The 57,109-nt window shown below is 46.1% G+C and carries 53 protein-coding genes and 1 tRNA gene (1 of these 54 cut by a window edge); 26 read left to right on the forward strand and 28 right to left on the reverse strand.

Going from position 1 to position 57,109, the window contains the following annotated elements:
- The coding region (locus ACE1CD_RS24095) for a HAMP domain-containing protein (RefSeq protein WP_374798093.1) at nt 1-1,470 on the reverse strand (1,470 nt) is incomplete at its 3' end.
- 25 nt (nt 1,471-1,495) lie between these two features.
- On the opposite strand from ACE1CD_RS24095, the gene ACE1CD_RS24100 reads away from it, so the two are divergent.
- The gene (locus ACE1CD_RS24100) at nt 1,496-1,681 is read left to right on the forward strand and encodes a hypothetical protein (protein ID WP_374826486.1); all 186 of its coding nucleotides are present in this window, start codon (nt 1,496-1,498) and stop codon (nt 1,679-1,681) included.
- 544 nt (nt 1,682-2,225) lie between these two features.
- A complete protein-coding gene (locus ACE1CD_RS24105) occupies nt 2,226-2,837 on the forward strand; it encodes a L,D-transpeptidase (protein ID WP_374826487.1) in 612 nt (203 codons plus the stop codon).
- A gap of 33 nt (nt 2,838-2,870) precedes the next feature.
- Here the strand turns inward: ACE1CD_RS24105 and ACE1CD_RS24110 are convergent, their stop codons facing one another.
- The 4 genes from ACE1CD_RS24110 to ACE1CD_RS24125 form a co-directional block, all read right to left on the reverse strand.
- Nucleotides 2,871-3,410 (reverse strand): late competence development ComFB family protein, encoded by a 540-nt coding sequence (locus ACE1CD_RS24110; RefSeq protein WP_374826488.1) that lies wholly within the window; start codon nt 3,408-3,410, stop codon nt 2,871-2,873.
- Nucleotides 3,407-3,709, reverse strand: coding sequence for a hypothetical protein (locus ACE1CD_RS24115; protein ID WP_374826489.1), 303 nt, complete (start codon nt 3,707-3,709; stop codon nt 3,407-3,409). The genes ACE1CD_RS24110 and ACE1CD_RS24115 overlap by 4 nt, the downstream gene beginning before the upstream one ends.
- Nucleotides 3,710-4,154: 445 nt before the next feature.
- Nucleotides 4,155-5,111 (reverse strand): M23 family metallopeptidase, encoded by a 957-nt coding sequence (locus tag ACE1CD_RS24120; RefSeq protein ID WP_374798083.1) that lies wholly within the window; start codon nt 5,109-5,111, stop codon nt 4,155-4,157.
- Nucleotides 5,112-5,260: 149 nt separating this feature from the next.
- Nucleotides 5,261-5,476 (reverse strand): RNA chaperone Hfq, encoded by a 216-nt coding sequence (locus tag ACE1CD_RS24125; protein WP_374798081.1) that lies wholly within the window; start codon nt 5,474-5,476, stop codon nt 5,261-5,263.
- Nucleotides 5,477-5,614: 138 nt separating this feature from the next.
- On the opposite strand from ACE1CD_RS24125, the gene dapF reads away from it, so the two are divergent.
- A complete protein-coding gene (gene dapF / locus ACE1CD_RS24130) occupies nt 5,615-6,466 on the forward strand; it encodes a diaminopimelate epimerase (protein WP_374798079.1) in 852 nt (283 codons plus the stop codon).
- A 6-nt stretch (nt 6,467-6,472) separates the two neighbouring features.
- On the forward strand, nt 6,473-7,243 hold the full coding sequence (locus ACE1CD_RS24135; RefSeq protein ID WP_374798078.1) for a glutathione S-transferase: 771 nt from the start codon (nt 6,473-6,475) through the stop codon (nt 7,241-7,243).
- Between the two features lie 294 nt (nt 7,244-7,537).
- Here the strand turns inward: ACE1CD_RS24135 and ACE1CD_RS24140 are convergent, their stop codons facing one another.
- From ACE1CD_RS24140 to ACE1CD_RS24150, 3 genes are all read right to left on the reverse strand, one after another.
- Nucleotides 7,538-8,287 (reverse strand): tRNA(His) guanylyltransferase Thg1 family protein, encoded by a 750-nt coding sequence (locus ACE1CD_RS24140; RefSeq protein WP_374798077.1) that lies wholly within the window; start codon nt 8,285-8,287, stop codon nt 7,538-7,540.
- Nucleotides 8,280-8,753, reverse strand: a complete 474-nt coding sequence (locus ACE1CD_RS24145) for an AAA family ATPase (RefSeq protein WP_374798075.1) — start codon at nt 8,751-8,753, stop codon at nt 8,280-8,282. Before ACE1CD_RS24145 ends, ACE1CD_RS24140 begins: the two co-directional genes overlap by 8 nt.
- Nucleotides 8,754-8,860: 107 nt before the next feature.
- Nucleotides 8,861-10,693 (reverse strand): DUF1565 domain-containing protein, encoded by a 1,833-nt coding sequence (locus tag ACE1CD_RS24150; protein ID WP_374798073.1) that lies wholly within the window; start codon nt 10,691-10,693, stop codon nt 8,861-8,863.
- Between the two features lie 388 nt (nt 10,694-11,081).
- On the opposite strand from ACE1CD_RS24150, the gene ACE1CD_RS24155 reads away from it, so the two are divergent.
- Together ACE1CD_RS24155 and thiS are read left to right on the forward strand one after the other, a co-directional pair.
- Nucleotides 11,082-12,191, forward strand: a complete 1,110-nt coding sequence (locus ACE1CD_RS24155; RefSeq protein WP_374826490.1) for a thiamine phosphate synthase — start codon at nt 11,082-11,084, stop codon at nt 12,189-12,191.
- Nucleotides 12,184-12,396, forward strand: coding sequence for a sulfur carrier protein ThiS (thiS, locus tag ACE1CD_RS24160; RefSeq protein WP_374798069.1), 213 nt, complete (start codon nt 12,184-12,186; stop codon nt 12,394-12,396). The genes ACE1CD_RS24155 and thiS overlap by 8 nt, the downstream gene beginning before the upstream one ends.
- 80 nt (nt 12,397-12,476) lie before the next feature.
- Here the strand turns inward: thiS and ACE1CD_RS24165 are convergent, their stop codons facing one another.
- Nucleotides 12,477-12,740: a hypothetical protein gene (locus tag ACE1CD_RS24165; protein WP_374826491.1), complete on the reverse strand. Its 264-nt coding sequence runs from the start codon at nt 12,738-12,740 to the stop codon at nt 12,477-12,479.
- A gap of 24 nt (nt 12,741-12,764) precedes the next feature.
- Between ACE1CD_RS24165 and ACE1CD_RS24170 the strand changes: the two genes are divergently transcribed.
- Nucleotides 12,765-13,742: a DUF1517 domain-containing protein gene (locus ACE1CD_RS24170; protein WP_374826492.1), complete on the forward strand. Its 978-nt coding sequence runs from the start codon at nt 12,765-12,767 to the stop codon at nt 13,740-13,742.
- Between the two features lie 105 nt (nt 13,743-13,847).
- Here the strand turns inward: ACE1CD_RS24170 and ACE1CD_RS24175 are convergent, their stop codons facing one another.
- The 7 genes from ACE1CD_RS24175 to ACE1CD_RS24205 form a co-directional block, all read right to left on the reverse strand.
- Nucleotides 13,848-14,132, reverse strand: a complete 285-nt coding sequence (locus ACE1CD_RS24175; protein ID WP_374826493.1) for a hypothetical protein — start codon at nt 14,130-14,132, stop codon at nt 13,848-13,850.
- A 405-nt stretch (nt 14,133-14,537) separates the two neighbouring features.
- Nucleotides 14,538-15,347, reverse strand: a complete 810-nt coding sequence (locus ACE1CD_RS24180; RefSeq protein ID WP_374826494.1) for an ABC transporter permease — start codon at nt 15,345-15,347, stop codon at nt 14,538-14,540.
- A gap of 124 nt (nt 15,348-15,471) precedes the next feature.
- On the reverse strand, nt 15,472-16,512 hold the full coding sequence (locus ACE1CD_RS24185) for an ABC transporter permease (RefSeq protein ID WP_374798059.1): 1,041 nt from the start codon (nt 16,510-16,512) through the stop codon (nt 15,472-15,474).
- A 47-nt stretch (nt 16,513-16,559) separates the two neighbouring features.
- On the reverse strand, nt 16,560-17,675 hold the full coding sequence (locus ACE1CD_RS24190) for a PotD/PotF family extracellular solute-binding protein (RefSeq protein ID WP_374826495.1): 1,116 nt from the start codon (nt 17,673-17,675) through the stop codon (nt 16,560-16,562).
- Between the two features lie 25 nt (nt 17,676-17,700).
- Nucleotides 17,701-18,816: a PotD/PotF family extracellular solute-binding protein gene (locus ACE1CD_RS24195; RefSeq protein ID WP_374798055.1), complete on the reverse strand. Its 1,116-nt coding sequence runs from the start codon at nt 18,814-18,816 to the stop codon at nt 17,701-17,703.
- Between the two features lie 158 nt (nt 18,817-18,974).
- A complete protein-coding gene (locus ACE1CD_RS24200) occupies nt 18,975-19,373 on the reverse strand; it encodes a hypothetical protein (RefSeq protein WP_374798053.1) in 399 nt (132 codons plus the stop codon).
- A gap of 85 nt (nt 19,374-19,458) precedes the next feature.
- Nucleotides 19,459-20,592, reverse strand: a complete 1,134-nt coding sequence (locus ACE1CD_RS24205) for an ABC transporter ATP-binding protein (RefSeq protein WP_374826514.1) — start codon at nt 20,590-20,592, stop codon at nt 19,459-19,461.
- 284 nt (nt 20,593-20,876) lie between these two features.
- Between ACE1CD_RS24205 and mrdA the strand changes: the two genes are divergently transcribed.
- The 3 genes from mrdA to ACE1CD_RS24220 all read left to right on the forward strand — a co-directional run bounded on the left by mrdA (nt 20,877) and on the right by ACE1CD_RS24220 (nt 24,152).
- On the forward strand, nt 20,877-22,703 hold the full coding sequence (mrdA, locus tag ACE1CD_RS24210) for a penicillin-binding protein 2 (RefSeq protein ID WP_374826496.1): 1,827 nt from the start codon (nt 20,877-20,879) through the stop codon (nt 22,701-22,703).
- Nucleotides 22,704-22,777: 74 nt separating this feature from the next.
- The gene (locus ACE1CD_RS24215; RefSeq protein ID WP_374826515.1) at nt 22,778-23,380 is read left to right on the forward strand and encodes an IS607 family transposase; all 603 of its coding nucleotides are present in this window, start codon (nt 22,778-22,780) and stop codon (nt 23,378-23,380) included.
- A 94-nt stretch (nt 23,381-23,474) separates the two neighbouring features.
- A complete protein-coding gene (locus ACE1CD_RS24220) occupies nt 23,475-24,152 on the forward strand; it encodes a hypothetical protein (protein ID WP_374798049.1) in 678 nt (225 codons plus the stop codon).
- A gap of 39 nt (nt 24,153-24,191) precedes the next feature.
- Here ACE1CD_RS24220 and ACE1CD_RS24225 read toward each other — a convergent pair whose 3' ends face one another.
- A complete protein-coding gene (locus ACE1CD_RS24225) occupies nt 24,192-25,013 on the reverse strand; it encodes a D-alanyl-D-alanine carboxypeptidase family protein (RefSeq protein ID WP_374826497.1) in 822 nt (273 codons plus the stop codon).
- Nucleotides 25,014-25,191: 178 nt separating this feature from the next.
- On the opposite strand from ACE1CD_RS24225, the gene ACE1CD_RS24230 reads away from it, so the two are divergent.
- On the forward strand, nt 25,192-26,154 hold the full coding sequence (locus tag ACE1CD_RS24230; protein WP_374826498.1) for an AEC family transporter: 963 nt from the start codon (nt 25,192-25,194) through the stop codon (nt 26,152-26,154).
- Here ACE1CD_RS24230 and ACE1CD_RS24235 read toward each other — a convergent pair.
- Both ACE1CD_RS24235 and ACE1CD_RS24240 read right to left on the reverse strand, forming a co-directional pair.
- Complete coding sequence (locus tag ACE1CD_RS24235; RefSeq protein ID WP_374826499.1) at nt 26,134-26,667, reverse strand: phosphoribosyltransferase; 534 nt, start codon at nt 26,665-26,667, stop codon at nt 26,134-26,136. The genes ACE1CD_RS24230 and ACE1CD_RS24235 overlap by 21 nt on opposite strands.
- Before the next feature lie 44 nt (nt 26,668-26,711).
- The gene (locus ACE1CD_RS24240) at nt 26,712-26,888 is read right to left on the reverse strand and encodes a hypothetical protein (protein WP_374798041.1); all 177 of its coding nucleotides are present in this window, start codon (nt 26,886-26,888) and stop codon (nt 26,712-26,714) included.
- A 36-nt stretch (nt 26,889-26,924) separates the two neighbouring features.
- Here ACE1CD_RS24240 and ACE1CD_RS24245 point away from each other — a divergent pair, with 36 nt between their 5' ends.
- Complete coding sequence (locus tag ACE1CD_RS24245) at nt 26,925-28,367, forward strand: MFS transporter (RefSeq protein ID WP_374798039.1); 1,443 nt, start codon at nt 26,925-26,927, stop codon at nt 28,365-28,367.
- A gap of 20 nt (nt 28,368-28,387) precedes the next feature.
- On the opposite strand, the gene ACE1CD_RS24250 is transcribed toward ACE1CD_RS24245, so the two are convergent.
- Nucleotides 28,388-31,585, reverse strand: coding sequence for a PAS domain S-box protein (locus tag ACE1CD_RS24250; protein WP_374826500.1), 3,198 nt, complete (start codon nt 31,583-31,585; stop codon nt 28,388-28,390).
- Nucleotides 31,586-31,858: 273 nt separating this feature from the next.
- On the opposite strand from ACE1CD_RS24250, the gene ACE1CD_RS24255 reads away from it, so the two are divergent.
- Both ACE1CD_RS24255 and ACE1CD_RS24260 read left to right on the forward strand, forming a co-directional pair.
- Complete coding sequence (locus tag ACE1CD_RS24255; RefSeq protein WP_374826502.1) at nt 31,859-32,536, forward strand: HEAT repeat domain-containing protein; 678 nt, start codon at nt 31,859-31,861, stop codon at nt 32,534-32,536.
- A 216-nt stretch (nt 32,537-32,752) separates the two neighbouring features.
- The gene (locus tag ACE1CD_RS24260) at nt 32,753-33,280 is read left to right on the forward strand and encodes a phycobiliprotein lyase (protein WP_190464608.1); all 528 of its coding nucleotides are present in this window, start codon (nt 32,753-32,755) and stop codon (nt 33,278-33,280) included.
- Between the two features lie 3 nt (nt 33,281-33,283).
- Here the strand turns inward: ACE1CD_RS24260 and ACE1CD_RS24265 are convergent, their stop codons facing one another.
- A complete protein-coding gene (locus ACE1CD_RS24265; protein WP_374798033.1) occupies nt 33,284-34,093 on the reverse strand; it encodes a hypothetical protein in 810 nt (269 codons plus the stop codon).
- 246 nt (nt 34,094-34,339) lie between these two features.
- Here ACE1CD_RS24265 and ACE1CD_RS24270 point away from each other — a divergent pair, with 246 nt between their 5' ends.
- The 4 genes from ACE1CD_RS24270 to ACE1CD_RS24285 all read left to right on the forward strand — a co-directional run bounded on the left by ACE1CD_RS24270 (nt 34,340) and on the right by ACE1CD_RS24285 (nt 38,689).
- Nucleotides 34,340-35,377 carry an ABC transporter ATP-binding protein gene (locus ACE1CD_RS24270; RefSeq protein ID WP_374826503.1) on the forward strand — a complete coding sequence of 346 codons (1,038 nt, stop codon included), beginning with the start codon at nt 34,340-34,342 and terminating at the stop codon, nt 35,375-35,377.
- A 3-nt stretch (nt 35,378-35,380) separates the two neighbouring features.
- The gene (locus ACE1CD_RS24275; RefSeq protein ID WP_374826504.1) at nt 35,381-36,178 is read left to right on the forward strand and encodes an ABC transporter permease; all 798 of its coding nucleotides are present in this window, start codon (nt 35,381-35,383) and stop codon (nt 36,176-36,178) included.
- 83 nt (nt 36,179-36,261) lie between these two features.
- A complete protein-coding gene (locus tag ACE1CD_RS24280; RefSeq protein WP_374798027.1) occupies nt 36,262-37,923 on the forward strand; it encodes a GldG family protein in 1,662 nt (553 codons plus the stop codon).
- A complete protein-coding gene (locus tag ACE1CD_RS24285; RefSeq protein WP_374798025.1) occupies nt 37,886-38,689 on the forward strand; it encodes a hypothetical protein in 804 nt (267 codons plus the stop codon). Before ACE1CD_RS24280 ends, ACE1CD_RS24285 begins: the two co-directional genes overlap by 38 nt.
- A gap of 59 nt (nt 38,690-38,748) precedes the next feature.
- Here ACE1CD_RS24285 and ACE1CD_RS24290 read toward each other — a convergent pair whose 3' ends face one another.
- The gene (locus ACE1CD_RS24290; RefSeq protein ID WP_374826505.1) at nt 38,749-42,744 is read right to left on the reverse strand and encodes an ATP-binding protein; all 3,996 of its coding nucleotides are present in this window, start codon (nt 42,742-42,744) and stop codon (nt 38,749-38,751) included.
- Nucleotides 42,745-43,039: 295 nt separating this feature from the next.
- Here ACE1CD_RS24290 and ACE1CD_RS24295 point away from each other — a divergent pair, with 295 nt between their 5' ends.
- The 3 genes from ACE1CD_RS24295 (at nt 43,040) to kaiC (ending at nt 46,030) form a co-directional block, all read left to right on the forward strand.
- Nucleotides 43,040-43,972 (forward strand): circadian clock protein KaiA, encoded by a 933-nt coding sequence (locus ACE1CD_RS24295; protein ID WP_374798021.1) that lies wholly within the window; start codon nt 43,040-43,042, stop codon nt 43,970-43,972.
- Nucleotides 43,973-44,056: 84 nt separating this feature from the next.
- Nucleotides 44,057-44,374, forward strand: a complete 318-nt coding sequence (kaiB, locus tag ACE1CD_RS24300) for a circadian clock protein KaiB (protein WP_190464615.1) — start codon at nt 44,057-44,059, stop codon at nt 44,372-44,374.
- 93 nt (nt 44,375-44,467) lie between these two features.
- On the forward strand, nt 44,468-46,030 hold the full coding sequence (gene kaiC / locus ACE1CD_RS24305; protein ID WP_374798019.1) for a circadian clock protein KaiC: 1,563 nt from the start codon (nt 44,468-44,470) through the stop codon (nt 46,028-46,030).
- Nucleotides 46,031-46,433: 403 nt separating this feature from the next.
- On the opposite strand, the gene ACE1CD_RS24310 is transcribed toward kaiC, so the two are convergent.
- Both ACE1CD_RS24310 and ACE1CD_RS24315 read right to left on the reverse strand, forming a co-directional pair.
- Nucleotides 46,434-46,506 (reverse strand) — tRNA-Arg (locus ACE1CD_RS24310).
- A 62-nt stretch (nt 46,507-46,568) separates the two neighbouring features.
- Nucleotides 46,569-48,074, reverse strand: a complete 1,506-nt coding sequence (locus ACE1CD_RS24315; protein ID WP_374826506.1) for a site-2 protease family protein — start codon at nt 48,072-48,074, stop codon at nt 46,569-46,571.
- A 3-nt stretch (nt 48,075-48,077) separates the two neighbouring features.
- On the opposite strand from ACE1CD_RS24315, the gene ACE1CD_RS24320 reads away from it, so the two are divergent.
- The gene (locus ACE1CD_RS24320) at nt 48,078-48,734 is read left to right on the forward strand and encodes an MBL fold metallo-hydrolase (RefSeq protein ID WP_374826507.1); all 657 of its coding nucleotides are present in this window, start codon (nt 48,078-48,080) and stop codon (nt 48,732-48,734) included.
- 236 nt (nt 48,735-48,970) lie between these two features.
- On the opposite strand, the gene ACE1CD_RS24325 is transcribed toward ACE1CD_RS24320, so the two are convergent.
- Nucleotides 48,971-50,167 carry an NAD(P)/FAD-dependent oxidoreductase gene (locus tag ACE1CD_RS24325; protein WP_374826508.1) on the reverse strand — a complete coding sequence of 399 codons (1,197 nt, stop codon included), beginning with the start codon at nt 50,165-50,167 and terminating at the stop codon, nt 48,971-48,973.
- Nucleotides 50,168-50,255: 88 nt separating this feature from the next.
- Here ACE1CD_RS24325 and ACE1CD_RS24330 point away from each other — a divergent pair, with 88 nt between their 5' ends.
- The gene (locus tag ACE1CD_RS24330; protein WP_374798009.1) at nt 50,256-51,242 is read left to right on the forward strand and encodes a hypothetical protein; all 987 of its coding nucleotides are present in this window, start codon (nt 50,256-50,258) and stop codon (nt 51,240-51,242) included.
- Between the two features lie 186 nt (nt 51,243-51,428).
- On the opposite strand, the gene ACE1CD_RS24335 is transcribed toward ACE1CD_RS24330, so the two are convergent.
- Together ACE1CD_RS24335 and ACE1CD_RS24340 are read right to left on the reverse strand one after the other, a co-directional pair.
- The gene (locus ACE1CD_RS24335; protein WP_374798007.1) at nt 51,429-51,761 is read right to left on the reverse strand and encodes a hypothetical protein; all 333 of its coding nucleotides are present in this window, start codon (nt 51,759-51,761) and stop codon (nt 51,429-51,431) included.
- Nucleotides 51,762-51,953: 192 nt separating this feature from the next.
- Entirely contained in the window at nt 51,954-53,627 is a 1,674-nt protein-coding gene (locus ACE1CD_RS24340; protein ID WP_374826509.1) for a DUF655 domain-containing protein, read from the reverse strand.
- A gap of 350 nt (nt 53,628-53,977) precedes the next feature.
- On the opposite strand from ACE1CD_RS24340, the gene ACE1CD_RS24345 reads away from it, so the two are divergent.
- Both ACE1CD_RS24345 and ACE1CD_RS24350 read left to right on the forward strand, forming a co-directional pair.
- Complete coding sequence (locus ACE1CD_RS24345; RefSeq protein ID WP_190464622.1) at nt 53,978-54,358, forward strand: hypothetical protein; 381 nt, start codon at nt 53,978-53,980, stop codon at nt 54,356-54,358.
- A gap of 109 nt (nt 54,359-54,467) precedes the next feature.
- Complete coding sequence (locus ACE1CD_RS24350) at nt 54,468-55,634, forward strand: cysteine desulfurase family protein (RefSeq protein WP_374798003.1); 1,167 nt, start codon at nt 54,468-54,470, stop codon at nt 55,632-55,634.
- A gap of 136 nt (nt 55,635-55,770) precedes the next feature.
- On the opposite strand, the gene ACE1CD_RS24355 is transcribed toward ACE1CD_RS24350, so the two are convergent.
- The gene (locus tag ACE1CD_RS24355) at nt 55,771-56,583 is read right to left on the reverse strand and encodes an endonuclease domain-containing protein (protein ID WP_374826510.1); all 813 of its coding nucleotides are present in this window, start codon (nt 56,581-56,583) and stop codon (nt 55,771-55,773) included.
- A gap of 90 nt (nt 56,584-56,673) precedes the next feature.
- On the opposite strand from ACE1CD_RS24355, the gene ACE1CD_RS24360 reads away from it, so the two are divergent.
- Nucleotides 56,674-57,109, forward strand: the 5' portion of a protein-coding gene (locus tag ACE1CD_RS24360; RefSeq protein WP_374797997.1) for a DUF1995 family protein. It continues 308 nt past the right edge of the window; the window shows 436 of its 744 coding nt (coding positions 1-436); the start codon lies at nt 56,674-56,676; its stop codon lies off the right edge, out of view.

A 57,109-nucleotide genomic window follows, 5' to 3' on the forward strand; every position in this document is an offset into this window, starting at 1 on the left:
CGCAGTTGCAACTTCGGCGATGTTTCTGACTTGTCCGGTCAGATTGCCTGCCATCAAGTTTACCGAATCTGTCAAATCTTTCCACGTTCCAGCCACTCCTCTCACTTCTGCTTGGACGCCGAGTTTTCCTTCCGTTCCTACTTCGCGTGCAACTCTTGTTACTTCACTAGCAAATGAGTTGAGTTGATCCACCATCGTGTTGACGGTGTTTTTCAACTCTAAAATTTCCCCTTTTACATCAACTGTAATTTTTTTAGATAAGTCGCCGTTTGCTACTGCGGTCGTGACTTCGGCAATGTTTCTGACTTGCGCTGTCAAGTTACCTGCCATGAAGTTAACTGAATCGGTCAAATCTTTCCACGTTCCCGCAACTCCCGGAACTTGTGCTTGTCCGCCTAATTTTCCTTCTGCACCTACTTCTCTTGCAACTCTGGTTACTTCACTAGCGAATGACGATAGCTGATCCACCATGATGTTGACGGTGTTTTTCAGCTCTAAAATTTCCCCTTTGACATCAACTGTAATCTTTTTAGATAGGTCGCCGTTTGCTACTGCGGTCGTGACTTCGGCAATATTTCTTACCTGTGCTGTCAGGTTGCTTGCCATTGAGTTTACCGAATCTGTCAAATCTTTCCAGGTGCCGGCAACTCCTCTAACTTCTGCTTGTACGCCTAATTTTCCTTCCGTTCCTACTTCGCGTGCAACCCTGGTTACTTCACTCGCGAAGGAGTTGAGTTGGTCAACCATTGTGTTGACCGTATTTTTTAGTTCTAAAATTTCGCCTTTAACATCTACTGTAATTTTTTTAGATAAGTCGCCGTTTGCTACTGCGGTGGTTACTTCGGCAATATTTCTGACTTGGGCTGTCAAATTGCCTGCCATCATATTGACGGAATCGGTGAGGTCTTTCCAAGTGCCGGCTACTCCGGGAACTTCTGCCTGGACGCCCAATTTTCCTTCGGTTCCTACTTCGCGGGCGACGCGGGTTACTTCTGAGGCGAAAGAAGATAATTGCGTCACCATTGTGTTAACTATTTGGGCAGTTTGGAGGAATTCTCCTTTGAGGGGTCTGCCTTCTATTTCTAAGGCGATCGTCTGCGATAAGTCTCCATTTGCAACAGCACGGATGACGCGGGCTGTTTCCGATGTTGGTTGCACTAAATCTGTGATTAGAGTGTTGACAGAATTTACGCTTTCTGCCCACCCACCACCAGCCGAACCTAATGACGCTCTCTGAGTAATTTTACCTTCTTTACCGACAACTGTGCTGATGCGCTCCAGTTCTTTGGTCATTCTTTCATTCAGTTCGATAATATCGTTGAGGGCATCGGCGATTTTTCCGGCTATGCCTGTTTTCTCGATCGGCATCCGAACAGCAAAGTTACCTTTTTTTACGGCTACCAGCGTTCTCAGCAGCTCTTTAGTATCTAAACTATCTGAGTCATCCTTAGTTAACTGTTCGGTTGCCATAGCTTTATCCTTTAGGTACTCATTATTGTTGTATCCAGTCCGGCATGAGAGTGTCTGCCGGATCGCCAGTCCTCTTCCACAATTGTGGCGCATGAGATGGCAATATTTTCAACTGCCTTATCAGCCTCCAAATATAAATTCGGAGAAAATTTACCCAGATCGCGTGTTGGCTGATGAATTATATCGTTTCCGGTGGATTGCGGCTCAGTAGGCTTAAGTCGGAGAGACAGATGTGAGACAAATATTAACAAATTCGATACAGATCGACAGCGTGTAGTTTGCTGGTGAGGCTGCTTAAAAATAAAATATTTCTGCTCCACCAGCCGGAATAAGACCATCTAATTCTAATAGCACCCTATTATCTGAGCAGAAAACGGTAAAGCTTTCTTTTCCTTTTTGCTGACTTCGGCAGCAATATTTAACGCTGCCCCGAAATCACTTTTGAGGAAGGGCTGCTAATACTGCACTTTGTACTGCTGAACGCACTGCTTATAAACTGGGTATATACATAGGTAGGTTTAGAGTCTAAAAAGGGAGATGATAAAATCTTTGTTCTATAAAGGGACAGTTTTAAATCTTTCTTTAGATAGAAGTTATGTAAAAAAGTCAAAATTTCCCGGTTCTGAGGTCTGGAGGAGTCTGAGTTCATATCTTCCTGGGGTTAGTTGTGCCTAAAAGCACAACATAAGCAAACATACCTTAGCAATCGGTCAATCGGTAGATAGTGCTTAACAACGATCGATAGCCTTTTTGCAATGACCGTCATGTTAAAAAGTGAGTTGCTCTGTCGTAGCTTAATGCTGCTTTGCTTTGGTACTGCTTTTTTATTACTGCTCGTGCAATGGCAAATTGCGGAATCGACGCCAGACAGAGGACAGACAGAGAAGGGGGAAGCTTCTGACCAGATAAGTATTTATGATGACAGCCCAAAATTTGTTTCGCTACCTCAGTATGGCCCTGACAATATAGCATTGGCAAAGAGCGTGCGTTTGGTTGTGGATTTGAGCGATCGCCGCGTCTATCTCTACGAAAATGATAAGTTGCAAGTTAGCTATCCGGTTGCTGTCGGTCAGGAAGGCTGGCAAACGCCTCTAGGCTCTTTCCGAGTGCTGAGAATGCAAAAATACCCGGTATGGCGACATCCCATCACCGGGGCTGTTTTAGGGCCTGGGCCCGATAATCCTTTAGGAGCTAGATGGATTGGTTTTTGGTCGGACGGACGCCTGGGGATCGGCTTTCACGGCACAAATCAAGCCGAACTCGTGGGGCAGCCTGTATCCCACGGTTGCTTGCGAATGCGCGATCGCGATATCCAGGCTCTCTACGATCGGCTGAGTTTGGGTACGCCGATAACGGTTAAAAACTAACGGCCATCACCCCAGGATAACGGGACTGCTGTTCTAGAATTCTGGTTTTTGCTCAAATGAGGGAGCATATGCCTCTAGTAAGGAGCTTACCTGCTTGAGTACATCTTTGCTTTTGCCGATCGCTTGCCGGGAAGGATCTAATTGGGGTTGGGCCAAGTTGCGGACGATCGCCTCGCGGACTTGCTGAGTAATCAAATCCTGAAGTTCTTCCCTAGCACGCTGACGTTGATAGTTGGCACCTTCTTCTGTAGTAGCGTACAGAGGAGGCAGTCGGTTGAGCGCGTAAGCGGCTATATCGCCCACATCTAAGGCACGATTGCTAGTAGCTTCTATTTCCGCCACTCTTGAGATTGCTTCTGTCAGCACCAACTCTTCCATCACGTTAATGAACTGCTTGCGCGGTACCGCTACTACTTCACCGGTCAACAGCGACCCCATCAACCGATCCAGGGCCATATACTCTTCTATGGAAAGCTCGGAGGCAGTGTCGCAGATGCGTGCCACTTCCGCTTCCATCGCAGGTGTCAAATAACCATCTTGTAGCGCCTGCTCGACGATTTTTTCGATAGTCATAACGATGCCTCCGAAGCGGGAAACACAGCCATTTCAGTGCTGAAAGGAAAGCGAGATAGCGGTTTTAACCGCTGACAAACTGGTATAATTACTGTTAGCAAAGAACCAATCGCTGCGCCGTTAGCCAGTCGGTAGGCACTTTGGCGTGAGATACTTCGCCGTAAGGTTTGCAGTAACGTCAGGGGTCTGAAATAAACGCAAATTGGGGAGCGACAAACAGAACCCGGACAGCGACATAGGACTAAGGGGTTCCAGCCTTGAATCCTAGACTGGGTAAAACTTCTGGGCTGCGTGTACATATAGGTAAGCTCAATGAGGAAACTCGGAGAGTCTAGAGGCAATTGACACCGCCTTGATGCAGAAAGCTCTCGCCTAACTGTTAGATTCGTGACACTGTATTGCATAAATACTTGACGGTTGAAATGGTCAAAGCTATGGGAGGGAGTATGGTTAAAAATCAAACTACGGAGTCTGATTTTCTTGTCAAGAATCTCCGTCGCTTTTAGCGCGGAGAGTGTCAAAACGCCTCTATCGTTCTTAGACACCCCTTCGACTATCCCACCTCGCCCCGATGCCGCTTAGCTCCAGAAGTTTCGATCCTGGCAATCGATCGAAAACTCTTACAGGAGTCTAGCAATAAATCTCGCTCCTTATCGCTTTTTCCTGTTTGGCTCGCTGTGGTTTGGTGCAATTTAGTAAGATCTTGAAGGTAGTGCATTTTATATATCTCATCAAACAACTAGCTTATTCAATTCCTTGATATCGCCAAGGTGTTGGATCGACGCAATCTCCGTTTACGTATAATCCCCAGTGTAAGTGAGGACCTGTTGAAGCACCGGTAGAACCGATCGCACCAATGACTTGACCTGCCTGTACTAAATCTCCTTCCTGGACGTTGATGCGACTCAGGTGCAGAAATATACTGGTGACGCCTTGACCGTGATCGATGCCGATCGTGTTGCCGTGCAGTCGGAACCCTTCAGAAACTCTTCCTACCAAAGCTACTCGACCGCCTGCTGGAGCAACTACTGGCGAACCATATCCACCAGCATAGTCTACTCCGCGATGGTAGTAGTCGTTCGCAAAGACGCCGTTGTAGTAGCGGCGCACTCCGTAAACGGTGCTGATTCTACCGCGATTTGGGGCTACAAATGGCCCATTCCAGTATTTTTCTGGAGTTACGAGCTTTTTAAACGCGCTGACGCGGTTTAGTTCGTGCTGTGTCGGTTCTGTTCCTCCTCCAGATAAGCGGATGCGTTGGGTGGGGAAAGAACGGGAGGCTACCTGTACCGTAAGATTCTGCACCTCCGGACCGGCAGTAACGCGAATAAGCCGAGATCCAGGTTTTTCTAAAGGTGTTGTTGGCACTAAAGCGCGAAAACGGGACCCTACCAAAAACGTTTGGTAAGTTTTGTCTCCCACTGTTACAGTCGGAGTGCTGTTAATTTCTGGATTTTGCTGTATAAATACGACCAAGGTATCGCCTAGTTTGGGATTGGCTGGTGCCACCTCGACTTGGAGGGCTCGTGCTGGCGTTCCCAGCATAGCAATAGTAAGGGCAAAAGCTAAACCTATCTGTAGAGCGAAAGGTCTGGTGAGGCGACGCAGCACTTTTAACAGAGCAAAATTAATTGCGACCCCTCTGAACCGCAAATCTGCTATTTTTTTCCAAAAATGTCTCGACAGTCTAATGGTACTCATAATGCTCACTATTGGTTTTCCATCGGCTCTCTAGACTAGCGTCTTAGCCATACCAGTTCCAACTGCCGAATTATAGCCTCACCATCTGTAGCTCTAGGAAAACTTTTCCAAGAGTACAATCAGGGGTTCTCTCTCTCGTTTCCTAAATTTTAGGTGATGGGCTTGACATAAGCGATCGCGTGTCGCCACACAATTGACGATCGATCGCTTTCATCGATCAGACCGATGCAAAATTGATCTTGCCAGCGCAACTGACCGCTTAACATTTCACCCCCGATCAGTTTTACTTCTACCTGTTTTTGTTCTTTAATCATATTTTGAATTTGACGAGAGCTCGGCAATCCACTATCGAATCCGCTAGGCATAAGTTTGCTACTCTAAACGTGTGTAACCGTGCATTTTACAATGATTACTTAAGTTATTTATGCGATCGACTGCTATCTTTAGAATGCTTTCACAAAACTTGAGAGCTTATCTACCCCATTAAGAGCGAGGATAATTTAATGGCCATCGAGTTCGCTAAGTATCACGGTTTGGGAAATGACTTCATTTTGATTGATAATCGCACTTCGTCCGATCCAGTTTTAACACCCGCACAGGCGGTAACGTTATGCGATCGCCACTTTGGTATCGGTGCTGATGGTGTAATTTTTGCTCTGCCAGGGCTTGACGGTACTGATTACACGATGCGAATTTTTAACTCGGATGGCTCCGAACCGGAAATGTGCGGCAACGGCATTCGTTGCTTAGCTCAGTTTATCGCTGAATTGGAGGGAGTCTCAAATCAGGAGCGCTTGTATCGCATTCACACTCTTGCCGGTCCGATCGCGCCTTCGGTGCGATCGAACGGTCAAATTACTGTTGATATGGGGCTACCGCGACTTTTAGCTGCCGAAATTCCCACTACGCTTTGTTCTGGCGACGAAAAAGTCATTAACCAACCTTTGGAAGTGGAAGGAAAATCTTGGGATGTCACCTGCGTCAGTATGGGCAATCCCCACTGTATAACGTTTGTCGAAGATGTCACAGCGATCGCCCTGGAAACTGTTGGGCCTAAATTTGAGCATCACTCGGTTTTCCCGCAACGCACAAATACGGAATTTATTCAAGTGGTAGAGCGAGATTATTTGAAAATGCGAGTGTGGGAACGCGGTGCTGGGGCAACGATGGCTTGCGGAACAGGTGCTTGCGCTTCTTTGGTGGCGGGGGTACTGACGGGAAATTGCGATCGCAAAGCTACTGTTGAGCTACCCGGTGGCCCTCTGGAAATTGAATGGTCGGAAGTTGACGGGCGAGTTTACATGACTGGGCCAGCGGAGAAAGTTTTTGTAGGCAAAATTCACCCCCAGGTTTGATAAACTATGCAGGATCGATCGCCGGAACAACTTCCCCGTCTCATCACTACTTCAATCAGCCATTACTGCGAAAAAGTTCGATGGGCGCTAGAACGGCTCAATATTCGCTATATCGAAGAGCGCCACGCGCCGCTTTTTCACCGACTGGCTACAGCTCGCAATGGGGGACGATCGGTTCCTATGCTTGTCACTGAGGCGGGTACTTTCAGCGATTCCAGTGACATTTTGCAATACATTGATGGGATGTCACCCGTGAGCGCAAAGCTGTACCCTGCCGATCCCAAATTGCGCCAAGAGGTGGAAAAGCTCGAAGATTGGTTCGATCGCCAACTTGGGCCCAGCACCGGGGTGTGGTTCTACTTTTATTTACTCGATCGGGACAAGCTGATATTGCGATTGTTCTGTGAAGGTGTAGAGGCGATTGAGGCGGAGTTGTTTCCTGTTGTCTTTCCCTGCATCCGGGAAGCGATGGAACAAGCGATGGAAATTACGCCAGACTCCGCCGCCGAATCGCTCGATCGAATTAACAGCATTTTCGAGACTGTCAACGAGCTGCTTGCGGATGGGCGTAAATACTTGGTTGGAGATAGCTTTTCAGCTTGTGACCTCACATGGGCTTGTCTGACTGGGCTTGTCCTCATGCCTGCCGAATATGGCACAAAATTACCTCAATTAAGCGAGATTCCGGGGGAAATGGTGCAGGCGATCGAGCATTTCCGCGCAACTCCAGCCGGAGTTTACGCACTGCGCCTATTCCGCGAGGAACGCCATAAATAATTGGTTGTTTAGTTTTTAGTATGTCGATTTTGGGAGTGGGGGAGTGGGGGAGTGGGGGAGTGGGGGTGCAGGGGAGAGCATTAAAACTACTTCTTTTGTTTCCCAATAATCAAATTTAAATGCCCAATAGCTTATTATATCCTGTCCGGTTGCATCGGTAGTGTAAGATTTATGCTCAAGATTATCTGTGGGATATCGGGGTTAAAATTTAACCACAGATGAAAACAGATAAATACAGATGAACACAGATGTGATGGCAAATTTTTGACGCTACTGATGTAATCTGTCATTATATCAATCATCGAGAAAAAGATTGATAAATTCTCCATAAGCTTCTTTCATAGGTAATTCATCATCAACTTTGATGCGGCGTCTTTCAGTCATAACAGTTTTATTTTCAATTGGGTTGAAACCTTCTTTTTCGTAGGTTTCCCAGTACAAACCAACGCCTCGACGCTGCCAAGTTGGTAAATCGTTAAAATTTATCCCATTTTGAAATAACAATTCGTTTTTGAAGGCTACTGATTGATTTTCAAGAGTAGTTGTTGCTTCGGTAACGCTTTTACCGGATTTACGCAATGTCCAATAACTCCAACCATTTAAAGCGCAACGAGTCGCATCGGCTTGACGCCATCGAAAATAATCAATTACTTGCGATTTGTTTGCACCCAGCCAAACGCGACTGTCGAAATTTACTATAGTTTGGGCGGCGTGAGTGAATGCGGTGCTGGCAATACTGGCAGAAATAGAAACAATTTTTTCTAAACTGCGATCGAACAAATCCCATTCTGGATGAAACAGCACAGAAATTTCATCGCTTTCTGTATAGGCGTAAACACCTTGGAGTTCTTCCAATAACGCCTTGGCAGTTTGTACCATCAGTTCGTGAAACTTGCGGTCAAACGGTTTCTCGAAGCGCGACTCAGTGAACCTGGAAAAACTGCGTCCATCTACACGAATTACAATCCACGCGCCTGGTATCAGACGCAGGGAGTGGAAGTATTCGAGCGATCGCATTTTTTTCTCAAAGTTATCGCTATCCATCCTTCACCTCATTTTCTTGCCACTCGCGCACATCAAAATTAAAGTTTTCAGCTATCCGCACGTAGAAAAGCCGATCGAACCCTTCCCTGTAAGAAGGACGTGCTAACTTTTTAAGTGTCGCGTAAATTGCCACATCTGACACTTTCGCCTTACCCGTGCGTTGCTGGTTGCGATCGTAACAATGTTTCGCGACTGACTGAAAATAGTAACCGATAATTTGGGCATCGTACATTTTGCCTAGCTGAATTATAGATGCGCGACCTTCAACACTGGCATTGGTGTTATCTAAAACTACCGATTTTCCCTCTTTTAGAGACGCTTCAATCAGTTGTGCTTGCCTTCTGGCTTTGTTTCTGTTATTACGCATCAAATCCTTGCTGACAAGATCGTGAGTTTTGGCAAAATGAGTGCGGAAAAATGTACTTTTTCCAGAAGCTTGCAAACCAATAAAAATAATCAGTTCCATATTTGATGGGAAAAGGAGCTAGGGAAAAGAGAAAAGGCAAAAGGAGAACTTTTGACTTTTGACTTTTGACTTTTGACTTTTGACTTTTGACTTCCCCAGCCCCTAGCTTAAAGCTGTAACTCTTCGATCGAAGCATTTAAACCGTTGCTGTTAAGCTTTTGTAGCATTTCCTCAGCTTCAGTTCGATCGCTATAAGCACCCACCTGTATGACCGCTCGTCCATTGGAAAGAGTCCGAAAAGCTCCCGGTACGAGCGATCGTACCAGTCTCTGCTGACGCGCACTTCCGACATCGACAATCACGCGGTAACGCAAACCAAGTGCTACCGCACGGCTGGTAGAACTGGGACGGGGGGAGTATCTGCTTTCTTGCGGAAGCGGATTATCCTGAGATATCGCTACTGAAGGTAGGTTATTGGTATTGGCAACCGGAATTTCCGACCCGGGAACGGGTAGCAACCCTGCTTCTACGCCTTGATCTGGAAGCGTACCTCTACTTTGTCTGACAGGCTGTGTAGAAAAGTTTGCACCTCTATTATCTTCTCTTGTGGAGGAGAAAGAGGGGAGTGAAGGGGATACATCGCTGGATCTGGGTGGCGGTGCTGTAATCTCCACCGGCTCTGTTTGGTTGGCTGGTGGCGGTACGATCGCAGTAGGACTATTGGGAAGCCGCGAGTTTGGAATAGTTTGCCTTACTTGCACCGGTTCGCCCGAAGATAAAGGTGGAGGAACGGGAATTTGTACAGCACCACCCGATCCGGAGGGAAAATTATTTGTTGACCTTGTTTGTGTAGGGTTAGGGATAATAGTGGAGATCGCGGTCGGTGGCGGTTCGACATTTTCCGGTGCAGCGGCGACGATCGTTCCTGATAGATCCAAGCGTCCGCTTATACGACCTCCTGCAAGTTGATTGCCAAAGGCGGGAATAGTTTGAGTGGAAGTTTTACCGTTGATGTCAAGGCGACGGTTGTTGCGAAAAACGTTGCCGCCCGGTTGCTGCGCGATGCCCAAATCGGGACGGGCTTCACCGATCGCTACTACACCATCTCGGCTATTTTCTTCAATGGTATTGTTCCGCAATACAGGTTGAGCTTTGTTCTGCACCACCACACCGTCTATATTTTGGGCGATGCGATTGCCAACCAGCATCGGTGTGGCGGTATGACCGATATTAATCCCAAATCCAGTCCTTTCAAACACATTTTCCCGCAGTTCCGGTTTAGAGGTGTTGTAGATGGTAATGCCGTTAGCACCGTTATCGGCAAAGTAATTGTTGCGAATCACAGGCGCACTGCTGCCGGTGACAGAGATCCCGTCATGGGAGTTACCGATAAAAGTATTGTCACTGACCAGAGGACTGCTGAATTCTATCCACAAACCATAACCTCGTCGGTTGGAGTTGGTGACTGTGACTCCCACAATTGCCGATTTATCTGCTGCTAAAATGGCGATGTTTTGGCGAGCAAACGTGCGACTGATGAATTGCCCACCTCCTTTAACGATCGCATTACGGCCTTTATTGGCGGGGTCGCCTTGGATGCTGACCCCAGGCTTGAGGATAATTGGAAAAGTTTCGCCGCTTTCAGAGCTATAGGTTCCCGGTGCGAGGACAATCGTGGTGTTGGGTTGGGCTACCCGCAGTGCTTGGGTGATGGTTTTGAAAGGAGAACCGTTACTGCCGTTGCCAGCTGTATCGTTACCGCTGGCGGGATTGACAAACAACTGGGTTGTTTGGGAGGTACTCTGGGCTAATTCTACAGATGTTCTCTGTATTGGGAGTTGCGCGATCGCAGCGGTGTTGACCCAAGGACACAGGGCGATCGCTATTCCCACTGTTGCCAGCGTTCCTAATTGGCTGTATTTGTTTTTATCTGAGATGCTGGTAGGGATTGGTTTTAATGAATAATTTTTTCGCTTCGGGTATAAGTGTTTTAAATTCATATGTCGCTATCCTCCTGGCAGTTAGTGAAGGTAAAAGCCAAAACTTGGCTTGTGGCGAACCCCTGATATAAACGTAGGGGCGGGTTTAGTCAGATCGCTCCCATCACAAGTCTATGGTTGCAGTACAAAACCCACCCGCACTCAATTGTCAATAGTCAACAGTCATTTGTCAGTTGTCATTTGTTTGACTGATATTATGATACGGATATGTATGGTGTACGGATAAAAAAAATCACAGATGACACTTGACCGACGATCGAACAGAATAATGTGGAAATTTTCCAGTACAATCATTGCACCAGCAACAGCGATTTGAAAAATTTGCTGAATGTTGACATAATTACAATCTCTATTACCCACTGCCGCAAATAAGAGTGGAGTTGTTCCGATGGGCGATCGATACGAGCTGAAGAAGCCATTCCCAAACTTGCCCGCACAAGCACAGCCTGCTGTTTGCCGAATCCTAGATGCCAACTTAGACCGAGCTCGCGAAGGTTTGCGAATCGTGGAAGAATGGTGTCGCTTTGGTTTGGACAGCAGCGAGTTGGCTGGTGAATGCAAGCAACTGCGGCAGGAAATAGCGAAATGGCATACTCAAGATCTGCGGGCTTTTCGAGATACTCTGGGCGATGTGGGCACAGATTTATCTCATCCGCAGGAAGAAGAACGCGCTGGCATTCAGCAACTTTTGCAGGCTAACCTTTGCCGCATAGAAGAAGCGCTGCGGGTGTTGGAAGAGTACGGTAAGCTTTACCACCCGGAGATGGGGGCAGCGTTTAAGCAGATGCGCTATCGAATCTATTTGCTGGAAAGCAATTTGCTGGGTTATCAGCGTCAGCAGAAGTTGCTCCGCAGTCATTTGTATTTGGTAACCTCTGAGTCGGAAAATTTGTTTGCTGTTGTGGAAGCTGCTCTGCAAGGCGGATTGACATTGGTGCAATATCGGGATAAAGACGCAGATGATGATGTGCGGGTGGAGGCAGCACAGAAACTGCGCCAGTTGTGCCGACGGTACGAGGCGTTGTTTATTGTGAACGATCGCGTCGATCTGGCTTTGGCGGTGGATGCCGATGGCGTACACTTGGGACAGCAGGATCTGCCGATCGCTATGGCGCGACAGTTACTCGGCCCTCATCGCATCATCGGTCGTTCTACCACAAATCCCGATGAAATGCGACGAGCGATCGCAGAAGGTGCCGACTACATCGGCGTGGGGCCAGTCTACGAAACCCCCACTAAAGTTGGAAAAGCAGCCGCAGGTCTGGAATACGTGCGCTATGCGGCTCAGAATGCCTCTGTCCCCTGGTTTGCGATTGGGGGTATCGATCCGACAAATCTTAACGATGTACTATCGGCTGGAGCAGAGCGGATCGCTGCGGTCAGAGCCATTATGGAGGCAGAGCAGCCAACTTTAGTTACACAGTATTTCCTCTCTCAGCTATCTCGCCTGCAAACGCTGCGAGCTTTGAAAGCACAGTTGCCTCAGTCTCATGTCTAGTCCAATAACCTTACGAGTTAACGGGGAATCCCGTACTTGCCTTGCTCAAACTAAGTTACCGGATTTGTTAGCACAGCTCGGTTTCCATCCCCGTTTGATAGCTGTGGAGTACAACGGCGAAATCCTGCACCGTCAGTTTTGGCCGGAAACTCAGGTGCAGGACGGCGACAATATTGAAGTTGTTACCATCGTCGGTGGCGGCTAAGTCAAAAGTCAAAAAAGGGACTGGGGGTTAGGGGTTAGGGGTTAGGGAAGAGGGAGAGGGGAAAGTCACTCAGTCAAAAGTCAAAAGTCAAATATTAATTCTTTCGCTCCCCCGCGACCCCACTCTCCCGCGACCCCGCGACCCCGCGACCCCACTCCCCCACTCCCCCACTCCCCCACTTGCCTGTTATTTTTGACTTTTAACTTTCTTGAGGTACGGATATCTACCCAGCATCCGTCCTGCGATCGCTGCCCTGTGGCGATCGAAAGCGTTAAATTAGAAATGTGTAAAGATGCGTTAACAAAAATTTGCACCAGCCAGAAACACTGGAGTGTTACTTTCAAATGAGCTGAAATAGGCTTGGTTTTATGTACAAAAAACTGCTTTCCACTATCAAACCGCTTCTGAAACCTGTGTTAATTGCTGGCCTTGTGCTAACCTTAGCGCTGGGTCAAGCTGATGGAGCTTTGGCCGCTCGTACTGGTGGTCGAATTGGCGGCGGTTCTTTTAGAGTACCCAGCCCCACGTACACATCTCCGCGTACCTACGCGCCACCATCGGGAGGGTATTATTATCCTGGCGGTGGATGGGGAGGTGGATGGGGATTTCCCTTCCTGATACCATTTTTTGGCATTGGAGGCGGGTTTGGCGGTTTATTCACTATTCTGATATTTATTGCGATCGCCAACTTCTTGGTGCAAAGTTTCCGTCGCATCGGTTCTGGTGAAAGTACCGAAATGACCTACAGCAGCAATCCTGCCGTTTCGGTAGCGCGTTTGCAAGTCGGTTTGTTGGCGAACGCACGCGGTCTGCAAAAGGAACTCGATCGCATTGCGGAAACTGCCGATACCAATTCCGGCGCAGGTCGCGCTGAAGTGTTGCAGGAAACTACTTTAGCTTTGCTGCGCCACCCCGAATACTGCGTCTATGCCGGTGCTGAAAGCCAGCAAACTCGTTTAGAAGCCGCAGAAGCTCAGTTTAACCGCCTTTCTCTGGCAGAACGCAGCAAATTTACGGCAGAAACTCTCTCCAACGTTAACAATCAACTGCGGCAAGCTAATTCCCAAACAGCTTTACCAGGAGAGGAAACGTCTGGCGAACTGGCTAACCTGAGCGAAGGGCCAAGTCAATACATTGTCGTTACTTTGATCGCCGCTACACTGAGTAAGCTGCAATTGCCAACAATCAATAATTCTGAGGATTTGCGTCAAGCCTTGCGCCAGTTCGGTGCTATTCCCGCCGACCAATTGCTGGCAATGGAAGTTCTCTGGGCACCCCAAGCAGAAGGCGATACTCTCACTTCTGAAGACATGATTGTCGAGTATCCAAACTTGAAACTGATTTAGCGACAATCGAATTTTAAATAAAAAACAGGGGTTGGACTTAAGCCCCTGTTTTTTTGCTTAGCTTTTACAGTGATAATTCCCAAGGACTTTACCTCACTGCTCTCTTCATTTCGCCAAAGTTGTAGATGTTAATTCATGCTTACAATTTGCATATTCTGGCTCCTTATGTGTAAATATTTTATGTTCTGGTTTGCCATCTTCTGCATAAGTCTCGCCGACTATCCATAAAGGCCACAATAAACCAATCCAAAGGCTGGATAACTTACTATAATTGGGGTTTAATTCGGAACTTTCAGCATTTGGCTTTAAATTGTTCAAGCAAGCTAAATAACAAACAGACCCGGAGAAAAAGTAAGTTGTTGCAGAGAAGGCTAAAAGTATTGCACTCATCTTCAGTACCTTGAAAAATCTTCCTACTTGTGTACCAATATTGACCATCCAGCCCAAAAAAACCTAGTTTTTATAGAGTTGCTGAAATTAGTTGGGATATAATTCCTAAAATCTGCTTCTGAACAAGATTCCGTGACTGGAAATTAACTGTCGGACTTGAGTATTAAGTGTAATTGCTGAGCTTTTGATTTTTTTTCAACTATCGTAAATATACGGTGAATTTTCCAGAAATTGTTCGTGCAAATAAAGTTTTTACAAAATCTTTGCTCAATCTTCATCTAAACTTCATAAAATAAATTATATGAAGGTATGAAATTACTTCCCTCAATGGATGAGATATGGAAGCGTCATTCGATTCGGGCACGGGGCTAACTGCCTCTGCGTCCGTGCCCCTTCTCAGTTAAATTACTTATAGCTTTTTTGTGTGCTTTGGTAGCGGAGATATTCAGCCAGAAAAGCGACTACCCCGGACACCACCATAAGTACAACGCTGAGTGCGTTGATGTCGGGTCTTACCCCCGTGCGGATGCGGCTGAAAATTTCCATTGGTAGGGTATTGGCACCGCTACCGGCTGTGAAACTGGCAATCAGAAAGTCATCTAAGCTGAGAACAAAAGCGAGGAGACAGCCAGAGATAATACCGGGCATTAGTTGGGGTAGCAACACTTTGATGAAAGCTTGGGCTGGCGTAGCGCCCAAATCAAGGGCGGCTTCTTCTAGGTGGGGGTCTAAGTCTGCCAGTCGGGTAGAAACGACTACACCTACGTAGGCGAGGCAGAAAACGACGTGAGCTGCAACGATCGTCCACAAGCTGAGACGAACTTGTATGACTGCCAAAAATACCAGGGTGGCGACGGCGATCGCAATATCTGGAATAATTAGGGGCAGGTACGATATCCCCATATATAAAGTTCTGCCAGGAAATCGGTAACGCGCCAAACCAACAGCCATCAACGTACCGATGACAGCTGAAATACCGACAGCACAAAAAGCTACGATCAAACTATTTTGCAAAGCTGCGATAATCCGGTCATCGTTGAACAGCTTTTGATACCAATCGAGGGTGAATCCCTCCCAATTAGCGCTGTAACGGGATTTATTAAAACTGTAAAACGCCAGTACCAGAATGGGAAGGTACATGAAAAAGTACATTAGCAGGGAGAAAAGCGCCTGCCAAGAAACGGGAGATTTAGCGATAGACGGAGATTTGTTCATTGCTTGGGGGAGAGGGCGTCGGGACTAGGGGCCAGGGGCTAGGGGCCAGGGGCTAGGGGCCAGGGGTTAGAGACAAAGAGTAAATTTCTAGTTTTGACTTTTGACTGAGTGACTTTTGACTTTTCTAACGTGTGGCGTTTCGATCGCCGAATTTGAGCAAAAGTGCGATCGCAATACTCACAGCTAAAATTAGCACCATACTGAGAGCCGACCCAAAACCCCAGTTCTGAGTTGCACCTAAAAATTGGTTGTAAATCAAACGCGATATGGTCATACTGGAAGCGCCTCCCAACAATTCCGGGTCGATGAAATCGCCCACACCGATAATTAAAACTAGCAATGAACCGGCCACAATTCCCGGCATTGTTTGTGGGACTGTCACCTTCCAGAAAGTTTGCGCTGGATTTGCTCCTAAATCAGCTGATGCCTCTAGCAAACGCCGATCCAATTTTTCCAGAGAAGAGTAGAGAATTAATACCATATAAGGTAAATAGCTGTAACTCATCCCAATTAAAACCGCTGGCCAGTCGTTAAGCAAATTCCAGGGTAAAAGTGGCAAGTGGGGTAGTAAAAATGGTATGTGGAAATTAATCAGGAACGAGTTGCAACTGTCAATTAACCAGTTGAGAATGCTGAGTAATGGATTGAGTACGGGTTGTAAAAATGAGTTAATAACTCCGCTCGGACGCAGAATCGTGATCCAAGCATACGATCGCAACAGCGATGAAGTCCATAAGGGTAAAACAAAACCCAACAGCAGCAAATTTCGCCATTGTTTGGATGACATGACTGCAATCCAGTATGCAACTGGGAATCCCAGCACCAAACAAGCTATTGTGGAACCACCTGCAAAAAATAAGGTTCGTCCCATCACTTGCAGGAAAGTCGGATCGAACTTAGCTGGCAAGCATTTTTCAAATCCAAACGCCCTGCAAAAGTTATCCAATCCGGAAGGATTGACCACTTGTCCGGGTCGAATATCTGGCACCAAACTTAGCTCAAAAATGATCAAAGTTGGCAACACTAGCAACAGCAGCAACCAAATGCCTGCCGGCCCTAGAAATATGAGGGGTTCCGCTAAGCGATCGAATATAGAGGCTAGCTTCGATTTAGCAGGTGGTGCAGGTGTATTAGAACGAGAGGAAATTTGGGTAGACACAGGCATTTATAAAGTAAAAAGTCTAAAATCAAAAGTAAAGTAATGGGCTTTTTTTAGCTGCTAGTTAACTGAGTCCAATAGCGATCGAAAACTTCGCTAAATTTCCCCAGCGGTTCGATTATTTCACAATTTTGCAGCAGTTCGGGTGGCGGATACAAGGTAGGATTATCGCGAGTTTTAGGAGACATTAACTTGAGCGCTTCTTGATTTGCTGTAGGAAAGTTAAGTCGATCGCAAACAAAGGCAGCCACTTCCGGTTTTAGCATAAAATTTATCCAAGCATAGGCAGCATCGGGATTGGGAGCAGTTTTGGGAATCGCCATCGTATCCGTCCACACAGAAGTACCGCTTTTAGGAATAAGATATTGCAAGTCGGGGTTTTTTTGTGCCACATTTACAGCATCTGCGGAATAACCCATTGCTACCAGCAAATCTCCAGCCAACAATTGCTCTCGCCAAGCGTCTGTTGTAAAAGATGCGATCGCACTTTTGAGAGCCTTTAATTTTTGGTAAGCTTGTTGTAGTGCTTCGGGATTTGTCGAATTGTAAGAATAACCCAGCATTCGCAAAGTCGCACCCATTACTTCTCGCACATCATTAACTAACGTTATCCGTCGATAAAGTAGCTGCTGATTTTCCCATAGATAATCCCAATCTTCGGGAGGTTCTTTGAGTTTTTTGCTATTGTAAATTAAGCCAGTAGTTCCCCAGGCGATCGGTACGCTGTGACTGTTATTCGGGTCGTAACTTGGATTATGGAACTGCGGCAAAAGGTTTTGCCAACCTTCAATGCGGTGGCGATTCAATTTTGTCAACATCCCCATTTCCAACATCTGGCAAACCATGTAGTCAGTGGGATAGAGTACACTGTAAGTTCCACCGCCTCCTGCCAACATTTTAGCTAGCATTGTCTCGTTGGAATCATAGACATCTGCCACTACTTTTATACCAGTTTCAGCGGTAAATCTGCGTAACAGCTTGCGATCGAGATATGTAGAAAAACTGTAAATATATAAAATATCAGAATTTATTGATGGGGTGGGTGTCGGTCTCACCTCAGCTAGAGTCCATCCACAACCAGAAAGTAGCAATCCTGAAAATGACGCTGCTGTTTTTAAGAAGCGACGTCTGTTTGGATATAGCTTAAATTTTCTAACCTCCTCGCTCATTTACTAAAATCCTTTTTAACGTTTTTTAGCTGCTAGTTAACTGAGTCCAATAGCGATCGTAAACATCATTAAATTTTCCTAACGGTTCAACTCTTTCACACTTTTCTAACACTTTTGCCGATGGATATAAGTTAGGATTGTCGCGAGCTTTGGGCGATAATTGCTTAATAGCCGATTGATTGGGAGTCGCAAAATTCAGCCGTTCGCAAACAGACGCAGCTACAGCAGGTTGTAACATAAAATCTATCCAAGCATAAGCAGCATCTGGATTGGGAGCAGTTTTAGGAATCACCATTGTATCTGTCCACAGAGAAGTACCGCTTTTAGGTATTGCGTACTGTAAGCTAGAACTTTCTTCAGCAACTTCCGCCGCATCAGCTGAATAACCCATAGCAACAAACAAGTCTCCCGCGACAATTTGTTCTTTCCAAGCGTCTGTTGTAAAGGATGCGATCGCAGGTTTGAGCGCCTTTAACTTTTCGTAAGCTTGTTGGATTTGCTGCTGGTTTGTCGAATTATAAGAATAACCCAGCATCCGCAAAGTTGCGCCCATAACTTCTCGAACATCGTTCATCAAAGTCATTCGTTTGGAGAGTAGTTGCTGGTTTGACCAAATATAGTCCCAATCTTCTGGAGGAGTTTTTAACTTTTTGGTATTGTAAATCAAACCTGTTGTTCCCCAGCTCATCGGTACGCTATGACGATTGCCTGGGTCATAACCGGGATTTTGAAATTGTGGCAAAAGATTTTGGAGATTATTGAGACGATCGTGTTCTAATTCCGTCAGCATTTTTAGTTCTAACATTTGGCGAACCATGTAGTCAGAAGGGTAAATTACGCTGTAAGCTGCACCTCCTCCCGCTTGCATTTTAGCCAACATTGTCTCGTTGGAATCGTAAACATCTGCCTCTACCTTTATACCAGTATTAGTGGCAAAGGTTTTGAACAACTCTTCATCCGTATAGCCAGAAAAAGTATAAATGCGTAGAGTGCCAGAAGAGTTTTGTTCGGCAGTAGTCGGTCGCACTTGTGCCAGCGTCCAACCACAACTGGAAAGTGCCAATCCAGACGTTGCTGCTGCTGCCGTTTTTAAGAATCGACGTCTGGTTTGATATAAATTATGTAGCTGCAAATTAGTCATTTTTCACTAGCCAATATTCATGTTTGCGCTGCAATTGACATTGGTGATTTCAAATTTTAACTTTCAAATTGCCAATTATAAAACCAACTTGGAAATTTTAAATCTGAAATTTGAAATCCCGAATTACCCATTTCCCATTTCCCATCACCAATAACCAATTAACAGTATCTTACAGATTGTTCTAAAGCTAACGGTTCACCGGTTTTAGCGTCCGTGTTTTGGCACGCAAACATCAATTCAGGAGAAATTTTTTCAAATTGCAGTTTATTCCCCTCACGTCTGAGCAGGTAGCCGCGCAGTTCTTTGTAAGGTAACTGAGTGAACTCATCAATTTCTGAAGTAAAAGATCGCAGTATCAGAGACCCGGAAGGATTGCAACCTTCCATCACTTTCTCGATAAATATTTTTTTGACACTGCTGTGGTAGCCGTAGTTTACTTTATCGGCTTCTCGCTGTAAGTCAACGACAAATGGTTCTCCATCGCTACCTAAAAAGGTGGCGATCGCCGTTGACTGGCAGTGGTACTCTAACTCTTGTAAAAACCGCTCTAGTGTCATTTGTCAATAGCCATTTTTCATTTGTCAGCGGTCAGAGATCGAATTACTGAGAGCTAACTACTGGGAATCGCCTTTTAGCAGATAACTAGGAATCAGCCAAAACCAGAGAATCTTTTGAACCCCAGTAGGCGTATACAGGGGTGTGGGGGTCGGGTAAGCTGGCGAAAGTGTTAGGTTGCCTTACGGTAATACGATCGCCTGACTTTAATTCCACCACACAATGAACGTGGGTACCCAAATACATAACGTGCTGCAAACGTCCTTCAAAACAGTTTCCCTGTAAGCAAGAAGGTTCCAGATTCAGTTGAATATTTTCTGGGCGCACGCTAATCGCCACAGAAGCTTGAGGATGCCAAGCAGTTGAGGAGTCCAGCCTTTGCGCCACCACCTTCATTTTAGATTCTGTCAGCACCTCGATTTCCGAGCCGTTCAAAGATAAAATTCGGCCTTTTAACAAATTGGTATCCCCAATAAAATCAGCAACAAAAGCTGTTTGTGGACGCTCGTAAATTTCGCTGGGCGTACCTATTTGTTCGATTTTGCCGTCGTGCATAACCGAAATGCGATCGCTTAAACTCAGCGCCTCCTCTTGGTCGTGAGTAACCATGATAAAAGTGAGGCCCAAATCTCGGTGTAAATTGGTCAGCTCCACCTGCATTTCCTTACGCAGCTTCAAATCCAACGCTCCCAGAGGTTCATCCAGCAAAAGCACAGCCGGTCGATTTACCAACGCTCGCGCCAACGCTACCCGTTGCTGCTGACCCCCAGACAGTTGAGCCGGAAAACGGTTAGCCAAAGCTTCCATTTTAACGAGCTTGAGAGCTTCTTTAACCCGTTCTGCGATCGCCGCCCTTGGCAAGCCTTTAATCCGCAATCCAAAAGCGATATTTTCCCAAACGCTCAGGTGGTTAAACAAAGCATAGCTCTGAAACACCGTATTTACCGGTCGGCGGTAAGGCGGTACTTTAGTCATTGGCTTGCCTTGAATTAGCACCTCACCGGCGGTCGGCATCTCAAACCCCGCAATTAAGCGCAGCGTCGTCGTTTTACCGCAGCCGGATGGCCCAAGAATACTAAAAAATTCACCCTGGCGAATGTCAAGGTCAACCCCCCGTACAGCAGTATCGACTTTGAACACCTTGAAAACCTTTCGGAGTTCAACATCCAGTACTGTGTAAGCGTCCCTGGCGTCTGGATTCTGAACAGCAGTCTGAGACATAATGGCGAAAATCCTTGTAGCGATGCCCCGGTTGCCAGCTGAATCAGCATTATAGTTGATGCAGTGGCAAATTTGACCTTGGCTTATTTTGACATTCTGCCACTGACTGAAGCCAGCTGCCCAGTCAGTCAAATTGCCAAGAGTTGGTGTAGAGGGAGGCGGAAAGCTCCCAGAGCAGAGGTGGGGGTATACTTGAACTCAAAACTCTCCGACGCCGGACGCACTGGCCCCCTTCATACTCAAATTTCAAAACTTTGGAACTCAAGACTTAGGAGTACTGCCGTATGACCTTGCTTTGGTCTTCCTCGCTAGACAGTAAATCAAAGACCCGCACGGTCGGACGAAATTACCAGTCCCTGTTTGTGATGCTAGTCATTACATTGGTGATGGTAGGAGGGATTGGCAGTCGTCTTGCCTACCTGCAACTGATCCAGGGAGAACGCAATCGGGAACTAGCTGAGAACAACCGGATTCGGATCATTCCCAAACAACCCGAACGGGGTAATATTTTCGATCGCAAAGGCAGAATCCTTGCCAGCAGTCGTCTTTCCCGCTCAGTTTATTTATGGCCGTTGATACGCAAGCAAAAATCCTGGCCTAGCACACGCAAGCGTCTTTCCGAGATCCTGGAAATTCCCGAAGCAGATATTGAAAAGCGTATAGCACAAGTAGGGGAGAACAATCCCACCCTAGTACGAGTCGAGCGCGACATCACTCCGGAAAAAATAGTAGCGCTGGAAGAATCCCAACAGCAACTCGAAGGAGTAGAAGTAGACATAGAACCGGCGCGGGTATATCCCAATAAACAAGTGGCAGCCCACGTACTCGGTTACACCGGTGAAATGAACGATCTTCAGTTAGCTAAGGCGAGGCAAAAAGGCGATGACTATCGACTCGGAGATGTCGTCGGTAAAATGGGCGTCGAAGCAGCTTTTGAGAAAAAATTGCGGGGAACGTGGGGCGGTCAGCAGGTGGAGGTGGACGGCAAGAACCAGATTTTGCGTATTTTGGGGGATAAACCGTCAGAACCCGGTGAAGACGTGCATTTAACCATCGATCTCGATTTGCAGAAAGCGGCAGAAGCTGCTCTTGGCAATCACAGAGGTGCGGTTGTAGCAATGAATCCAAATAACGGAGCGATTTTAGCGATGGTTAGCCGTCCCGCTTTCGATCCTAATTTGTTCACACCTCGGATCAGCCAGAAAGCATGGCAGGAACTGCAAAAGGCAAACCACCCATTTGTCAACCGCGCCTTACAAGCTTTTCCACCAGCCAGTACCTTTAAAATTGTTACTACCACTGCTGGCATCGAATCGGGCAAAGTTCCTTCTACCATAGTTTTGGGAACTTATCCAGCTCTTAGGGTGGGTGGAATTTCCTTTGGAGAATGGAACCACGCAGGATTTGGTGCTTTGGGATTTGTGGGCGGTTTGAAGTGGAGTAGCGATACATTCTTTTATCAAATCGGGATGAGAACCGGTGGGCCTGCCCTGATCGACTGGACTCGACGGTATGGCTTTGGCGAAAAAACCGGCATCGAATTGGAGAGTGAAGAAGTAGCCGGTTTGGTAGCCGATAATGCTTGGAAGCTGAAGCGGATGAAATATGAGTGGACTGTAGGCGATACAGTGAATATGTCCATCGGTCAGGGCTTTCTCCAAACCACACCCATACAAGTGGCTGTGATGTTTGCTGTTCCCGCGAACGGTGGCTACCGAGTTAAGCCCCACCTGCTCAAAGATGATGAGGATTCAAAAAACTGGCGGGTAGATTTGAACCTGAAACCGGAAACGGTGCGAGTCCTGCGCCAGGGTCTGAGGGCAGTAGTAAGTGGCGGTACCGGCGCAGCCCTGAATTCACCAACTATTCCTCCTGCTGCGGGGAAGAGCGGCACATCTGAAGTAGCCCACGGTAAACTAACCCACACTTGGTTTGGTGGCTATGCGCCCATAGACAATCCGGAGATTGTTGTGGTGGTTTTTGGGGAACATTCCGGCGGTGGTGGTGGCAAGTTCGGAGCTCCAAAGGTGCTGAAAGTTATGGAGGCTTACTTTCGTCTGAAGGGAGGCGGTAAGGTTGCTCCCACTAAGCCAGTCAAAAGAAGGAGATGAATCTTAATACTAAAAACACGGTACAAAGTGACTAATCGCGGTATACTACCAGGATGAGTTAGAGGATAGTATATATCGTTAAGTATGTCACGCCGAAAGAAGCCGCCAAGCAACTCGGAGTCCACTTCCGTACCCTCTCCCGATGGGAAAAAGAAGGGAAGATCCAAGCGATTAAAACCCCTTCCGGTCAGCGAAGATACGACGTTCAAAGCTACACAGCTAAGTCTGGATCTGTTCGGTCTACAGTCATCTACGCAAGGGTTTCCAGTCGCGCCCAACAAGCAGACCTCAATCGACAAATTGCCGCTATCTCCCATCTCTACCCAGACGCAGAGATTGTTAGCGAAGTCGGGGGTGGACTCAACTTCAAAAGGAAGCGGCTTCTTGCCTTATTGGAACGAGTCATGCAGGGAACTGTCGGGCGCATTGTGGTCGCTCACAAGGACAGGCTGGCCAGATTCGGGTTTGATTTCTACGAGTGGTTCTGTTCTCAATATGGGTGCTCCATCCTGGTTCTCAACGAAACAAACTTATCTCCAGAAACAGAAATGGTTGAGGATATCCTCGCCATCCTCCACTGTTTCAGTAGCCGACTCTCCGGACTCAGAAAATATAAAACTCAGCTCAAAGAAGATCCAAGTCTACCCCGATTTAAATCTGAAAAAGGAATGGAATAGATGGTTAGCCGCTTGTCGATATTGTTTTAATCAGGCGATTGCATATCAGAAAAAGAACGGTCGAACGACAAAGCTCAAACTTCGCAACATCGTGATGAACTCCGATTTGCCAGAATGGGTCCTAGATGCACCGTGTCATATCAGGCAGAATGCTATTTTTGATGCTCATCAAGCGTATCTAGCATCTCCATATTGTAAGTTCAGGAGTTGTCAAGCACCGAGACAGACAATCAAGTTCAATAACTCTAATTACAAGTCGGGTAAGTGGTATCCTAACTTGACTAAAAAAATGGGTTGTATTTCCAGTGAACCACTACCAAGTACTACTAAGTTCGCTACTCAGTTAATTAAAACTAAGGTGGGGTGGTTTGCAGTGTTCTTAGAAGAAAGGGAGTCGAAACCAACTTCGGGAAAAGAGCGAATTATCGCTTTAGACCCAGGAGTTCGTACTTTCCTCACTGGCTTTGACGGCAATAGGTTTATGGAAATCGGTCAAGGCGATATGAGTAGAATCGCTAGGCTATGTCAGCATCTCGATAGCTTAATGAGCCGAATTGCACGCAGTTCTTCGAGTCGTCAACGACAAAGAATGAGAAAGGCGGCGGCACGGATGAGGGACAAGATTAGGAACTTGGTTGATGAGATGACTTCGATCGGCTTTTTATCGCGTATGAAAGAGGGGAGAGTGGGGGAGCGGGGAAGTGGGGGAGTGGGGGAGTGGGGGAGCGGAAGAATTAATATTTTCCCTCTTCCCTCTTCCCTCTTCCCCTAACCCCTAACCCCTAGCCCCTAACCCCTAACCCCTAACCCCTTAATTTTTTTGTAATTTTCTGGCTTTATAAAAAGTTTCTAAACTGTCGCGATCGCCCACAAAGCGCCAATGCCAAGGCTCATAACTGACGCCTTGAGAATTGTTTTTGGGAAATGACATCTCAAAGCTATAGCGAGCTGCATTAGCTTGCAGCCATTTGAAAGCAGCAGTATTTTCAAAATTAGGATTCAGGTTGGTTGCAGGTACTCTACCATCCCCAATATCGATCGCATAGCCGGTATGATGTTCGCTGTAACCAGGCGGCGCACTCACACTCGCTCGTTCTGCTGCCACCTGCCCCCGTTGCGCTTTAACGTCAAAAAACAGGTGTTGCTGTTCGTTTACCGAACGAAATCCCGAAATAGGGACTAATATTGCTCCCTGCGCCCTAGCTGCTGCCACCATAGCGTTAAATTGCTGAGCAGCACTTTTGCGTAGCTTAATGCGATTATCCACCGATACAGATTGAAGGTCTTGCGGGAGCGCTTCTTTGTAGGCAAAGTGTCCCGCCTGTCCCAAGATGATATCCGGCTGGCTTGCAGAAGTATTGACAGCTTCTGTGGGCGTTTGACTGGGTTTGGCGATCGGTTCTGTTTCATTCTTTTGAGCCATCGTCCCAGAAGAGGATTGAGACAAACTGGCAAACCACAAACCGATAAAAAGGGCAAACGCTCCCCATCCCACCAATAATGCCACCAGCCAGACTCGCTGCCACCGACGCTCTTGTGATGGAAACTGGGTTTCCCGCAAAGCTTCAGGAATATCTTCTGTCGAGGGAGCTGCTACTTTCGACGGCTTTCCAGACAAGCTGGCGTTATCCACACCATTCACTCCTGCACTTAAGATTAAAACCGAACATCATAAAAATTGTAACGGTCTTAGATTCGCGATCGGTCTCGGTCATCGGTCAGAAAAGTTGTGAAACTGTAAAACTTTAGAATTTTGAGATCTTGAGGCATTTAAACATTGACCCCTACTTTTGCTTTTAACCTCAAATACCATGCCCAGTCCGGAAATTAAACTTCTAGAACTATATACGCCCCTTGGTGGAGGAGTGTTCCTGGGATGGTTGCTAGGCCGTATCCTCCCCAAAAACTTCCCCACTTATTTAGGTCACTTTCTGTTTTGGATCGGAGCTCCGATTGCTATTGTGGCCTTTCTGCGCGGAACCAACCTATCCGGGCCAATTTGGATCGCACCTCTGGCAGCTTGGGCTGCAATTCTGCTAGGAGCGGCACTTGCTTGGGCTGCCATTAGATTAGATGACAAAAAAGATCGTGCTTCTGTTTCTGCTTCTGCTACTGCCAGTTCTGGGAGTCAGCCGAATCAAGGCAGTTTCCTATTAGCATCGATGGTGGGCAATACAGGTTATCTGGGCTATCCAGTAACGCTTGCTTTAGTTGGACAGGAATACTTCGGTTGGGCGCTGTTCTACGATTTGCTGGGAAGTATGTTGGGAACCTATGGGTTGGGGGTTGCTCTTGCCGCTCGTTTTGGTATGGGGGCAAGCACTAACAAACAATTACTTGGGGCAATCCTCAAAACTCCCGGTCTGTGGGCTTTGGGATTGGGACTGGTTTTAAGACCCATTTCTCTACCGAATTGGCTCGATTTTGGCTTACAGAAGTTTGCCTGGACGATAATATCTCTGTCTTTAGTGCTAATTGGGATGCGGCTGAGTCAGCTATCGTCTTGGCGCGGTTTGCCACAAGCATCAATTTGCTTGGCGATTAAAATGTTGCTGGTTCCCTTAGTTTTGGGTTGGGGTCTGCGTGGCTTGGGCTTGACAGGCCCACCTCATTTGCTGATCGTATTGCAAATGGCGATGCCTCCAGCTTTTGCCACGCTGATTATTGCGGAAGCTTACAATCTCGATCGCGATTTAGCTGTAACTGCGATCGCACTCGGTACAGGCGGACTTTTCCTCACTTTACCGCTTTGGCTATGGCTGTTTGGAGTTTAAAGGCGCGGTGTAAGATGCTGCTAGTTGAGCGATACTCATTTGTTCGTAGGGTTCAAACGGTTGATGAATCCAGGGATTATCGGGTAAATAGTCTACGTAGTAATCTGGAACGATGACGGAACAAGCTTTGTACCAGAGTACGGCGGTGCGAATTTCCTCGATGCGATCGGCATAATGGTGTTTGAGCCAAACAACGCTCTGCTCCAGAGTACTCCCAGAATCTACTAAGTCATCGACTAAGAGAATACGGCTGCCCAGCTCGTCTGTTGTCATCGTTATGTGAGAGGAAAAAGTCAGATCGCCGCGCACTCGGTTCTCGAAACCACCATAGGATGAGGCGGCCAGAATAGCTAGGGGATATCGGTAAATCCGAGACAAAATATCGCCAATTCGCAATCCACCCCTGGCAAGGCAGACTATCTGGTTAAAGTTCCAGTTGGACTGATAGATTTTGACGGCCAACAGTTCAATCTTGGTGTGGTAGTCTGGCCAAGAAACGTAAAGGTCGGGCATAAATATAAACGCTATTTCCGATATAAATGACGATAAAGCATCTTTTAACTAAAGTTTGCCAAGTTAACCACTACTTTTGCTTTTGAGATTCCCGATCGAAGTCTGCCAATCTGGGAATCATCAGAAGCAAGGGTCGCTTTACTGCCTGCTTTGCCTTTACCTGCACTGTCAAGGCCAAACAAAACTAAGGCGTTTGACAGCAATAGAACATAAAATTGCACAAGTGGCACTTATCAATGAAAGCGTTTATTAAATTTATGAATAATTCTCCCCCTTCTGATGGCTTGTCGGAGACGCCTGGGAACGAAAAGCTCAGCTTCAGCACTAAACTGGCTTACGGTGCCGGTGATATGGGTGCGGCCATTACGGCTAATATTGGAGTATTTTATACTGCCTATTTCTTCACCGATGTTGCCGGTTTGGATGCTGGTTTAGCGGCATGGGCTTTGCTGATCGGGAAAGTTTGGGATGCGGTTAACGATCCGATCGTGGGAATATTGAGCGATCGCACCCAAAACCGTCGCTGGGGGCGTCGGCTACCTTGGATGCTGTACGGCGCGATTCCTTTCGGGATCGCTTTCTTTTTGCAATGGATTGTACCTCGCTTTAGCGCTAATGATGCTACCAATGATTGGGCATTGTTCTGGTACTATGTGGCGATCGCGATTTTGTTCAACTCGTTCTACACGGCTATTAATTTACCCTACACCGCTCTGACGCCGGAACTGACTCAAGACTATGACGAACGTACTAACCTCAACAGCTTCCGGTTTGCCTTTTCGATCGGCGGCAGTATTTTGTCTATCATTTTTGTCCGTATCATTGCCGGTTTAATTCCGGAAGACCGTATCCAGCAATATTTGTTAATTGGCGCAGTGTGTGCGGTGATATCGGTATTGCCTCTGTATTGGTGTATTTTTGGCATCCGCGCCCGCGTTATGGCTGTGGCGGCGCGAAACCCCAACTTAGAGGAACCTGTGTCTGTGCCTATTTTTGAGCAGTTACGGATTGTTTTGAGCAATCGACCGTTTTTGTTTGTCATCGGCATTTATCTTTGTTCTTGGCTGGCAGTTCAGCTAACCGCTGCCATTATTCCTTATTTTGTGACGAGTTGGATGCGCTTGCCAGATGCGGTAACTGCCCAAGTAATTTTTGCGGTGCAGGGAACTGCTTTTGTGACGTTGTTTATATGGAGTGCTGTCAGTCAGCGGGTAGGCAAAAAGGTCGTTTATTTTATGGGTATGAGCCTGTGGATTTTGGCGCAGGCGGGATTGTTTTTCTTGCAGCCGAGTCAAATATCCTTGATGTACGTTTTGGCAGTGATGGCAGGTTTTGGTGTCTCTACAGCTTATCTTATCCCCTGGTCTATGCTGCCAGATGTCATCGAACTGGATGAATTGAGAACGGGACAGCGCCGGGAAGGGATATTTTATAGTTTTTTTGTGCTGCTGCAAAAGATATGTTTGGCGATCGCAGTTGCTTTGGTGCTGCAAAGCTTGAATTGGGCTGGTTACCTTGTACCTACAGCAGAAAATGTCAGACCGATTCAACCTGCTTCTGCGCTTTTGGCTATTCGCTTTGCTATTGGCCCGCTGCCAACTCTTGCTTTAATTTGCGGTTTGGTGCTGGCATATTTTTATCCGATTACTCGCGAGGTTCATGCAGAAATTTTACACAAGCTCAGAGAGCGCGATCGCTAAGTCATTCAAATTTTAAAATTTTATTCTAAATCGTCAATTGGAAATTGACGATTTGGTAATTCAATGCTAAAGGTCGTCCAGCCATCATCGCTTTTGACGTTAATATTTCCTCCCATTTGTTTCACGAGTTTCTGGACTAAAGCAAGTCCCAATCCGGTACCGCCTTGTTTCCAAAGATCTGCTTGTAAAACTCGATAAAATTTCTTAAATACATGGGATAATTCGGCAGGGGGAATTTCTACTTCGTTGCTGACGGCAAATACAATCTTCGACACACAAGCGCAGGGCCCAGACTGTGCGGATGAAATATATTCTCCGGCTAAGTCATGGCAGACGCGCAAAATTATCCCGCCACCAGGCGGAGTATACTTGCAGGCATTGTTGAGCAATTCTGCCAAAATTCTTGCCAGTCCAGCGCGATCGGTAACTAGGGGCGGAAGTTCGCCAGACATTTCGACTTGGAGATTTTGTCCGCGTTCGTGAGTGCGGCTGTAAAATGGTTCGACAATGTTGGGTAGCCATTCTTCCAGCTTGACTGATTCTGCCAGGGAGAGGGGATAAGATGATGCTTCTAGGCGCTGTAAATCGAGGAGGTCGTTGATGAGTTCTGTTTCGCGATCGCACTCGGTTTTCAATATCTCCAAATAGCGCTGATGTCGTTCGCCGCTGGGCACTATTTTCAGCATTTGGATCGCCATTTTCATGTTAGCCATAGGCGTCCGCAATTCGTGGGAAACCGTACTCAAAAAGTCATCTTTAAGCAAGTTTAGTTTTTCCAGTTCTGCCACTTGCTCTTGTTTGATCTGATTGAGTTTTTCCAGTTCTACTACTTGCTCTTGCTTGAGTTGGTTGAGTTTTTCCAGTTCTGCTACTTGTGCTTGTGCTGCTTGATAAAGCCGTGCTTGACGAATGGCGATCGCGCACTGATTTGCTACCTGCTGTACCAAGCGTATTTCTAACTCGCTATAGCTGTGTTCTTTGTGATTAATTAACCACAAATCTCCCAAAAGTCCTTCGTTATCGAAAATCGGGCAAGCCAGCATTGCCACCCGTCCGCGCACGGGATTTGGAAATATAGAACAAAACTGGAAATATTGTTTTTCTAATAGCTGAGTGTATATTTCCGGATAGTTTGCCATATGGGCCACACGCCCCTGTTGCGCCGGAATTGAGACTGCGTATTCGTGGCAAACTGTGGTAATTCCCTTTTCTAAATCGTATATAGCTGCATTGCAAGAACCTATATTTAGCCCTACCGCTACTTCCCGCACAGCCGTTTCTAAAATTTGGTTTTCGTCTAGGCTATCTCTAACTTTGTCTGTGATACGTTTGAGCATGGCTTCAAAGTCGAGCGCCTTTTTCAACTCAGCGGTGCGCTCTTGCACTTGCTGTTCTAGTTCGGCGTTAAGCTTTTGTATTTGTTTGAAAAGTGAGGATTGCTGGATAGCAAGCGCCACAGTTGTTGCTAACTGTTGCAGTAAATCTATTTCAAAAGGTTGCCAGTGTCGCGCTTCGGAACACTGATGAGCGCATAGGAGTCCCCACAGTTTTTTGTTGAAGACGATCGGCACTAGGAGATTAGCTCTAATTTGTATTTGAGCTAATAGTTCTACGTAGCAAGATGGTAGATTTGCTCGCTCGATATCATCAATAGCAGAAACGTGTCCCTGTTGGTACTTTTGGATATATTTTTCGTTAAAACAAGGATCTTCGCAGGATACTCCTAATATTGACGAACAATTTTCAGCTATTGATTCCACCACAAACTTACCAAAGTTATGCTCATCTATTTGATAAATTGCTACTCGTTCTACTTGCAAAAAACTGCGTACTTCTGCTACTGCTTGGTTAAGAATTTCATCTAGGTCTAAAAACTGGCGGATGCGCTCTTGCATCATTCCTAGCAGTCGTTCCCGCTCTGTTTGCTGACGCAATGCTTCTTCTGCTTGTTTGCGATCGGTAATGTCTTGCACTCCGCCGTAGATGAGCAGGAAGCGATTTCTGTCATTGCAATATACTGGCTGACTGTAATCTCTCAGCCAGCGAAGTTCTCCATTTTTGGTGAATAGCCGATATTCGCTTACATCTGATTGCCAACACAGAATCCTTTGCAGGCGTTCTACAAAGATAGGCATATCTTCCGGATGAATGAGGTTTTGCCAGCCCCCGCGTGCTGCGATTTCTTCCCAACTGAAACCGGACATAAAACTAAAAGCATTTGTAATCCAATCCGTGACAAATAAACCGTTGGAATCTATCTTTGCAGCATAGGCAAAGTCCGATGTCAGTTCGGAAACGATCCGATAGCGCTCTTCACTTTTTGCTAAATCTCTTTCTGCTTGTTTGCGCTCTGTTATCTCGCGCACAAATATCGCCACTTCATCACTGCTGGTAGGAACGATTCGAGCTTCAAAATCTCGTAATTTTCCTTCAGTTTGCAACTGATACTCAAAAATTTCTGTTTGTTTGTTTGCTAAAGCTTTTCTGATTTGCCTTTTGGTCTTATCGGCTATATTTTTTGGTAATATTTCACCTATTTTTTTACCCAATAATTGACTGACAGGGAATTCTAAGGTAAAGCCTTTTGGAGGTTTACACTCCAAAAAAGTAGTATCTTTATAGACGCGAAATATAGCATCCGGTATTGCATCCGACAAAATTTGAACAGGCGATTCGCTTTGTGGCGATCGCTCTTGAAAAAGCGTGCTATTATTGCTAGCTACCGAAACTTGTAAAAAACCCCTTAGATTGCCATTACTCTCTTTAAGTGCAGAGTATTTGACATCAGCCCAAAACTGTGTGCCGTCTTTGCGATGTACGGAAAATTTCCCTGTCCATTCATTCTGCTGGGCTACCGTATTGCTAATTGCTGCGATTTGCTGCGAGCTGATTTGAGCGGCGGTTAATTCATAAAAATCTTTACCGATAACTTCTGCTGCTTGCCATTGATAGAGGTTTTCGGCGTAGCGGTTCCAATACGTAATCTTTCCTTCTGTATCTGTTGTGATGATGGCGTGGGGAGTACTATCTAAAATCAATGCCTGAAAATTCATTTGCTCCTCTGCTTGCGGCTGTATTTCTGCCGCTAGTAGAATTTGCGATCGCGGTTTTGAGGTGGCATCATCCAGGCGATATTGACGGAGATTATTAAGCCCTTCTATTTCCATACACAAATTATTTTTTCCCTGGCTTATACTATCCGCTACGACACTCGTCATAGAATCAGGCTAGACTAGCTGATATTAGCAATCTATACGCTTTCCGGGCTTGAGTCCATAGATACATATTTTTTTCTTATCCCGAACAGTTATACCAAAATACTGGGAGAGTTTTCCCCCATCTCTGAGACTATCCTAGCTCCTTGACATCCCTAAGTTCCCCAAGCAGTCACACTCTGGGTCAGACTCTTCTAGCATTTAGGCTGCTTTGTCGTCAAGCTGCTGTCCAGAATATGTTAAGATTTGTAAAAAAAATGAGTGTAAGGTCAGCGAATGAATCCTTCCCAGTTACAAGAAATATCAACTCGCCTAGAAAGCAAGTCTTCGCGGGATCGGATGATAGCCCTCGCCTCGTTGCGGGATATCCCGGCAGTGGAAGCGGTACCTTTGATTAAAAAAGTTTTAGATGATGAAAACTTACAAATTCGGTCTATGGCAGTCTTTGCCTTGGGCATCAAGCAGACACCTGAATGCTATCCAATTTTAGTGAAGTTGCTGGAGACCGATCCGGATTACGGAATTCGCGCTGACGCTGCTGGTGCTTTGGGCTATCTGGAAGACAATCGTGCTTTTGAGCCGCTAGTACGGGCTTTCTACGAAGATACAGACTGGCTGGTGCGCTTCAGTGCGGCAGTGGCGCTGGGCAATCTCAAAGATGGGCGTGCTTATGAGGTATTGGTTCGGGCGTTAGATACTAAAGAAGTGGTACTGCAACAAGCAGCGATCGCAGCTCTAGGTGAAATCAAAGCGGTAGAAGCAGTCGATACTATTCTCCGCTTTGCCCAATCTGAAGATTGGTTAGTACGGCAACGCTTAGCAGAAGCTTTAGGTTATCTTCCCAGCCCCAAGAGCATTCCGGCGCTGAAATATCTGGAAAAAGATGCTCACCCGCAAGTTTCGGAAGCAGCCAAAATTTCTCTCCAACGTCTGGAGGAGACACCCATTGAGTAGCTTATTGGCGAGAGTGGGGGAGTCAAAAGTCAAAAGTCAAAAGTCAAAAGTCAAAATTCCTCCCTCTTCCCTCTTCCTTCTCCCTTTTCGCGCTTCCCCAGTCCCGATGCCCTTTTTTGACTTTTGACTTTTGACTTTTGACTTTCATTAACCCCTAGCCCCTTGTAAGATTGGGATTGGGATTGAAAAAACTTTTGGCGCGAGACAGTTTGCTTCATGGATGTTAAAGAATTTTTCCAGCTAAGCGCTGGCAAATGGTTTTCACAACGCACCAGTCACCATCTAGCCTTCAAGCAATCAGAAAGCGGCAAATCAGATATCAAAATTGAAATGCTCGCCGGAGACGACCCGGTAGTGATCGATTTGTGCCAGCAGTACGACATCGACCCGAAGTTAGCTTGGGGTGGGGCTCGCGTCACTTGGGACGGGACAATGGAATGGGATAGCGAAAAACACGAAGGTTCCTCAGTGCTGGTACCGATACCCGATTTGGATACACCCCAAAGCGGCAAGTTGCTGAGGGATGTCGGTTATGCTGAGAAGGCAGGGGTCGCTGGTCGCTACATTATCGGTAGTGATGATGCGATGACACTGATTACCGAGTACGAAACGATGTATTCAGAAGAGCGCATCTGGTTTGCCAGTCCTAACTTGCGACTGCGAGCAAGCATACTCAAGCGTTTCGGTGGTTTCAGTATGGCATCTTTTTGCTCGGAGATTCGTATGGGAGTAACTAAAACCTAGACATCAAAAATTCACTCTTCCATTTTTTCCTTCTTTGTGTGCCTGTCCTGGGTGGGCCAGCGCCTTCAGCTTGATATAGAAGTCAGAGGATAAGGCTTCAGGGATGAATTGCTCAATCGGTCGATGACTGAAGCCCCACTCAGGATATACAGTGAATTCCAGATTTTCTCTTTGTTGGCTGGACTGATAGTCTGAATTGCCATTGGTCAGATGAGTTTTCTCCTCATCTGACTTTGGCAGTAGCGATGGGAGTTCTACAGAATTTTCGCTGTGGTTGGGGTGACTTTCCTTTACTTGTGCTAAGGCGATATTCGATTTGGAGGTATGTTCCTCTGAAACAGGCTGTACCAAAGCTTCAAACGGGTTTGAAGTAGGGGCTGCTTCCATGTTGGGGATTAAATCGTCGCAAGGTATAGAAATTGCCGGTGCTTGTATCGCAAGGGGTTTTAACTCTTGCTGAGATGCCTCCTCTGCATCTGAGGCGCTGCTAAAGAAAACTTCTCGAAGTTCTTTGGGTAGTTTGTTACAAACGAGGCGTTCAAATTCGTACTTGAAATGGTAAATGGGTTGCTTGCGCCGCAGCCAGATAACTAAAATCTGCTCGACCGAAATGGATTTATACCGACCTTGATACAGTGCCTCAATTACGGCGAGCCGCACCCAGTCGGCTGGGTAATTTTTACTCCAACGCTCAACCAATTCAGTAGCTGGGTAGCCGCCCAAGTCGAAACTGTAATTAGCCAACAGCAACGTAGCGGCGGCGGCAGCTGCTTTGTTTTCTTGTGCTGGAGAGCCTTTTTCTAGTTCGCTCATTAAATGTTAATAGGGCTTGGTTTAAGATTTGGGAGTATGCGATCGACCTGCGAATTAAAAGCTAGCTTCATAAACGATAAACGGAGTTTTAGTTTTATTTTTGTCACAGCAGGCGTTCATTAGCGATAGTGGTTAGGTTAGGCAATTTTATCTTTCCCTTTTTGTGCCACGACGCTTCACCTGCTACCTGTATGGCAACCGATCGATAGTGTAAACGGGATTGACAACCTCCTGGAGTAAAGTCAGATGATTGAAGTTGAGCATTTATGCAAAATCTACGGCTCGACCCCAGCCATCCAAGATGTTACCTTTACTGTGGAGCCGGGGGAAATCGTCGGTTTTTTAGGGCCAAATGGAGCCGGTAAAACGACGACGATGCGAATTTTGGCCGGGTACTTACCGGCTACCAGCGGTACGGCTCGCATTGCTGGGTACGATGTCCATTCCGATTCAATGGCGGTGCGGCAGCGAATAGGCTATTTGCCAGAAGTGCCGCCGCTGTATCCGGAAATGACGGTAGAAGGCTTTTTATACTTTGTCACCCGAATTAAGGGGGTAGCGGCGGGCGATCGCATTGCGTCGGTTAACTCGGCCATCAAACGCTGCAATCTGGAGGAAAAGCGCAAAGTCGCGATCCGCAAGCTTTCCAAAGGGTTCAGACAGCGAGTGGGAATTGCTCAGGCGATCGTCCACGACCCACCGGTGATTATTTTGGATGAACCGACAGTTGGTCTTGACCCCCGTCAAATCATTGAGATCCGAAAATTGATCGAGAGTCTTGCCGGTAGCCACACGATTATTCTCTCAACTCATATCTTGCCGGAAGTCCGCATGACTTGTAGCCGCGTGACAATTATCAATCGCGGCAAAATTGTGGCAACTAATACCCCGGAAAATCTGGAGGCTAGTTTGGCTGAAGGTTCGGGGTATGAAGTCGAAGTAGAGGGAGATGCTGCCACCGCTTTGGCAAGATTGAGAGCAGTGCCGGGGGTACGTTTGGTAGAATCTATGCCGATGGAGCATCTACCCTCAAGTCGCGCTCTCTACCGGATAACATCGGAAACGGGAGCAGAACCCGGTCGCGAGATAGCGGCTGCTTTAGTATCGGCTGGATTGGGATTATGCGAAATGCGACGCACACGCGCCACTTTAGAGGATGTATTCCTAGAACTGACAACATCGGAAAAGATGACAACTAGCGAGGAGCAAACTCACCCCCAACCCCGACCCGTACAACAGGAAAGCGAGATTGGTAGGGAAGCTCTTGAGCAAGGAGATAAGTAAACTATGCAGATAATCCTCGCCAATATTATGGCTATCTATCGCAGGGAGTTGCAGAGCTATTTTGCTTCGCCCTTGGCGTATGCGATCGCGGGTGTATTCTGGTTTGTGGCTGGCTGCATTTTTATGACTATTCTGCTGGGGACAGTTAATCAAGCCGCAGAATACGATCGAATGTACGGCGCAACCGTACCGCCGATCGATGTTGCCAACTTGGTTTTGCAAAGTTTCTTAAACGTGATGGGCTCGTTTTCGTTGTTTGTGCTGCCGATGCTCTCGATGGGTCTTTATGCAGATGAGCGCAAACGCGGTACTTTGGAATTGTTGGCAACGTCGCCCATCACCAACTGGGCGGTGTCGGTGGGCAAATTGTTGGGAGTCTTAACATTTTTTACGGCGATTGTCATGCCGATGTTGGCGTATGAGGCGATCGCTTTGAGTGCGGCTGACCCCCCCGTACCGCCAGCTGTACCTTTATTGGGGCATTTGGGATTAATTTTGCTCGCCGCTAGCGTACTATCTTTAGGGATGTTCATCTCTTCCCTTACAGATAGTAACGTTCTGGCGGCAATCTTCACGTTTGTGGCTGTCTTGCTGCTGTGGATGATCGATTTATTCGCCGGTATGTGGGGCGGCTGGGTTGGCGCAGTATTTAGCTATTTATCATTGCTGAAGCACTACAACAACCTGGTACAAGGGATTTTGGATAGCAGCAGTTTGATATTTTTTGCTAGTTTTATTGTTTTGGGGGTGTTTCTCACCGCTCAGTCGATCGATGCCTTGCGCTTTCAGCGATCGTCATAGGGAATTTCAAATTTTAGATTTCAGATGGCAAATTTAATAAATCTGAAATCTGAAATCTTAAATCAGCAATTAGTAATTAGCCAATGAAAACATTCAAATTCAGCGATAAATATGGCAAATATCTGCTCTGGATAGGGCTATTTCTACTTGCTGCCGGTTTTACCGCTTGGGTAGTATCGGACAAGTGGTTGCCCGTACCGCTTTTGTTGGTAATTTGTGGAAGTGTGGCTCTAGTATTGTGGTTGGCAAGTCAAGGTAATGGGGATTTAACTTCGCCGACACAAAGTTTTTGGGGACAGCGTTCCACACAAGCAGGAACTAATGCCTTTGTAGCTACGGCAGCAGTTGTGGCGATTTTGGTGGTAATTAACTTTTTGGGCGTCCGCTATTCGGGGCGGATGGACTTGTCAGAAAATCAACAGTTTACTTTGTCGCCTCAGTCGCAGCAGGTGGTGCGGGATTTAACGCAACCGGTAAAAGTGTGGATATTCGATCGCAATCCCGATCCCAAAGACAAGCAATTACTGGAGAACTACCAACGTCAGGGGTCAAAGTTCAGCTTTGAGTATATCGACCCGAATGTCAATCCAGGATTGGCGAGAAAATTTAATCTCAAAGAAAGCGGCGAAGCTTATTTGGAATATGGCGAACAGCGAAAGTTTATCCAAAACGTCAATCAGAATGAGCCGCTTTCGGAAGAAAAACTGACTAATGCTATAGAACAAATTAAAAGCGATCGCACTCTGGCAGTATATTTTCTGCAAGGTCATGGCGAACGACCGATGGAGTCAGTCAGAGATGGACTGTCTCAAGCAATGAAGTACCTGGAGCAGAAAAATTATCAAAGCATTGCGCTCAACTTGGCAGAACGTTCATCAGTTCCCGATGATGCCGTTGCCGTCGTGGTAGCGGGGCCAAAACGAGCTTTGTTTGAGCAAGAAGTCAAGGTGTTGCGCGAATATCTCGATCGAGGTGGCAGCTTGCTACTAGCATTAGACCCCAATACCGATCCGGGACTCAATACTTTATTGGATGAGTGGGGTGTGAAATTGGAAAATCGTCTTGCCGTTGATGCCTCCGATGATGGGCGTTTGATTGGATTGGGACCGGCTACTCCCATCGTGACTAACTACGGAAATCATCCCATTACTAAAAATTTTGGCAATGGCATTTCTTTCTATCAAATGGCAAGACCTCTAGATATTCAACCTATCAAAGGTGTGGAGGCGACGCCACTGTTGTTGACTTCTCAAGATAGCTGGGCGGAAAGCGATTTAGAAAATCGGGAATTAACTTTCGATCCCAAGCAGGATCGCCAAGGGCCGTTGATTTTAGGGGTAGCTTTGAGTCGTAAAGCGGAATTTATATCCAATTCCCAGCCAGCACAAGCATCACCCTCTCCTGCGGCATCTCCAGATAAGTCAGAAAGCCAAACATCAAAACAAAATTTGGATAAAAAGCCAAAAAAACGCTCAGATGAAGCTCGTTTAGTTGTGTTTGGAAATTCTAATTTTATCAGCGATGGGGTATTCGATCGACAGTTAAATGGCGATGTGTTCCTCAATTCAGTCAGTTGGTTGAATAGGCAAGAAAATCGCACTCTTTCCATTCGTCCCAAGCAGCCAAACCAGCGTCGTCTGAAGATGAGACTTTCCCAAGCTGGCTTGTTAACTTGGATAAGTATAGTCATTTTACCTTTAATCGGATTTGGAACTGCTGGCTGGCTTTGGTGGCGGCGGCGATAAGGAAGATATCTGGAGGTTGCTGTCTCATATGAAGTTACCGAAGTCTACTCTAATTCTGTTAATATCGGCGACGTTATTAGGCGGTATCGTTTATCTGTTTGAAACCGAGGGCAGACCGCAGCTAGAAGCTGCAAAAAATAAGGAAAATCTGGTTTTTGATTTCCAAGAAAAAGATGTGCAAACTGTGGTTTTAAAAACCCAAAATAAAACTATACAGTTTGAGCGAAATCAGCCGCAGCAGAATAATGTTTCCGCCACTAAATGGCAAATGAAAATCTTGGAAATTGCCAAGGAAACTGAGACAAAACAAGAAGCTGAACCGAAAGAAAAAACTGAATCTGGCGATAACAAAACAACTGCATTGCCTGAAAATAGTACGGGAAATAGTTCTGGCGATAAGAAAGCAACACCATCTCCTGAAGCAAAAGCCACAGAACGACCAGAAGAAAAGATTGGCACCCAAATGCCAGCCAATGACGCCTATGTCGCTTATTTGCTGGATAAGTTAGTTAAGGCAAAGGCCGATCGTATCCCCAGCGATCCGCGTATAGATTATGGTTTGAATGAACCTCTAGCCACTGTGGATATAAAGTTAAATAATCAGGTAAATCATCAACTGATTTTAGGTAAGCCTAATTTTAACGATACCTCCTTGTATGCGATCGCCGATCCTCCCAAACAAGTGAAGGAACCGATACAAGTGCTGTTGGTAACTAAGGATTTCGAGTATGCGGTAAATCGACCTTTATCTGAATGGAAACAATAAGAGAAGGGCGTCGGGAAGAGGTCGTGGGGGAGTGGGAAAATCAGTTAACAAAATCTTAACTAGCTAATTTCCTCTCCCATCTCCCCGACGCCCGACGCCCGACGCCCGACGCCCTGAGTTAGGGTCTGACGAATCTGCTCTAAAAGTTCCTCCATCGACAAAGAAGCAGGCAAAATTCGCGTGGCGATTTCCCGCAAAGCCAAATCTAGAGACTCTTCCAGACCTGACGACGATTCATCTGTATTTAACTGTTTAGCTAGCACAAGCGTAGGAGGTCTTTGTCCAAACCGTTTGAGAGCAGAGAGCTCATTTATTAATTGGTTTGAGGTTGTTAATTCTCCCAGATCTATTAACAGCAAATCTATACTACGGTGCTGAACTTGCCGCAAAACTTCTTCCCAAGAATGACCTATCACACCTTTAAACCCAGCCGTTTGGAAATACTGGATTAATACTTGCAGCTTCTCCGTTCGCTTTTTAGTAGCAGCCGCCATATCCAGATTTGTCAGTTGTCGATCGTGTCTGGCTTCTGGGGAAGTGGAACTAGCAGATTCCATACCAGAAGTCACCGTTGGTTGTATAGGGTCAAAAGAAGGAATTAAATCCGGCAAAGTTAAGATATCCACAACTAAAATACTGGGTTTGCAGCTCATACCGGCAGCTACTTGAATCGCCTGTAATAAAGTATTGGGTTCTAATGAAGATCCAGGGGCTGTCAAACAGGGAAATACTTGTAAAGGCAACTTTCCATGTTTACCGCTTATTTGAAGAGCAGCTTTAGCAGTCGCTTCATCCAAAACCACCAAGGGCAAACTTGCCAAGGCTGGGTGTTGGCTCAGCTGTTCTAGGTAAGGCACAGGCTCGGCAATTTGGCTTTCGAGTAAGACTACCTGGGGCTGCCAAACCCGCGCTAGAAGTTCGGCTTGGTCGAGATCGTCAACTTCTAAAATCCGGTAATTGTATTGATGCAAAAGTTTACTCAAATTGGGGTGAGGGAACGAGGAAGCCTGGTGTGAATTTGCGACTTTCTCGCCCTCCAAACCGCCTGCTGGGGAATTCTTAAATATTGCCGTGCTAGAAGCCGGCTGGTGAGCCGGCTCGACAGATAAATTAGTTGTAGAGATCGCACTGTTGCGATCGTCTGCCAAATCTCCTGGCGCACGAGTACTGAGCCGCAGAACGATCAAACCGGTACCGGAAGCTTGTCCCTGTTCGGATGCTTGGGGGTGAGTTGCCAAGCTTTCCAAAGTTTGGCGCAAATCATCAACTTGCACCGGCAAAGTCAAAAAGCTATTCGCTCGCTTACTGTAGGCGTAATTCTTTTCTGCTCTGGTGGCGGTGACGATCACTGGGATGTGTTGAGTTTGGGGAGATGATTTGAGCAAAGTGAGTACATCCCAACCTGAGAGGAGAGGTAGGAGAGGATTGAGGAAAATCGCACAAGGTTGCAACCGTCGCGCTTTTTCTAAAGCTTCCGTACCGGAGCGAGCAATGACGACTCGATAGCCCAACCCCAAAAGCTGGTTTGTGAGTTCTTCGATCGATCGGGGTGTGGTTTCTACGATTAAAACTAAGCGAGATGAAGCTTCTGACTTCTGGTATGAACCATAAGAGTTTTGCTGAACAAAATAAGGATTTTGATTTATAGAATTTTCTTCCCATTCCGAACTCATTGTCGGGAATTCATAAGTATTTCCAGGTGGGCTGGGAGGTAGGAGAAGCGTAAACTCGCTACCTGTACCTGGCTTGGAAATAAAAGTAACATCCCCGCCGTGAAGGCGAGCGAGACGCTGGGTTAAAACCAGTCCGAGTCCGGTACCGTCAAACTGACGGGTGAGGGGATTTTCTAGCTGTTGAAATTTTTGAAAGATGAGGTGTTGCTTTTCTTCGGGTATGCCTATCCCTGTATCCCAGACTGTAAAAGCAATCCAGCCTTCCCAGCGGCTGACTTTTAAGCCAAAGTGACCGTTAGGCTCTGTAAATTTAAGCGCGTTGGAGAGCAGGTTGACAAGCATTTGGCGCAGGCGCAGTTCGTCTGCGATCAAGCTTTCTAAACTGGTTTCGATCGACAGAGTGAAGTTAGGCTCTGGGGTGAGGGCAATGCGTTCTTCTTCTTCTTCTTTGTTTTTTCCCCATACGAGGTGTCGAGCTTGCTCATAAGCTCGATCGCAGACATTTTGGATATCCACGGGAGCGAGGGTCAGATCCAGCTGCCCGGTTTCCATACGGGTAAGATCCAAGATGTCGTTGACGACAGTCATGAGATGGCGAGCGCTCTGGTGGATCAGTCGCGCATAGCGGATTTGGCGATCGTTGAGCTCGCCCAGCAAACGATCTTTGAGCAAGCTGGACAAGCCTAGAACAGCTGTGAGAGGGGTTTTTAGTTCGTGACTGATGCAGGCTAAAAATTCATCTTTAAGGCGATTGAGTTGAATGAGATCGGCATTTTTAGCTGCCAGTTCTTTGGCGACTTGTTGCTCGTCCGTAACATCCTGTGCCAGCACGAGCCACAAGTCACCACCGATCGCTTCTGGAGAGCTATTAAATATTTCCGCCCCTTTCTCCGGCTGAGAAGTCGGCTTACTGTCGATGTTTTGTCCCGATTGCTTGGCTCTGACGGCTTCGTACTGGATGCCAAATGCTTCGTGTGTAAGCCGCAGAGTTTCTTGTTCCAGTACGGGAATCGGAGGCGCTACCAGAGAGCTATCCTTGTTTGCGCCTAAAGTTGCTAAGCAAAAGTTTTCATAACACTTAGTCACTTGAAGCAGCTCTTCTGGTGTACTTTGGGGGGTGCTTTGGCTATCTTGGCTGGATAAAACGTTGCCCAGAGGGATTTTGATAAATTGCCACGCTCGCTCGGAACCATTTTGCATGGGACAGATACAAATGCAAGTGTTTGGATTTGTACCCAAATGACAAAGTTTAGGGGCCAAAGTGCGATCGTGAGGAGTCGTCGGCTCGTCTGAGTTTTTGGCTGGGGTGGCGATCGGCAAAACGGAAAAATCAAATAAATTTGAGGCTTCGCCAAACAAATGGTTCCATTCCTCCACTTTGGCATCTTGCCCCGGAGGTGGTGCTTTTGCCAATAGTTCAGCGGCTTCGCGTCTGATCGATTCGGGGTCTTGCAGGGCTCCAAAGTGTTTGCGCCACGCTAAATTTTGGTTTACGGATTCACCGTTGCCTGTTTGCAACATGATGGGCAAGGGCAGCCGTTCCAGCAGTACAATCAGGGGATGAAGGGTTTCCTCTAGGGTAGTGGTGGCGGGGCTTTTTGAGGGGATGCGATCGACAGGCAATCTTGGCGCTGCTGGTTTTTGTGGAGGTTCGGATTCTGCTAATATTTCTGGGGATAAGCGATTGGACAGGTATTGCAGAAGACGCTGAGTATCCAGCAAGCCCACAAACTTGCCAGTGGGATCGACTAGAGCCCAGTCAGGGCTGGGAGCAGTTTTATACCTCCGATCTTGTAAGTATGGCCAAAATTGTTTGAGGGTAAAATCGGCAGGTAGGGTCGCGAGCGGCTCAATGATGGATAAACCGAGATCTAAAATAGGTTGCTGTAAATTAAATTCTGGCGCAATTTGGGGTCGGCGCGATGTAACATATGCTTTATTTACCGGAGGGCGATCGAACGCATCTTGTCGCTCTACTTCGCCAAGGCTCCTTCCATAAGCTGCACCCGGAAAGGTAGGAGGCAAAGACGGCTCGAAGTCTGCTGTCATAAAAGTCGCTTCTGGGGCACTTTTAAATATTGCCCCCCCAGAAGCCGATTTGGATAAGTTCAAGTAGGGCAGTAGACTGCTCAGGTGCAGTATTCCCATAGGGCGTAGCTGTTCGTTCACCACTACCAAGCTATTTGTGTAACGAGTAGTGGTGGTGCTGGGCTCGCAGTTGTCCTGGCTGAAAATTTCCAGCACTGCTGCGAGGCTCATCCTCTGCGTGCAGATTGGCACGATGGCGATAAATTCTTTCAGGCAGGGGGTAGACATGGGTATGTGCTGTCTGGCTGGCAGTTCAAAATAGCTGAAAGCGCCTCTTTGAGTCCACAGTCCCATGACTTTTACGCCTCAACTGCTTTACATACAGGGTAGGCGGTGCGTCTTTTTCAGGTGGAAGCAATGCCTCTAAGCTGGGCAAATGTTGTTTAACGCAGAGTAGGAGACGCTTAAAGGGTCTACATCATATTATGAGCTCAGTACGAATTTTCCTTCTATTTTGGCAATTACAATTAATGACAATTCAACTAATGTTAGCTTAATGTTAAGCATTGTATTGAGTCCCTGAGAGGATGTCTGTCCTGGGGGGGAAGCAATTATACAACGAGTTGATCACCTTACTTCCAAAAAGCACGTGCGATCGCAACTTTCTATCTGTACTTTCTTGCCTTCTGAGCAATTGGCTCAGTCGCTCGTGCCGTTTTTAAGTGGCGAACGCTATGTGCTGTCTGAATTCCAGTCAAAAGAGGCGTTTTTGAGTTTTGTAACGCAGCGACAACAACAGATCGATTGCCTGATTTTAGAGGATGTCCCAGAGATGTTGACCGTTGTCGAGCAGTTGCAGGAGCAAGGTACGCTCTTACCTAGCGTGATTTTAAAGGCGGATATAGAAGAAGTAAGGCTAAGCCCAACATCGGGTGATGAGATTCGCAAATCTACCTTACCCGCAGAAAAGTTAGGGAAAACTTCAGCAGAATTTACTCCAGAGGGGATTGTGAGTTTTTATGATGCGGCGGCGATCGAAGTCTCTATTAGGGAAATGGATCGCATTGCCGATCGGATTGAGCAAGCGATCGCTCGGTTTCTGGAGCTTTCTTCTCAAGCTCCTTTGTGCGAGACATTCTCATGGGGCGAAAACAGCGCCAAACAAAATTTTCTCTTGTCACAGCAACAGCGCTTGGCAGAAAAACTAAGAGAACGATTAGGATACCTGGGAGTGTATTACAAGCGCAATCCCAAACATTTCTTTCGGAATTTTTCAGCTTCCAAAAAACAGGAGTTTCTGGCTCAATTAAAATATGACTACCGCCAGATAGTTCTGAATTACTTTGTACAAGATGCCAACCTTAATCAAAAAATTGATGAATTTGTCAATACAGCTTTCTTTTCTGACATTCCGGTTACTCATATTGTGGAAATTCATATGGAATTAATGGATGATCTTTCCAAGCAACTAAAATTGGAAGGGCGTAACGATGAAGTGCTATTAGATTACAGACTGACGTTAATCGATGTGATAGCTCACTTATGTGAAATGTACCGCCGTTCGCTGCCCAGAGAATCTTAAATAATGGTTCATAGTTCGCGATCCGTAGATTAAGAATGAACGATGAACAAGAAACAATGAACAATGAACAAGTAACAACGATTTATGAGCCCTTTGAAAAAAACCTATGTTCTCAAGCTTTATGTAGCTGGGAACACACCCAATTCTGTCCGAGCATTAAAAATGCTCAAAAATATACTTGAACAAGAGTTTCAAGGCGTTTACGCACTGAAAGTGATTGATGTTCTCAAAAATCCGCAACTGGCAGAAGAAGATAAAATCTTGGCAACTCCTACTCTGGCGAAAATATTACCTCCCCCGGTGCGAAAAATAATTGGCGATCTTTCCGACAGAGAGAAGGTATTGATTGGTTTAGATCTGCTTTACGAAGAATTGCGTGAGGAAGAAGAATTGGGCTTTTAAAGGAATTTTGCCATAGGGCCAATCAAGCCAGCAAAGATAAGGATTTAGCCTTTTAGTTTATGCTATTAACTTTCATTTTTGACGATCGAAGCAATGAATAAACCCAAAAATCAGACCGGACAAACACAAGAAACTGTAAAAGTAGGAGTCGAAAAAATCCGTACCCTTATAGAGGGATTTGATGATATAAGTCATGGGGGTTTACCTGTTGGTAGAACAACGTTAGTAAGCGGGACTTCTGGAACTGGAAAAACATTATTAGCCATCCAATTTCTCTATAACGGCATCATTCATTTTGACGATCCGGGAGTCTTTGTTACTTTTGAAGAATCGCCGAACGATATTATCAAAAATGCCTGTAGCTTTGGTTGGGATTTACAACAATTAATCGAGAATGGCAAGCTATTTATTCTAGATGCTTCTCCCGATCCGGAGGGACAAGATGTTGTCGGGAGTTTTGACCTTTCTGCTTTGATTGAACGGCTGCAATACGCGATTCGTAAATACAAAGCTAAACGGGTTTCGATCGACTCTGTGACGGCGGTGTTTCAACAGTACGATGCCGCTTCGGTTGTGCGAAGAGAAATCTTTCGTTTGGTGGCACGTTTAAAGCAAGTTGGCGTGACTACAATTATGACAACCGAACGGGAGCAAGAATATGGGCCGGTGGCGCGTTTTGGCGTAGAAGAATTTGTGTCGGACAATGTGATAATTGTCCGCAATGTTTTGGAAGGAGAGAGGCGTCGCCGCACGATGGAAATCCTGAAATTGAGAGGCACAACTCACATGAAAGGCGAATATCCTTTCACAATTACTAATGATGGAATAAATATCTTCCCCTTGGGTGCAATGCGATTAACTCAACGTTCTTCTAATGTGAGAGTTTCTTCTGGTGTGAAAACGCTGGATGAAATGTGTGGCGGTGGTTTCTTTAAAGATTCGATTATTTTGGCCACAGGCGCGACGGGTACAGGCAAAACGCTTTTAGTCAGTAAGTTTTTGCAAGATGCCTGTATGAGAGGTGAGCGAGCAATGCTATTTGCTTATGAAGAATCTCGCGCTCAGCTATCGCGCAATGCTTATTCTTGGGGTATTGATTTTGAGGATTTAGAACAAAAAGATGTGCTAAAAATTATTTGTGCTTATCCGGAATCGGCTGGCTTGGAAGACCACTTGCAAATTATTAAATCGGAAATCGCACAATTTAAGCCTTCTCGGATTGCGATCGATTCTTTATCTGCCTTGGCGCGGGGAGTGAGCAATAATGCTTTTAGACAGTTTGTGATTGGCGTAACAGGTTTTGCCAAGCAAGAAGAAATTACTGGCTTTTTTACTAACACCACCGATCAATTTATGGGGTCTCATTCGATTACAGACTCTCATATTTCTACGATTACGGACACAATTATTATGCTCCAGTACGTAGAGATTCGCGGCGAAATGTCTCGCGCTATTAACGTGTTTAAGATGCGAGGTTCTTGGCACGATAAAGGCATCCGCGAGTATACCATCAGCGAAAAAGGCCCCGAAATTAAAGACTCTTTCCGGAACTTTGAACGGATTATCAGCGGTTCTCCCAGTCGCATTAGCGTTGATGAGAAAACAGAACTTTCTCGGATTGTCAAGGGGGTTCAAGGAAAAATTGGGGAAGAGTAAAGCTATTTATTCAAAAAAATTAGCATTTGGAATTTGAGATTTTCGATTTTGTCCCACGGGTGAAAAATTTAAAGGGGAAGAGAAAAAGAAATTTCTCTTTCCCTTTACTTTTACCTAGAGCGCCAGACCACTAGAATAAATTGACAAAAACAACGAAATATGTGTTATGTAGGGGCGAAGCTTCAGGGGGCGACAATCGATCGCCATCTGCAACAATTTTTATGTCCTAATGCAACGCCGGAGCGGAGGTCTCTATCCGCATACATATCTATCATGTTTTGTCAATCTCTTTTACTGGAGTGGCGCTCTAGATGGGCGTTAGCTTGAGCGAAGGAAAACCAAGTGAAATAGAGATGGCAGCAAAGAAAAAATTTGGCAATTTATCGCCAGACTAAACTTTAAACGAGCACGGAGGGATTTGAACCCCCGACACCCAGGACCGGAACCTGGTGCTCTATCCACTGAGCTACGTGCCCTCTTTGCTATACGAGTATAGCATTTCTAAGGGGATTAGGGAGGGAGAAGGACTGAGAACAGATCAAATTTTCAATAGCTGGATCAGAAAACGGGGGGCAGGCAAGATAATAATCAGTAACAGGCCCAAGGCCAGCAAGCCCCACAAGTCGCGTTTGTTGTCGAGTTCGGAGACATCGTTCAAAGCCGGTTCGTCGTAAATGGGTATTATGTATAGGAAAACAGCCCAATACAAAAAATAGGGCGGAATGATAGTTACTCCCAACAACCACGGCATGAGAGAAGCGGTCAAAAGTAAGAAGCGAGAAATTTGACCGATCGCAGTGGCTTGTTTTTGGCCAAACATGGCATGGACGATGTGACCGCCGTCGAGTTGTCCTACAGGCATCAAATTAAAAGCTGTGACGATCAGCCCCAGGTATCCGGCGACGGCGACGGGATGGAGATCGATCGCTTTATCGGGGGTCAAAGCATTGCCTAGCGCCAACTTACTCAAGAAAGTTAGCAGTAGGGAAGAGCTGGGAATAAAGGCATTCATGTTCAATATCCCTGCTTTTTCCGATATGGGGACGATGGTGGAATTAGCCAAACCCCAAATCAGCAATGGTAAAGTAACGATAAAACCTGCTAAAGGCCCTGCTATTCCCACATCAAATAAGACTTTGCGATCGGGCGCTAGACTACGCATCTGAATAAACGCCCCAAATGTGCCTGGGAAAAAGGGGACAGGGATAAAGTAGGGCAGAGTTGTCCGCAGTTTGTAGAAGCGAGAGGCCAAATAATGACCTATTTCGTGGATGCCCATAATGGCGATCAGTGCCAAGGCATAGGGCAGTCCTTTCAGCAGTACGGCTGAGTTTGATTCGACTGCCTGTCGGGTGACACCTGCTATTTGCGCTCCGACGATAGTTGTGGTATAGAAGGTTGTCGCCAGAAGTACCAAAGCCAAACCCGGTCGGGTCAGAGGTTCGCTGTTACGCTGGGTATTGGATTGAGCTTGGGGGTTAGGAACGAGGGCGAAGAAGGGTGTGGTGTTGAAACCTTCTTGAAAGACGATCAGGAAGCGATCGCCAAATTTTGCTTCAATATTCTCACGAATGGTTTTATAAGCTACATCCGGTTTGGTTCGCAGTTGCCCCTTGCAAATCACGGCTTGGGGTCGATACTCCAGATTTTGCAGGTAATAGACCGTCCAAGGGAAACATTCCCGCAGCTGGGTTTCTTCTTCCTTATTGATGGGGCGTACCTTTAAGACCTGACCGTCTGGGTTAGCGGTCTGTTCTGGGGTAGGGATATCGGAGTTCTGAGTTGCTGGTGGGGTTAGGTCTTTACGCCCTAACAGAATCAGCCAGCAGTATAAAATGACGCTGATTAAAAATACGCCCATCGTCAGTGCGACTGGCATGGGTTTATTCTGGCCATAGACCAATGTCCAGCCAAGCCATACCAATGGCGATGCCATCATCACCAACCACAGTATCCAAGCTGGCGTTTTAGTAATACTGGCAACGCTACGCTGGACAATGAAGTAGGTAGCCAGTCCCAATAATACAAGCAACAATATACTCATGTTATGCCCAAACAACCACGGGCTGTCTTGGACACGATTTTCGCCTTTCCACCCAATCGAGATACGTTGGGAGCAACAGCCTATCTTATTGTAGAAAACCAAACCAATATTCTGGTTGATTGTCCCGCTTGGGACGAGGAAAATCAGAAATTTTTACAGGAAAGCGGTGGGGTATCGTGGCTGTTTATCGCTCACCGAGGCGGTATTGGTAAGGCGCGAGAGATTCAGCAGGCTTTTGGCTGTCGAGTTGCGATCCAAGAACAGGAAGCTTATTTATTGCCTAAGTTAGATGTGACGACATTTCGGCAAGAGTTAACGCTTACTCCTCAAACGCAAGCAATCTGGACTCCCGGACACTCTCCGGGTTCGTCTTGTCTTTATTACAGCGCTTTGGGTGGGGTGTTGTTCGCGGGGCGTCATTTATTGCCGGACAAGGAAGGCGTACCCGTACCGCTGCGAACTTCTAAAACTTTTCATTGGCCGCGACAAATTCGCAGCGTGCAGTTATTGCGCGATCGCTTTTCGCCTGAGACTCTTAATTATATCTGTCCCGGTGCGAATACGGGATTTTTGCGGGGTAAAGGAGCGATCGATCGAGCTTACCAGCACTTGGCTAGCTTGGATTTAGATGCTTTACTTTTGGCGAAAGCTGTGCTTTGAGGCGCTTGGAGAAAACTGGTTTCTTGAAGAAACCGGTTTCTTATCCCAGCCTTAGTACTCCCAGTGGCGAATCGAATGGACTTATGTAAATATGCGATCGCAAGGCTGGAGCGAGAAGCATTGCCAAACTCACATCTTGTGCTAGGGCTAGAAACCGGGTTTCTTGCTTTTTGAAGCCAAGAACCTAGATCTTTCGTTAAGAAACCCGGTTTCTCAAGTCTTGTTAAGAATAACAATCAACTGGGATTGATAAAATCCAAAATGGGATTAGCCATCCAATTTACACCTACTCGCAATTGATGATCTAAATTTGGCATTCGATACAAATAAATGAGACGACGGACAAGATAAGCTAATTGTCCTTCTAATTGCACTCCCATACCGCTGAGAGTGGCGTTATCTGTTCCCAATGTGAGCATTTCTCCTAAATTTTGATAGCGGAAGGGAAGTAAGGGACGACCTGTAAGCGAAGCCCAAATATTCCAGGCGGTAAAATCGGATTGTTGGAATGCTGCTTGTGCTGAGGAAGGTACTTGCTGACCTTCTGTATCCTGACAATCTGCTAAATCTCCCAATACAAATATTTCTGGACGATCGACGGCTTGCAGGGTAGGTGTGGTAGTAAGTTGACCGCGCTGATTTTGTTTGAGGGGAAGATTATGTCCGATCGCATTTCCCTGCATTCCGGCTGTCCATATGACCAATTCGGCGGCGATCGTATCTACCTGTCCTTTATACAGCAGGGAAATGCTATCTGGGCTAACCGATTCAATTGTGGTTTCTAAATCTATCCAGATATCTTTTTCTTCCAAAACTCTGCGTGCGGTTTCGCGGTTATATTCTGGGGATGTCCGCAAAATGCGATCGCTTTGTTCGATGATCCGAAATCTTCCTCTTTCTCCCAGTCTATCTGCCAGTTTGCAAGCTAATTCGACGCCGCAATAACCGCCGCCGACGATCGCCACCCGTATTTTATCTGTTTCCTGCGCTTCCAATACTCGCAGTCTTTCTTCTAGGCGATAGGCGTCGGTGAGGGTGCGGAAGGGAAAGGCATAGGATGCAGCACCAGCCACTATGTCGATCGGCGAAGCACCGCCTAATGCCAAGACGAGGCGATCGTAGGGTATTTCTGGCTCATCCTGCAATTGAATCCGGCGCTGTTCCGTATCAATGCCAGTTACAACACCTTGACAAAACCGCACGTCTGTGTTTTGCAATATTTCTGCAAAGGGTGGGGCAATTTCCCAAGTTTGCAGTTCGCCGGTAAGGATTTCGTAGAGGAGGGGAGTGAAGAGGAAGCGATCGCTCTTGTCCACCAGCACAATTTCCGGTTTTTCCGCTGCCTCCCACGGTAGCGTATCCAATCGCAGAGCAGTGTAGAGACCGCCAAAGCCTCCACCGAGTATACATATACGTGCAGGTTGTTGGGTCATGGTTAAATGTGCTGGAGTCGTTGCAGAGGAACTTTCTTCAGGATAGCAAGCCGTAGTAGTCTGTATTCAATCACAAGGGAGTTGTCTGATGTCGCCGACAAGTTCTGAGCTTTCGTTTAAATTTCGCTTTGTAGAGAATGGTAACGCGCAGGGACTTTTTTCTCAAAAAGCGATCGCTACCGATCGCGAAATAATTTTAGGTACAACAACTACTTTGTTTTACGAACAGATTACCGATACTCTTGTGCGCGACAAAAGGTTAGTTATCGTCTGGGATTCCCCTCTTTCTGGAGAGATTGAAGCCAGCTCTAATTCGGTCAATAATTATGTTTACGTTTTGGAAGTTTACAATGTCAATCCTCAGAATTTGAAAAAGCATATTGACCAAGTATCTTCTCGTAAAAGGACGGAAAATAATAAATCTTTCCTCCGGGAATCGGGTCAATATCATCTCTTCCGCAGTGCAACTTGTCCGGAATGTCAGGCAACTATCGATCTATCCGACCACCAGCGCACATCTTATATTTATTGTCGCTTTTGCCAAAGTATATTTAAGGAAAATCAGCCTGCGATAACCAAAGGAGAAAAATATTGCGTTTGCGATGAATGCCAAATGTTTAATCGCGTGCAAAGCTATACAGAATTTTACTTTTACTTTCTTGTGTTTGTGTATGGTTTTTATGCCAAAAGCCGTTATGTTTGCGATAATTGTGCGAATTCGATATTTTGGAAAACTTTCTGGTTAAACTTAATTTTTTTGATTGGCGTTCCCACTTCAGTTTGGGTCAAAATTAAGTCTTCGATCGGACGCGATCGCTATTTGAAACAATTACCAAAAGCTAATGCAATTTCTCTTAAAGGTAAATACCAAAAAGCCGAACATTTTTACAATCAGATGTATCAACAATATCCAGAACATCCAGGTTTATTGATGAATGAAGGGTTAGGTCATCTGATTGGAAATAATGTGACAACGGGGATGCGTTGTTTTGAGCGATCGCTGAGATCTTGTGCTAATTATTATCCTGTTATCACATTGCTTCACAGACTGCAAGAATCCGATCGAGAAAGATAATAAAGCTTTTTACTATCTCAAATTGCCATCCGACGAAGAGCGAAAATATTTTTCCGGAGTCCCCAGTAGCGAGCCTGCTTACCCTGCCATTGACCAATATAAGCCAAAGTATTTTCAAGCCAAAACCTTCTCTTGATTTTTGATGAACGGATGAATTATGATGCTTCTACTTTTGCCGGAATTTATTTAATCTATAAAAGCATCAATTAGATGTTGACAAGATTTAATTATACTAGGCTTCGCCATAGCTAAATACGCTTCTTTTTCCTTATCTTTGCGGGCTAAAGCTTCCGGCTCCATAAACTTTTTTTCATTATCACAAGGTAAGTCATCTGTTTCGGAATCCAGTCCAATAAACGGTAGGAATACTTCATCGCTATCTTCTATTTTGTATCGATATTTAATCATTTTTCGACAACCTTCAATTAAATCAACCTCACCACAAATCATTTTTTGAGCAATTTCAATCAATTCACGTTTGAATTGAATTACTTCATCATTGTTTTTTATATTACTCATACTATTCTCTTGGTGAGTATCTTAAAGCCAATTTATTTAGGTCTTTCGTAATTATTATGATAATGTTCAAAGTGAAGATTTTGTAGTAGCATGACTTTATCAAGTGAGTCTGTCATACCAATATTTTTATTAGCTCTGCTACTACGACCGCATATTTTACCGGAAATAACCAATTTTTGATTAAAGTTGGTTTTACCAAGTTACCCTATCTTTCAGTTTTTCCAGTAAACTCGGCCCTACTCCTGGCACATTGTCAAGGTCTTGTAAAGAAGTGAAAGGTTTCTGCTGACGCGCCTGAATAATTTGCTGCGCTAATTTCGGCCCGACGCCTGGTAGTGTTTCTAATTCTGCTTGGGTAGCAGTATTGAGATTGACTTTCTTAATTATCGAATTTTCGCTAATTTTAGGTGTAGTCAAACTTGTTGGCGCAGCAGATGGAGAAGCTGTTTTTATTTGCGGACATTGTTTTTGTTGCACCTCAATTTTGCGCTTGATTCCATCAGGTAAACCTAAAATTGAATTAGCGTAAAGTCGCTCAAATTCTCGTTGATAATGGGCGGCTACGGTGCGACTTTGAATTACTACAACAGTTTCATCATTATTATTGTTGGCTGCTGCTGACCAATTGTGCGAACCGGTAATCGCAGTTTGACCGTCCACAACACCAAATTTGTGATGTAACAAATCGCCTTTTCGCAGTTGCGGAATGCCAACAGTGGCAATCGGATTTTGCCAAGGACGATTATCGATTTCGTATTTACAATCATTAGTCAAAGCGACGCCCATCATATCCAGCGCTTCGCTATAACTGCGATATGCGAAATCCGGATCGATTAAAGCTCGTATTTTTACGCCGTGTTGATTTTCGGTTTCTAATATATTGACTAAACGCTGTTCGGAAAATACAAACAATGCCATGTCTACCGACTGGGTAGCTGTGTTTAAAGTTTTGCCAATTAAACCATTGCTAGTTTGTTCCCAAGGTACTGCTGTTGATGTGGGGGAAAATTGGACGGCAACTGTAGCAGTTCCTAGTGTAAATTGACTGGCCGATCGCAATGGTTTTTTGATGCCAAATTTGCTATCGGGTTTACCGCCGGGGCCATCACCCCACATAATGTTAAATTCTTCGCTGAAAAGACTTGCTAATGGAGGACTTTTTATTTTGAGAAGGTTGTTGGCATTACCCAAACTGCTGGGATGATTGAAATCGCCGTGAATGTCGGATGTGGTGAAGTTGGCGGAAGTAATAATTAGATTTTGACCGTCAACAACGACAAATTTGTGGTGCATTAAACCGCTGCCTTTGGAACCGTCAGCGGTATCATCAATTATGGGGATATTGGCATTTTGCAACATGACGATCGCATCGCCGCGATCGATCTCATCTGGACTGAGCTTATTATCGCCGTTTTGGTCTACTAATTTGAGGAATTCGTTGTAGCGATCGCGCTCTCTTTGGGGCAGTTTCGCTACTTCATCTGGTGTAAACTTACTCCAGGGACGGCTGTAAGTATTCTCCAAAATAACCCTAACCTTGACTCCTGCCTTTTTGCGATCGACCAACGCCTTGGCGATATTCGGCAAGCGTAACTCCTGAACTGCCACATCTACCGTAGATTTAGCACTTGCAATAGAATCGATAATAAGCTGTTCCAGGTTATCACCAAGGCGCGTTTGCTGGCGGTAAGGTTCTCTGTAAGAACTTGACTCCGAGTGGTTGAAGTAAACCTCGATAAAGGGGTCTTGGGGTAGAGGAGTCAGTTGCTGAATTTGCGGTTGAGCCCGTTGACAAGCAGCTAGGGTAAGTGCTAATAAAATCGATGCTACTTGTCTGAGGGTGGTTTTAAGCAAATTAATGTTCATAAGTCAATCGCCAACAGCCCTTTATTTTCAGACCTTACGAGACAAGCAACTTATTCCGTCGCAAGAAGCTATAAGCTTTCTTGCTAAAATTCTGTAATCTAAAGTTTATACCTTGAGATCTTTTGGCTACAAACAAAGTTCCCCGTAGTGTCAATTATTTTGACGGCGGGAAACGCCCAGAAGGTAGCAGGACTAAACAGCCGAAGCGATCGCGCTAACTAAAGGATGGCTCCTGCAAGGCTACTCTCTTTGTTAGCCGGCAGCAACTAGAAGTGCCCCTAGTTCTGGCGGGTACGTAGCCAATTTGCCGCATTTAAGTGGATGTATTCATCTCAATCCACACTTCTGTTATGCCTAGAAGAAAAAAGCTATTTCCATGCGGCCATAAGGGTTATGGTCAAGCGTGCCATCTGTGTGCCCAAAAAAAAGCCGTACTGGAACAAAAAAAACAGCTAAAACACGAGTGGGAGTCCACCTTTGACCGCGACCCGATCGATCTGCGGGATCTGCCCATTCATGTGGTGGTCAAGGCACGCACTGTGATTGCTGCTTTACAAGAACAAAAGCATTACACAGAATTTGGCGGCAAGCGACTGCGGCACGATCGTTTTATTATCAGTATTCCCATTACCCGCAACTACCGGATGCTGTGTCGGGACTGCGGTAATATACTAATTCCCCAAGCAGTTTTGTCGCACGAGGACTACAATGTCCGCAAACCGGGAAGTTAGTCGAAAGTCAAAATTCAACTGTTACAGGTTAGTTGTTAGTTGTCAGACCTTGGCGGATTATGCTGAAAGTAGAGCCTCTCTCTGCCGCGACCTCTAACGGTTAAAGATTATGCAAATATATCTAGATTACAGCGCTACAACACCGACCCGCCCAGAGGCGATCGCAGCGATGCAAGCAGTCCTCACCCAAGAGTGGGGTAATCCCGCCAGCTTGCACGAGTGGGGTCAACGGGCAGCAACTATGTTAGAACAAGCCAGAATGCAGGTAGCTGGGCTAATTAACGCACCGGCGGAGTCGATCGTATTTACTTCTGGCGGTACGGAGGCAAATAACCTGGCAATTATGGGTGTGGCTCGATGTTACAGCAAACCTCAGCATATTATCGTTTCCAGTGTTGAGCATTCAGCTGTGGCAGAACCTGTCCGCTGGCTGGAACAATGGGGTTGGGAAGTGACGCGCTTGCCGGTGGATAGGTGGGGAAGAGTTAGGGAAAACGACTTGGAGAACGCCCTGCAAGCCAATACTGTGTTAGTTTCGATTATCTACGGTCAAAGCGAAGTGGGCACGCTGCAACCGATCGAAGGTTTGGGAAATATTGTCCGCGATCGCGGTGTGCTATTTCACACAGATGCTGTACAGGTAGCTGGGCGTTTGTCTCTCGATGTGCAAAAGTTACCTGTAGATTTGCTTTCCCTTTCCAGTCACAAAATTTATGGCCCACAAGGAGCGGGGGCGCTTTATATCCGTCCGGGTGTCAAGTTAGTTCCCTTGCTAGGGGGTGGGGGACAAGAAATGCGACTGCGTTCGGGTACTCAGGCTGTGCCAATTATTGCCGGTTTTGGCGCAGCTGCGGAATTGGCAGCCCAAGAAATGGCTGTGGAAACGCCAAGGTCGATCGAGTTGCGCGATCGTCTTTTCGACCTACTCTCCGATACCCCCAGTCTCACCCCCACAGGGCATCGCTGGCACCGTTTGCCTCACCACGTCAGTTTCTGCTTGCCAGATGCCGATGGTGAAAAGCTCAGCGGTAAAACTCTGGTGCGACACCTCAACTTGGCCGGTATTGGTATTAGTGCTGGTGCTGCTTGCAACAGCGGTAAAATTACCCCCAGTCCGGTACTGTTGGCAATGGGCTACAATTCTGCCGCCGCCAAATCTGGTATTCGCCTCACTTTGGGTCGCCACACGACCGCAGCGGATATCGACTGGACGGCAATGGTGCTGAAGCAAGTGTTGGCACGCTTGATGCCAAAGGTAGCATTATCTGGGTGTTAATGGCAGACCCAGGTATTGCTTGAAAGTGTTGAAATTATCGCCCGTGCCTAACCCACCCTACGATTAAATAAGTTTTTATTATCACCACAACAACGGGAGAGCCAACTGCTGCCGATAATGCCATTTCCCATAAAATTTAAAACAAACTTAACTGGACAAATTCTGCCGATGAATTCGACTTAATCGAACGCGGAAAAACTCTCCCTTCTTCCTTCAAGCCACCAAGACGGTTAATATTTTCAATTATTGTCGGTAGGCAATACTCAGTCATTTTTTCTTGGATGTGATAGGTATTAAATCGCAAGGTATGCCAACCATTTGTTTGTAAGTCGTTGTCTCGTTCATTATCTAAAGGAATACGCTCTTTATCGGCGTGCCAAGTATCGCCGTCAGTTTCAATGTTGATTTTGCCGTAAGTGCAATAAATGGCAAAGTCGAGAGCGTAGGTGGAATTTTTAACTGTGACAAACTCTTGCCGTTCGGCATTAATTTCTAATTTTTTAAACTCAGTCCACAATTTATCTTCTAGAGGGCTTTCATCATATAAATCGTTAATCTCAACTGCATTGGTGAATTTTTTCCAGGTGGTTTGGATAAAAACAAGGTGTCGCGCTCGACGACATACTATTGGGGTTGGTAAACGTTGCAAGGAGGAGAATTCAAGTTTGTAATAACGCTTTTTACTTTGGTAATCATTTGGTAATTCGGGGAATAACTCCCACCGAAAAACTTCGCTAATTTGATTGATTTGGGCATAATATCGGACTGCATAAGCCTGTTTGCCAAAAGTACCTGGTTGGTAAAAAGCAATCCATTGGGGAGGCCAACGTAATTTAAGAAACTTATTAACACTATCTACAGGAATACGATACCAATGCCGATCGCGGGCAATTTCGAGATCCAGTCGAGTATTTAGAATCCCGACTAATACTTCTTGCGGTAATGCCATTGTATTTTCTGGGTACGCGGGAGGGATAAATATCAATGTTTGTGTTGGTACTATCACAGTACAATAACCAGGAAGCAAAAAAAATAAATTATGGCAGAACTTCCCAATACCCTAGAAGAGGCGATCGCACAATCTCGCGAAGCAACCCTGGCGGCGATCGCAGATGGTTACACTCGGCTGCAAGTTGAGTTAGTTTTCCCGGAAATCGCACTGCAAGCGCAATCGCTCGCCAAGCAATTTATCGAAGTTTTTGAAGATCGCATTGGACAAGTAAAAATGTTCTTCCCCGATGCTGGTGCGGCTGCCCTCGCCCGTCGCGATTGGGGAGAAGTACCTTTTAAAATACAAGATATCGGTATGGGTAGAACCCCTATCCAAAATAAAATTCAACCGGAAGATGAAATATTCTTGCTGGTTAACCTCAGTTCGGTGGAGGTGGCAGAAGTAGAAAAGCTGTGCAATGCAGTGGGCGATCGTCCGGTGATTTTACTAATCCCGCATTTAGAAGATGCGGGTACTGTCGGTA

Origin of the sequence: Aerosakkonema sp. BLCC-F183 (assembly GCF_041929145.1) — a bacterium.
Taxonomy (GTDB): Bacteria; Cyanobacteriota; Cyanobacteriia; order Cyanobacteriales; family Aerosakkonemataceae; genus Aerosakkonema.

Coding starts and splice junctions, on each gene's coding strand:
- ACE1CD_RS24105 (WP_374826487.1), top strand. CDS start 2,226: ATGACCGTCATGTTAAAAAGTGAGTTGCTCTGTCGTAGCTTAATGCTG.
- ACE1CD_RS24110 (WP_374826488.1), bottom strand. CDS start 3,410: ATGACTATCGAAAAAATCGTCGAGCAGGCGCTACAAGATGGTTATTTG.
- ACE1CD_RS24115 (WP_374826489.1), bottom strand. CDS start 3,709: ATGTACACGCAGCCCAGAAGTTTTACCCAGTCTAGGATTCAAGGCTGG.
- ACE1CD_RS24120 (WP_374798083.1), bottom strand. CDS start 5,111: ATGAGTACCATTAGACTGTCGAGACATTTTTGGAAAAAAATAGCAGAT.
- ACE1CD_RS24125 (WP_374798081.1), bottom strand. CDS start 5,476: ATGCCTAGCGGATTCGATAGTGGATTGCCGAGCTCTCGTCAAATTCAA.
- dapF (WP_374798079.1), top strand. CDS start 5,615: ATGGCCATCGAGTTCGCTAAGTATCACGGTTTGGGAAATGACTTCATT.
- ACE1CD_RS24135 (WP_374798078.1), top strand. CDS start 6,473: ATGCAGGATCGATCGCCGGAACAACTTCCCCGTCTCATCACTACTTCA.
- ACE1CD_RS24140 (WP_374798077.1), bottom strand. CDS start 8,287: ATGGATAGCGATAACTTTGAGAAAAAAATGCGATCGCTCGAATACTTC.
- ACE1CD_RS24145 (WP_374798075.1), bottom strand. CDS start 8,753: ATGGAACTGATTATTTTTATTGGTTTGCAAGCTTCTGGAAAAAGTACA.
- ACE1CD_RS24150 (WP_374798073.1), bottom strand. CDS start 10,693: ATGAATTTAAAACACTTATACCCGAAGCGAAAAAATTATTCATTAAAA.
- ACE1CD_RS24155 (WP_374826490.1), top strand. CDS start 11,082: ATGGGCGATCGATACGAGCTGAAGAAGCCATTCCCAAACTTGCCCGCA.
- thiS (WP_374798069.1), top strand. CDS start 12,184: ATGTCTAGTCCAATAACCTTACGAGTTAACGGGGAATCCCGTACTTGC.
- ACE1CD_RS24170 (WP_374826492.1), top strand. CDS start 12,765: ATGTACAAAAAACTGCTTTCCACTATCAAACCGCTTCTGAAACCTGTG.
- ACE1CD_RS24175 (WP_374826493.1), bottom strand. CDS start 14,132: ATGAGTGCAATACTTTTAGCCTTCTCTGCAACAACTTACTTTTTCTCC.
- ACE1CD_RS24180 (WP_374826494.1), bottom strand. CDS start 15,347: ATGAACAAATCTCCGTCTATCGCTAAATCTCCCGTTTCTTGGCAGGCG.
- ACE1CD_RS24185 (WP_374798059.1), bottom strand. CDS start 16,512: ATGCCTGTGTCTACCCAAATTTCCTCTCGTTCTAATACACCTGCACCA.
- ACE1CD_RS24190 (WP_374826495.1), bottom strand. CDS start 17,675: ATGAGCGAGGAGGTTAGAAAATTTAAGCTATATCCAAACAGACGTCGC.
- ACE1CD_RS24195 (WP_374798055.1), bottom strand. CDS start 18,816: ATGACTAATTTGCAGCTACATAATTTATATCAAACCAGACGTCGATTC.
- ACE1CD_RS24200 (WP_374798053.1), bottom strand. CDS start 19,373: ATGACACTAGAGCGGTTTTTACAAGAGTTAGAGTACCACTGCCAGTCA.
- ACE1CD_RS24205 (WP_374826514.1), bottom strand. CDS start 20,592: ATGTCTCAGACTGCTGTTCAGAATCCAGACGCCAGGGACGCTTACACA.
- mrdA (WP_374826496.1), top strand. CDS start 20,877: ATGACCTTGCTTTGGTCTTCCTCGCTAGACAGTAAATCAAAGACCCGC.
- ACE1CD_RS24220 (WP_374798049.1), top strand. CDS start 23,475: ATGAACTCCGATTTGCCAGAATGGGTCCTAGATGCACCGTGTCATATC.
- ACE1CD_RS24230 (WP_374826498.1), top strand. CDS start 25,192: ATGCCCAGTCCGGAAATTAAACTTCTAGAACTATATACGCCCCTTGGT.
- ACE1CD_RS24235 (WP_374826499.1), bottom strand. CDS start 26,667: ATGCCCGACCTTTACGTTTCTTGGCCAGACTACCACACCAAGATTGAA.
- ACE1CD_RS24245 (WP_374798039.1), top strand. CDS start 26,925: ATGAATAATTCTCCCCCTTCTGATGGCTTGTCGGAGACGCCTGGGAAC.
- ACE1CD_RS24250 (WP_374826500.1), bottom strand. CDS start 31,585: ATGACGAGTGTCGTAGCGGATAGTATAAGCCAGGGAAAAAATAATTTG.
- ACE1CD_RS24255 (WP_374826502.1), top strand. CDS start 31,859: ATGAATCCTTCCCAGTTACAAGAAATATCAACTCGCCTAGAAAGCAAG.
- ACE1CD_RS24260 (WP_190464608.1), top strand. CDS start 32,753: ATGGATGTTAAAGAATTTTTCCAGCTAAGCGCTGGCAAATGGTTTTCA.
- ACE1CD_RS24265 (WP_374798033.1), bottom strand. CDS start 34,093: ATGAGCGAACTAGAAAAAGGCTCTCCAGCACAAGAAAACAAAGCAGCT.
- ACE1CD_RS24270 (WP_374826503.1), top strand. CDS start 34,340: ATGATTGAAGTTGAGCATTTATGCAAAATCTACGGCTCGACCCCAGCC.
- ACE1CD_RS24275 (WP_374826504.1), top strand. CDS start 35,381: ATGCAGATAATCCTCGCCAATATTATGGCTATCTATCGCAGGGAGTTG.
- ACE1CD_RS24280 (WP_374798027.1), top strand. CDS start 36,262: ATGAAAACATTCAAATTCAGCGATAAATATGGCAAATATCTGCTCTGG.
- ACE1CD_RS24290 (WP_374826505.1), bottom strand. CDS start 42,744: ATGGGACTGTGGACTCAAAGAGGCGCTTTCAGCTATTTTGAACTGCCA.
- kaiB (WP_190464615.1), top strand. CDS start 44,057: ATGAGCCCTTTGAAAAAAACCTATGTTCTCAAGCTTTATGTAGCTGGG.
- kaiC (WP_374798019.1), top strand. CDS start 44,468: ATGAATAAACCCAAAAATCAGACCGGACAAACACAAGAAACTGTAAAA.
- ACE1CD_RS24315 (WP_374826506.1), bottom strand. CDS start 48,074: ATGAGTATATTGTTGCTTGTATTATTGGGACTGGCTACCTACTTCATT.
- ACE1CD_RS24320 (WP_374826507.1), top strand. CDS start 48,078: ATGCCCAAACAACCACGGGCTGTCTTGGACACGATTTTCGCCTTTCCA.
- ACE1CD_RS24325 (WP_374826508.1), bottom strand. CDS start 50,167: ATGACCCAACAACCTGCACGTATATGTATACTCGGTGGAGGCTTTGGC.
- ACE1CD_RS24330 (WP_374798009.1), top strand. CDS start 50,256: ATGTCGCCGACAAGTTCTGAGCTTTCGTTTAAATTTCGCTTTGTAGAG.
- ACE1CD_RS24335 (WP_374798007.1), bottom strand. CDS start 51,761: ATGAGTAATATAAAAAACAATGATGAAGTAATTCAATTCAAACGTGAA.
- ACE1CD_RS24340 (WP_374826509.1), bottom strand. CDS start 53,627: ATGAACATTAATTTGCTTAAAACCACCCTCAGACAAGTAGCATCGATT.
- ACE1CD_RS24345 (WP_190464622.1), top strand. CDS start 53,978: ATGCCTAGAAGAAAAAAGCTATTTCCATGCGGCCATAAGGGTTATGGT.
- ACE1CD_RS24350 (WP_374798003.1), top strand. CDS start 54,468: ATGCAAATATATCTAGATTACAGCGCTACAACACCGACCCGCCCAGAG.
- ACE1CD_RS24355 (WP_374826510.1), bottom strand. CDS start 56,583: ATGGCATTACCGCAAGAAGTATTAGTCGGGATTCTAAATACTCGACTG.